This is a genomic window from Pseudomonas sp. SDO5271_S396 (assembly GCF_054071795.1).
This window is the reverse complement of record NZ_JBSVWB010000019.1, coordinates 1-56695: the sequence shown is the minus strand read 5'-3', so window position 1 is coordinate 56695 and position 56695 is coordinate 1. Positions and strand designations below refer to the sequence as shown.

At 60.9% G+C, this 56695-nt stretch carries 55 protein-coding genes, 1 tRNA gene and 2 pseudogenes (1 of these 58 cut by a window edge); 26 read left to right on the top strand and 32 right to left on the bottom strand.

The features are described 5' to 3' along the window. The 11 genes in view from sctU to sctW are tightly spaced (at most 37 nt apart) and all read right to left on the bottom strand, a layout consistent with a single transcriptional unit that may run on beyond the window. On the bottom strand, positions 1-134 hold the start of the coding sequence (gene sctU / locus ACW9IN_RS15125) for a type III secretion system export apparatus subunit SctU (RefSeq protein WP_457366644.1). 964 nt of this gene lie to the left of the window's left edge; 134 of the gene's 1098 nt are visible here — the first part of the coding sequence; the start codon lies at positions 132-134; its stop codon lies beyond the left edge, outside the window. Next, a complete protein-coding gene (gene sctT, locus ACW9IN_RS15120) occupies positions 131-919 on the bottom strand; it encodes a type III secretion system export apparatus subunit SctT (protein ID WP_457366643.1) in 789 nt (262 codons plus the stop codon). Before sctT ends, sctU begins: the two co-directional genes overlap by 4 nt. Before the next feature lie 10 nt (positions 920-929). Next, entirely contained in the window at positions 930-1193 is a 264-nt protein-coding gene (gene sctS, locus ACW9IN_RS15115) for a type III secretion system export apparatus subunit SctS (RefSeq protein WP_457366642.1), read from the bottom strand. A 7-nt stretch (positions 1194-1200) separates the two neighbouring features. After that, positions 1201-1854, bottom strand: a complete 654-nt coding sequence (gene sctR, locus ACW9IN_RS15110) for a type III secretion system export apparatus subunit SctR (protein ID WP_457366641.1) — start codon at positions 1852-1854, stop codon at positions 1201-1203. Beyond that, positions 1851-2864: a FliM/FliN family flagellar motor switch protein gene (locus ACW9IN_RS15105; protein ID WP_457366640.1), complete on the bottom strand. Its 1014-nt coding sequence runs from the start codon at positions 2862-2864 to the stop codon at positions 1851-1853. Before ACW9IN_RS15105 ends, sctR begins: the two co-directional genes overlap by 4 nt. Then, a complete protein-coding gene (locus ACW9IN_RS15100) occupies positions 2861-3316 on the bottom strand; it encodes a type III secretion system HrpP C-terminal domain-containing protein (protein WP_457366639.1) in 456 nt (151 codons plus the stop codon). The genes ACW9IN_RS15105 and ACW9IN_RS15100 overlap by 4 nt, the downstream gene beginning before the upstream one ends. Beyond that, positions 3313-3741: a type III secretion system stalk subunit SctO gene (gene sctO / locus ACW9IN_RS15095; protein ID WP_457366638.1), complete on the bottom strand. Its 429-nt coding sequence runs from the start codon at positions 3739-3741 to the stop codon at positions 3313-3315. The genes ACW9IN_RS15100 and sctO overlap by 4 nt, the downstream gene beginning before the upstream one ends. Beyond that, positions 3728-5086, bottom strand: coding sequence for a FliI/YscN family ATPase (locus ACW9IN_RS15090; protein ID WP_457366637.1), 1359 nt, complete (start codon positions 5084-5086; stop codon positions 3728-3730). Before ACW9IN_RS15090 ends, sctO begins: the two co-directional genes overlap by 14 nt. Continuing rightward, on the bottom strand, positions 5083-5988 hold the full coding sequence (locus tag ACW9IN_RS15085) for an FHA domain-containing protein (protein ID WP_457366685.1): 906 nt from the start codon (positions 5986-5988) through the stop codon (positions 5083-5085). Before ACW9IN_RS15085 ends, ACW9IN_RS15090 begins: the two co-directional genes overlap by 4 nt. 37 nt (positions 5989-6025) lie before the next feature. Then, positions 6026-8119, bottom strand: coding sequence for a type III secretion system export apparatus subunit SctV (sctV, locus tag ACW9IN_RS15080; RefSeq protein WP_457366636.1), 2094 nt, complete (start codon positions 8117-8119; stop codon positions 6026-6028). After that, positions 8116-9180, bottom strand: a complete 1065-nt coding sequence (gene sctW, locus ACW9IN_RS15075; protein ID WP_457366635.1) for a type III secretion system gatekeeper subunit SctW — start codon at positions 9178-9180, stop codon at positions 8116-8118. The genes sctV and sctW overlap by 4 nt, the downstream gene beginning before the upstream one ends. A gap of 263 nt (positions 9181-9443) precedes the next feature. Here sctW and ACW9IN_RS15070 point away from each other — a divergent pair, with 263 nt between their 5' ends. From ACW9IN_RS15070 to ACW9IN_RS15030, 9 genes are all read left to right on the top strand, one after another. Continuing rightward, entirely contained in the window at positions 9444-9998 is a 555-nt protein-coding gene (locus tag ACW9IN_RS15070; protein ID WP_457366634.1) for an RNA polymerase sigma factor, read from the top strand. A 211-nt stretch (positions 9999-10209) separates the two neighbouring features. Beyond that, positions 10210-10286: transfer RNA gene (locus ACW9IN_RS15065), tRNA-Met, on the top strand. Positions 10287-10456: 170 nt separating this feature from the next. Further along, positions 10457-11698, top strand: a complete 1242-nt coding sequence (locus tag ACW9IN_RS15060; RefSeq protein ID WP_457366633.1) for a tyrosine-type recombinase/integrase — start codon at positions 10457-10459, stop codon at positions 11696-11698. A 170-nt stretch (positions 11699-11868) separates the two neighbouring features. After that, positions 11869-12813: a hypothetical protein gene (locus ACW9IN_RS15055; RefSeq protein WP_457366632.1), complete on the top strand. Its 945-nt coding sequence runs from the start codon at positions 11869-11871 to the stop codon at positions 12811-12813. Between the two features lie 84 nt (positions 12814-12897). Next, positions 12898-13167, top strand: coding sequence for a helix-turn-helix transcriptional regulator (locus tag ACW9IN_RS15050; protein WP_457366631.1), 270 nt, complete (start codon positions 12898-12900; stop codon positions 13165-13167). Next, on the top strand, positions 13168-13536 hold the full coding sequence (locus ACW9IN_RS15045; protein WP_457366630.1) for a hypothetical protein: 369 nt from the start codon (positions 13168-13170) through the stop codon (positions 13534-13536). Positions 13537-14008: 472 nt separating this feature from the next. Next, on the top strand, positions 14009-14263 hold the full coding sequence (locus tag ACW9IN_RS15040; RefSeq protein WP_057010593.1) for a hypothetical protein: 255 nt from the start codon (positions 14009-14011) through the stop codon (positions 14261-14263). Further along, complete coding sequence (locus ACW9IN_RS15035; RefSeq protein ID WP_457366629.1) at positions 14260-14523, top strand: hypothetical protein; 264 nt, start codon at positions 14260-14262, stop codon at positions 14521-14523. Before ACW9IN_RS15040 ends, ACW9IN_RS15035 begins: the two co-directional genes overlap by 4 nt. Beyond that, complete coding sequence (locus tag ACW9IN_RS15030; RefSeq protein ID WP_457366689.1) at positions 14520-14849, top strand: hypothetical protein; 330 nt, start codon at positions 14520-14522, stop codon at positions 14847-14849. Before ACW9IN_RS15035 ends, ACW9IN_RS15030 begins: the two co-directional genes overlap by 4 nt. Before the next feature lie 84 nt (positions 14850-14933). On the opposite strand, the gene ACW9IN_RS15025 is transcribed toward ACW9IN_RS15030, so the two are convergent. Then, positions 14934-15983 carry a hypothetical protein gene (locus ACW9IN_RS15025; protein ID WP_457366628.1) on the bottom strand — a complete coding sequence of 350 codons (1050 nt, stop codon included), beginning with the start codon at positions 15981-15983 and terminating at the stop codon, positions 14934-14936. Between the two features lie 473 nt (positions 15984-16456). Here ACW9IN_RS15025 and ACW9IN_RS15020 point away from each other — a divergent pair, with 473 nt between their 5' ends. From ACW9IN_RS15020 to ggt, 4 genes are all read left to right on the top strand, one after another. Continuing rightward, a complete protein-coding gene (locus tag ACW9IN_RS15020) occupies positions 16457-16657 on the top strand; it encodes a helix-turn-helix transcriptional regulator (RefSeq protein WP_057010858.1) in 201 nt (66 codons plus the stop codon). Between the two features lie 523 nt (positions 16658-17180). Then, a complete protein-coding gene (locus ACW9IN_RS15015) occupies positions 17181-18014 on the top strand; it encodes an EamA family transporter (RefSeq protein WP_457366627.1) in 834 nt (277 codons plus the stop codon). Between the two features lie 155 nt (positions 18015-18169). Then, a complete protein-coding gene (locus ACW9IN_RS15010; protein ID WP_457366626.1) occupies positions 18170-18949 on the top strand; it encodes a PhzF family phenazine biosynthesis protein in 780 nt (259 codons plus the stop codon). Between the two features lie 35 nt (positions 18950-18984). After that, positions 18985-20814 (top strand): gamma-glutamyltransferase, encoded by a 1830-nt coding sequence (gene ggt, locus ACW9IN_RS15005; protein WP_457366625.1) that lies wholly within the window; start codon positions 18985-18987, stop codon positions 20812-20814. A gap of 8 nt (positions 20815-20822) precedes the next feature. On the opposite strand, the gene ddlA is transcribed toward ggt, so the two are convergent. From ddlA to ACW9IN_RS14985, 4 genes are read right to left on the bottom strand one after another with little or no spacing between them, the layout of a single operon-like run. Beyond that, on the bottom strand, positions 20823-21917 hold the full coding sequence (ddlA, locus tag ACW9IN_RS15000) for a D-alanine--D-alanine ligase (protein ID WP_457366624.1): 1095 nt from the start codon (positions 21915-21917) through the stop codon (positions 20823-20825). 44 nt (positions 21918-21961) lie between these two features. Further along, a complete protein-coding gene (locus ACW9IN_RS14995) occupies positions 21962-22600 on the bottom strand; it encodes a LysE family transporter (RefSeq protein ID WP_457366623.1) in 639 nt (212 codons plus the stop codon). A gap of 31 nt (positions 22601-22631) precedes the next feature. Continuing rightward, on the bottom strand, positions 22632-22859 hold the full coding sequence (locus tag ACW9IN_RS14990; protein WP_457366622.1) for a helix-turn-helix domain-containing protein: 228 nt from the start codon (positions 22857-22859) through the stop codon (positions 22632-22634). 7 nt (positions 22860-22866) lie between these two features. Beyond that, positions 22867-23421 carry a DUF2975 domain-containing protein gene (locus ACW9IN_RS14985; protein ID WP_457366621.1) on the bottom strand — a complete coding sequence of 185 codons (555 nt, stop codon included), beginning with the start codon at positions 23419-23421 and terminating at the stop codon, positions 22867-22869. Between the two features lie 202 nt (positions 23422-23623). On the opposite strand from ACW9IN_RS14985, the gene ACW9IN_RS14980 reads away from it, so the two are divergent. After that, a complete protein-coding gene (locus tag ACW9IN_RS14980) occupies positions 23624-24445 on the top strand; it encodes an AraC family transcriptional regulator (RefSeq protein WP_457366620.1) in 822 nt (273 codons plus the stop codon). 3 nt (positions 24446-24448) lie between these two features. On the opposite strand, the gene ACW9IN_RS14975 is transcribed toward ACW9IN_RS14980, so the two are convergent. From ACW9IN_RS14975 to ACW9IN_RS14960, 4 genes and pseudogenes are all read right to left on the bottom strand, one after another. Continuing rightward, positions 24449-25024, bottom strand: a complete 576-nt coding sequence (locus ACW9IN_RS14975; RefSeq protein WP_457366619.1) for a flavin reductase family protein — start codon at positions 25022-25024, stop codon at positions 24449-24451. 68 nt (positions 25025-25092) lie between these two features. Further along, positions 25093-25524, bottom strand: a pseudogene (locus ACW9IN_RS14970) (methyl-accepting chemotaxis protein); the annotation flags it as partial. Between the two features lie 108 nt (positions 25525-25632). Then, a pseudogene (locus ACW9IN_RS14965) lies at positions 25633-26319 on the bottom strand (PAS domain-containing protein); the annotation flags it as partial. 194 nt (positions 26320-26513) lie between these two features. After that, positions 26514-26846 carry a DUF2790 domain-containing protein gene (locus ACW9IN_RS14960; RefSeq protein WP_457366618.1) on the bottom strand — a complete coding sequence of 111 codons (333 nt, stop codon included), beginning with the start codon at positions 26844-26846 and terminating at the stop codon, positions 26514-26516. Between the two features lie 225 nt (positions 26847-27071). Here ACW9IN_RS14960 and ACW9IN_RS14955 point away from each other — a divergent pair, with 225 nt between their 5' ends. The 3 genes from ACW9IN_RS14955 (at position 27072) to ACW9IN_RS14945 (ending at position 30843) form a co-directional block, all read left to right on the top strand. Beyond that, a complete protein-coding gene (locus tag ACW9IN_RS14955; protein ID WP_457366617.1) occupies positions 27072-28391 on the top strand; it encodes an OprD family porin in 1320 nt (439 codons plus the stop codon). 344 nt (positions 28392-28735) lie between these two features. After that, entirely contained in the window at positions 28736-29410 is a 675-nt protein-coding gene (locus tag ACW9IN_RS14950; RefSeq protein WP_457366616.1) for a heavy metal response regulator transcription factor, read from the top strand. Beyond that, positions 29407-30843: a heavy metal sensor histidine kinase gene (locus tag ACW9IN_RS14945; protein ID WP_457366615.1), complete on the top strand. Its 1437-nt coding sequence runs from the start codon at positions 29407-29409 to the stop codon at positions 30841-30843. Before ACW9IN_RS14950 ends, ACW9IN_RS14945 begins: the two co-directional genes overlap by 4 nt. Here ACW9IN_RS14945 and ACW9IN_RS14940 read toward each other — a convergent pair. The 3 genes from ACW9IN_RS14940 to ACW9IN_RS14930 are packed head-to-tail and all read right to left on the bottom strand — an operon-like array spanning position 30767 to position 36268. Further along, a complete protein-coding gene (locus tag ACW9IN_RS14940) occupies positions 30767-33904 on the bottom strand; it encodes a CusA/CzcA family heavy metal efflux RND transporter (RefSeq protein ID WP_457366614.1) in 3138 nt (1045 codons plus the stop codon). The genes ACW9IN_RS14945 and ACW9IN_RS14940 overlap by 77 nt on opposite strands. An 18-nt stretch (positions 33905-33922) precedes the next feature. Then, positions 33923-35029, bottom strand: a complete 1107-nt coding sequence (locus ACW9IN_RS14935; protein WP_457366613.1) for an efflux RND transporter periplasmic adaptor subunit — start codon at positions 35027-35029, stop codon at positions 33923-33925. Positions 35030-35047: 18 nt separating this feature from the next. Beyond that, a complete protein-coding gene (locus tag ACW9IN_RS14930; RefSeq protein WP_457366612.1) occupies positions 35048-36268 on the bottom strand; it encodes a TolC family protein in 1221 nt (406 codons plus the stop codon). A gap of 243 nt (positions 36269-36511) precedes the next feature. On the opposite strand from ACW9IN_RS14930, the gene ACW9IN_RS14925 reads away from it, so the two are divergent. After that, a complete protein-coding gene (locus ACW9IN_RS14925) occupies positions 36512-37882 on the top strand; it encodes a GntT/GntP/DsdX family permease (protein ID WP_457366611.1) in 1371 nt (456 codons plus the stop codon). Positions 37883-37885: 3 nt separating this feature from the next. On the opposite strand, the gene ACW9IN_RS14920 is transcribed toward ACW9IN_RS14925, so the two are convergent. Beyond that, positions 37886-39175: an MFS transporter gene (locus ACW9IN_RS14920; protein WP_457366610.1), complete on the bottom strand. Its 1290-nt coding sequence runs from the start codon at positions 39173-39175 to the stop codon at positions 37886-37888. 185 nt (positions 39176-39360) lie between these two features. Between ACW9IN_RS14920 and ACW9IN_RS14915 the strand changes: the two genes are divergently transcribed. Then, positions 39361-40779 carry a short-chain fatty acid transporter gene (locus tag ACW9IN_RS14915; RefSeq protein ID WP_457366609.1) on the top strand — a complete coding sequence of 473 codons (1419 nt, stop codon included), beginning with the start codon at positions 39361-39363 and terminating at the stop codon, positions 40777-40779. Positions 40780-40815: 36 nt separating this feature from the next. On the opposite strand, the gene ACW9IN_RS14910 is transcribed toward ACW9IN_RS14915, so the two are convergent. Further along, a complete protein-coding gene (locus ACW9IN_RS14910; RefSeq protein ID WP_457366608.1) occupies positions 40816-41160 on the bottom strand; it encodes a HepT-like ribonuclease domain-containing protein in 345 nt (114 codons plus the stop codon). Next, complete coding sequence (locus ACW9IN_RS14905) at positions 41157-41447, bottom strand: nucleotidyltransferase family protein (RefSeq protein ID WP_457366607.1); 291 nt, start codon at positions 41445-41447, stop codon at positions 41157-41159. Before ACW9IN_RS14905 ends, ACW9IN_RS14910 begins: the two co-directional genes overlap by 4 nt. Positions 41448-41763: 316 nt before the next feature. On the opposite strand from ACW9IN_RS14905, the gene acpA reads away from it, so the two are divergent. The 3 genes from acpA to ACW9IN_RS14890 all read left to right on the top strand — a co-directional run bounded on the left by acpA (position 41764) and on the right by ACW9IN_RS14890 (position 45425). Next, positions 41764-43464: an acid phosphatase gene (gene acpA / locus ACW9IN_RS14900; RefSeq protein WP_457366606.1), complete on the top strand. Its 1701-nt coding sequence runs from the start codon at positions 41764-41766 to the stop codon at positions 43462-43464. 122 nt (positions 43465-43586) lie between these two features. Beyond that, positions 43587-44756: a hypothetical protein gene (locus ACW9IN_RS14895; protein ID WP_457366605.1), complete on the top strand. Its 1170-nt coding sequence runs from the start codon at positions 43587-43589 to the stop codon at positions 44754-44756. 147 nt (positions 44757-44903) lie between these two features. Then, entirely contained in the window at positions 44904-45425 is a 522-nt protein-coding gene (locus tag ACW9IN_RS14890; RefSeq protein WP_457366604.1) for an SET domain-containing protein-lysine N-methyltransferase, read from the top strand. On the opposite strand, the gene can is transcribed toward ACW9IN_RS14890, so the two are convergent. After that, positions 45422-46066, bottom strand: coding sequence for a carbonate dehydratase (gene can, locus ACW9IN_RS14885; protein WP_457366603.1), 645 nt, complete (start codon positions 46064-46066; stop codon positions 45422-45424). The two genes, ACW9IN_RS14890 and can, sit on opposite strands and share 4 nt — an antisense overlap. Positions 46067-46205: 139 nt before the next feature. Between can and ACW9IN_RS14880 the strand changes: the two genes are divergently transcribed. After that, positions 46206-46508 (top strand): serine kinase/phosphatase, encoded by a 303-nt coding sequence (locus tag ACW9IN_RS14880; protein ID WP_457366602.1) that lies wholly within the window; start codon positions 46206-46208, stop codon positions 46506-46508. Between the two features lie 108 nt (positions 46509-46616). On the opposite strand, the gene rimI is transcribed toward ACW9IN_RS14880, so the two are convergent. Next, the gene (gene rimI, locus ACW9IN_RS14875) at positions 46617-47069 is read right to left on the bottom strand and encodes a ribosomal protein S18-alanine N-acetyltransferase (protein WP_457366601.1); all 453 of its coding nucleotides are present in this window, start codon (positions 47067-47069) and stop codon (positions 46617-46619) included. Beyond that, positions 47062-47805: an energy transducer TonB gene (locus tag ACW9IN_RS14870; RefSeq protein WP_457366684.1), complete on the bottom strand. Its 744-nt coding sequence runs from the start codon at positions 47803-47805 to the stop codon at positions 47062-47064. The genes rimI and ACW9IN_RS14870 overlap by 8 nt, the downstream gene beginning before the upstream one ends. Positions 47806-47993: 188 nt before the next feature. Between ACW9IN_RS14870 and mksB the strand changes: the two genes are divergently transcribed. Genes mksB through mksF form a run of 3 tightly spaced genes read left to right on the top strand, consistent with a single transcriptional unit; the run spans position 47994 to position 52805 of the window. Further along, complete coding sequence (gene mksB / locus ACW9IN_RS14865) at positions 47994-49271, top strand: Mks condensin complex protein MksB (RefSeq protein ID WP_457366600.1); 1278 nt, start codon at positions 47994-47996, stop codon at positions 49269-49271. Further along, complete coding sequence (gene mksE / locus ACW9IN_RS14860) at positions 49261-49968, top strand: Mks condensin complex protein MksE (protein ID WP_457366599.1); 708 nt, start codon at positions 49261-49263, stop codon at positions 49966-49968. The genes mksB and mksE overlap by 11 nt, the downstream gene beginning before the upstream one ends. Beyond that, positions 49965-52805, top strand: a complete 2841-nt coding sequence (gene mksF / locus ACW9IN_RS14855) for an Mks condensin complex protein MksF (RefSeq protein ID WP_457366598.1) — start codon at positions 49965-49967, stop codon at positions 52803-52805. The genes mksE and mksF overlap by 4 nt, the downstream gene beginning before the upstream one ends. A 186-nt stretch (positions 52806-52991) precedes the next feature. Here the strand turns inward: mksF and ACW9IN_RS14850 are convergent, their stop codons facing one another. From ACW9IN_RS14850 to ACW9IN_RS14840, 3 genes are read right to left on the bottom strand one after another with little or no spacing between them, the layout of a single operon-like run. After that, positions 52992-55295 carry an MlaD family protein gene (locus ACW9IN_RS14850; protein ID WP_457366597.1) on the bottom strand — a complete coding sequence of 768 codons (2304 nt, stop codon included), beginning with the start codon at positions 55293-55295 and terminating at the stop codon, positions 52992-52994. Further along, positions 55288-55911 (bottom strand): paraquat-inducible protein A, encoded by a 624-nt coding sequence (locus ACW9IN_RS14845; RefSeq protein ID WP_457366596.1) that lies wholly within the window; start codon positions 55909-55911, stop codon positions 55288-55290. The genes ACW9IN_RS14850 and ACW9IN_RS14845 overlap by 8 nt, the downstream gene beginning before the upstream one ends. Then, positions 55898-56557 (bottom strand): paraquat-inducible protein A, encoded by a 660-nt coding sequence (locus ACW9IN_RS14840; RefSeq protein ID WP_457366595.1) that lies wholly within the window; start codon positions 56555-56557, stop codon positions 55898-55900. Before ACW9IN_RS14840 ends, ACW9IN_RS14845 begins: the two co-directional genes overlap by 14 nt. Positions 56558-56695: the final 138 nt, after the last annotated feature.

Genomic DNA, 56695 nt, shown 5'->3' with positions numbered 1-56695 from the left:
AAAGCGATCTCGCTAATGGCCGTCAACACCAGCAACTTGGCGATGTCCTGGCTCTGGGCCACCTGGCCTTTCTTGCGCTGGTCGCGCAGTTTCTTGGCAGACGCCGGGTGTTTTTTCTCGCCTGAATCGCTCATGAGAACGGTGCCCTCACCAGTTCCCCAAGCGAATGCCTGAGGTCGCCCAAGCCACTCATGCGCCCGACGATCAGGTCCTGCAGCAGCGCGAAATACAGCAGTAGAATCCCGATCCCGGCCAGGCACTTGACCGGCGGCGCCAGTGTGCTGACCTGCAATTGCTGGCTGTAAACGCTCAACAGGGCAATGCCAAACTCCAGCAACAGCAGCACCGCAATAAAGGGCGCGGCATAGAGCATCATGTGGGTGAAGGTGTCACCGAGCAGGCCGATGAATACGCTGAATCCATTGGCTGCCGGCAAGGGAAACCACACCGTGGGCGGCCAGACCAGGTAACTGTCCCAGATCACCTGGGTGAGTGCGCCCAACCCCAGGCTGACCATCAACAGAAAAATCGCCAGTTGCTTGAACAAGTGCCCGATGGGCGTTGCATCCGGCCCCAGCGACGGGTTGAGCTGCCCGCCCGCCAACGCACCGCGCTGGTTATCCAGCAACGCACCCACCGCCTCGAACATCCAGAACGGCATCGACAACAACACGCCCAGCAAAAAGCCCAGTGCCAACTCCTTGAGCAGCAACGCCGCCAACAGGAGCGCGGAGTAATCGTGACCGGCCATCAACGCGTGAATCCCCGGCGCGGGGATCAGCGCCATGACCATTACGATGGTGTGCCGCAACAAGCCACGGATATGTTGAAAACAGAATGCCGCCACCAGGAACGCACAGGGGTAGATGCGGGCCATGGCAATCAGCAGGCTGGGCAGATAATCCAGGTAAGGCAGCATGGTCAGGGTCTCAGTTCAGCCCTGAGCGGCCGATCATCTCGAACGTCAGGTTGATCAACTGGATCAATTCCACGCCGATCCAGCGTCCCGTCAGAATCAGCGTGACGCCCACCGCCACCAGCTTGATGCCAAATGGCAGGGTCTGGTCCTGCACCTGCATCAGCGCCTGCACCAGGGACGTCAGCACCCCCACGACCACGGCCACGATCAGCGGCGGCGCCGACAGTACCACCACCAGCAACATGCCCTGCTTGAACAGCACGATCGGTTCCATAGGCCACTCAGAGATAGGAAAGGAACAAGCTGTCGAGCAACCGCGACCACCCGGAAACCAGCACGAACAACAACAGTTTGAGCGGCAGCGAAATGGTCATCGGCGAAACCATCTGCATGCCCAGCGCCAGCAGAAGGTTGGACACGATCAGGTCGATCACGATAAAGGGGATGTAGATCAGAAAGCCGATCTCGAATCCTGCCTGCAATTGCGACAGCACGAACGCCGGCACCAGCAGGATCAAATCTTCACGCTGCACCTCCTGCGCCATCGCCGCAGGCCACAGGCGCGCGGTGTTTTCCAGCAAGTGCGTGAGCACATCCGGGTCGACATTGCGCAGCATGAACGCGCGCAACGGTTTGATTGCCTCGTTGCCGGTGTGCAGCAACGTTTGCACGTTACTCAGGTCCAGCGGTGACACCTTCACGCTCTCGGCGATCTCGTAACCCACCGGCGCCATGATGAACAGCGTTGCAGCCAGGGCGATGCCGTTGATGGCCATGCTCGGCGGCACCTGCTGCACGCCGAGGGCGTTGCGGGTGATCATCAGCACAATCACGATCTTCAGAAACGCGGTGCACACCACCAGCAGCATGGGCATCAGTGACAGCGCGCCGAGGAACACCGCCAGTACCAGGGGATCAACCCCCTGAAGCGTCATCGCTCGAACATCACACGGGAAACCTGCAACCCCAGGCGCCCGTCGACTTCGACCAACTGCCCCTGCCCCACAAGGCGCTCGCCGTAATACAGGCCGGCCATGCCGGGCGCGTAACCGCTGATACCCAGCACCGCACCGGGGGCCAGGCTGCGCAATTCGCCCAGGGTCAGGTTCAACACCCCGCAACGGACTGTCAGCGCCATACTCAACTCATCGAACGGCTCCTGGCTGAAAGCGTCCGCAACAGGCCCCTCCTCCTCGTGCACAGAGAAGTCCGGTATTGAAAAATCCTCGTCCACAGCGGTCTCCTCGATCGCAATAAGGGTCAGGCATAACCGCCCGGTTTCATCGTCGATGCAGCCGCGCAAACGACGCCTGCCGACCTGTACATGGCCGGTGCCCTGTGCATTGAAAAATGCCTGTTCAAGCATCAGTACGTCGCCACGTCGCAGGCCTTGCACGTGTGTAATCGGCAACCGTACGCAGCCAAGGGGCACCGCAACACTCAATGGAAATTGCGCCGGCATCGGCGCCACGGTGGCGCGCCAGGGGCCGGCATCGCACAGCCTCAGAAAGCTCTGCGGTGTCAGCCACACATGCCCCAGCACCCGGGACGCACCGAGGGTGACGCTGATCCGGCAGTCAAAGCCCACGGGGCACGCGACCTCCAGCAACCGGACGGTGCCCAGCAACGCCTGCACCTGGGGGCTCAGGTAGTGGTGAAATACGCTCCAGATCCAGGAGTCCGAATCGTTGCCGACCTCAGCCAATGTCACCGGGCATTCGCCCAGCAGGCTGAGCAAGGGACCCGCCTCGGCCAACGCCAGCACTCCGCAAGCGGTTTCGAAGCACAGTATTTTGGCCATTGCCGGCGCACGCCCGGGCTCCAGCCACACGTCACCGCGACGTCCCGCCACCTCGAACGGCAGGCACAACCCGCGTCCCAGTCGCTGACGCGCGGCAACCGTGTCACCGCTTACTGAAGGTAATCTCACGGTTGGCAGCATCATGCCGAGCCGACGCTGGGCAGCAGCAGATTGACCGGCGCATCCAAGACCCTCGCCAACCGGCCTTCGCATTGCTGCCGCACGCCACTGAGCCAACGGGCGGTCGCTTCTTCCTGAGCATCCAGCTCGATATTCCAGGCACCTTGTTCACGGCGCACACTGGCATTGATTCGCCCCAGGTGGGGCAAGTGCAACACGACCTGGAGTGGCCACTGCGCACAGGCCGTGATGCGCGGCGTCAGCTGTTCGGTGAGGGCTTCGACCCCGGAAACAGCAGACACAACCCTGGCGCTCGCCAAGGAGGCTGCAGAACCGCCGGCGTGATCGTCGCGGGCGAGCAACTGGGCAAACAATCGCATGGGTTCCAGGGGCGCCACACCGCTGCGCGGTTCCCGCTCATCTCGCAGTTCTCGCACACGTGGACATTCCGTAGCCTTGCCTGAAACCTGGGTCATACGGGCTCCTGAGCCAGCAAAAGGGATAACTCCTGAAGCTTTTCAACTTGACGCAGACACTCGGTGACTTTTCTCTGGGCCGCGTTCACGTGCATGTCCTTTGTCTCTCGCTGACGCTGCAACCCTTGTAGCTGGCCTTCCTCGCGCTGGGTGTTGGCAGACAGGGAGCGCTCCTCGCTGCCCCAGGTCTTAAGCGCCTTGAGGTCCAGCACCTGGCCCTGGTGCCGCCCCAGCAACTGCGCGCTTTGGCGAGCCTCTTCTTCGCGAGTCTGTGCGAGTGCTGCCTCGGCTTGGCGGATATTGGCCTGGAGTGTTTGCTGCGCTCGCCTGGCTTCATGCAACGCGCGCTCGGCACGGTCCGCACGATGCCTGCGCAGGCGCCGCAGGGTCTCGACCTCGTGGAGCAGTGGGTCAGAAGGGGACATGGGTCGTCAGCTCCTTGAGTTGGTCCAGGGTCACCGTCATCGGTGTCGGCTCGCGCAGGTCCTGACGCAGGAAACCATCGACCGCCTGACGGCTGTCCACCGCCAGGTCCGTCAGGGCATCGCTGCCGGGCTGGTACTCCCCCAACTTGAGCATCAGCTCGATCTGTTGATAGGCCGACAGCAATCGCCGCAATGCAGTGCCGGCCCGGATGTCTTCGGGTTCGGCGACATTGCTCAGGATCCGGGACAGGCTGGCCAGCACATCCACGGCCGGATAGTGCCCACGCTCGGCCAGTTTGCGAGACAGCACGATGTGACCGTCGAGCAGCGAACGCACCTCGTCGGCGACCGGGTCGCTCATGGAGTCCTGTTCGATCAGCACGGTGTAGATCGCCGTGATGACCCCTTCGCGGGTCAACCCGGCACGCTCCACCAGACGCGGCAGCAGGCTGTATACCGACGGCGGCAGGCCACCACGCCCCAGCGGTTCGCCGGCAGCCAGGCCGATCTCGCGCTGGGCCCTGGCAAAACGCGTCAGGGAGTCGATCAGCAGCAGCACCCGTTTGTCCTTGCGACGGAAGCCCTCGGCCAACGCGGTGGCAGTGAAGGCCGCACGGGCACGTTCCATGCTGGAACGGTCAGACGTAGCACAGACCAATACCGCCTTCGCGCGCAGTTGCTCATCCAACTCGTGGTCAAGAAATTCACGCAGCTCACGACCCCGTTCACCGATCAGGCCGAACACAATCACATCGCACTCGACGTTACGGGCGATCTCGGCCAGCAGGGTGGTCTTGCCGCAACCAGCGCCCGCGAACAGCCCCACGCGCTGGCCTTCACCCAACGTCAGCAGGCCATCAATGGAACGCACGCCGGTCGCCAGCGCGCGATGAATCCTCGGGCGATCGGTCGGCAGCGGCGCCTCACACAACACGGCGCTCGCATCCGGCATGTCGGCCTCGACAAACGCGCTGGGCCCCTCACCGGTAATCGAGCGTCCGAAACCGTCCAGCACCTGGCCCAGCAGTTGATCACTGACCTGCACCTGATGCGACACGCCCAGGCGCTCCACGCCAGCGCCCACCCGAACACCTTCCAGGTTGCCCAGCGCACTGAGTACGGCGTCCTGCTGATCGAACCCAATGATCTCGGCAAGCATGCAGTCGCCGGGCCGTTTCTCCACCTGGCACAGGTCGCCGATACGCGCCTGGGGCAACCGGCATTGCAACAACATGCCGTTGACGCGCTGGATACGCCCGCGCATGGTCACCGGTGCAAAGCTGACCAGGGCCTGAGACTGGCGCTGCTGCCAGGCCTCGAGGCGCGCCTCGAAATCCACACTCACCAGCGCACCTCATAGCGCTGCGCGCCTTCGAAAACCACTTTGCTGTTGTCGATCAGCACCAGGCGCAAGCCTTCCACTTCGTCACCGACGAACAAGCGGGTGCCCCCGTCCAGGACGACATGCCCCGTGGGGCCGCCCACAATCTGCGTGATCCGGAACGGCAGCGCGTTGTCACGTACGCGCACGCGGCTGATCACCGGCACGGCGCTGTCATACTGTTCGCCAAAGCGGTTGAGCATGCGCGTGACCAGTTCCATGTCTTCGGTCGAGACATCGCCACCCAGCGTGATCTGGCCATTGACCACTTGCAGGCTGACCCGCGCGCCCAGCTCGCGTTCGTTGAGCATTTTCAGCAGCTGCTGACGCACCTCGAATGGCGACGCCAGTTCCTGTTTCGGTACCACGGGCGGCATCAGGGAAGCCTGGGCCTCCTTGTCGCCCATGGAAACCATACCCACCACCATGATGATGACCGCGCCCACCAGTACCAGACTGAGCAAGCGCTTCTGCTGGGCCGGGGGAATGGCTGACAACGTGAGCCCACGCGGTGGCCCAGCAGCCGGTAATGCGGGGGCAGGCACGGGCGCCGGCGCGGGCGCTTGTGGCCACGGCTGATCCGTCAAGGTCACGCACAAGCGAATGGCTCCCACCGAAAAGGTGGCGTTCAAGGCCAGGCTGGCGATCTGTGCCTGCATCTGCCCGTTGGCATCGAGCAACAGCCCGGCCTCGGCCTGCACCGACCAGTTCGAATCCTTGAGGCACAGCAGCGCATGGTGTTCGGCGACGCCGGCGTCGCTCAACACCAGGTCGGCATCCGCATGCGCGCCAATGCTCCACTGCTCGCCAAACAACGGCAGTGCCGCGCCCTGATGCCGACCATCGAGCACCCGCAATTCGAACATCATCGAGCCTCCCGCAACGTGGAGCCGGACCGAACGCTCATGCCGCCGCCCCGCGCATCAGCTCGCCCTGGCCCAGGTCGAAACGCCCCAGCACCTTCACCTTCGATGTACTTCCCAACTCGGCAAAGGACAGCACCGGTACATGGTTGAACTCTTCCAGCAGCAAGGTACGCAGCGGGCTGCGCAGGTCTTGCGCCACCAACATCACGCTTTTGCTCTTGGCACGCAGGGTAAAGGCCTGGTTGAGCAGGTTGACGAGCGCTGCGCTGTTCTCGTCGTCGAGGGCGAAGAACACGCCGGTCTGGGTCTGACGCAAGGCCTCGCGCAGGATGTTCTCGGTGCGCGGCGACAGCAACCAGGCGTGCAGGCCATCGGCTTCGCTGTACTGGTGATAGATCTGCGACTTGAGGGCGATACGTGCATAGTCGGCCAGCGCATCCGGCTCGCGTTCATGCTGGCCGTACTCGATCAACGACTCCACGATCAGGCGCACCGCACGCAACGGAACCCCTTCGCCGGCCAGGCGCTGCAACACGGCGGAAAACCGCGAGAGCGGCATGATGCGTTGCAGTTCCTGAACCAGCTCAGGCTGGTTGTGCTCCAGCCAACTGAGGATCGATTTGCTCTCCTGGATCCCCAAGAACTGCGGTCCGCTGAGCATCATGGCCTGCTTCATGCGATCAAGTATCAGTTGGGTGGCACTGAAGCGCTCCAACGCCGGGTCATCGAGCAACGGATCATCCGGTGCCAGCCAGAGCCAATCCTGCTCATCACGCTCCGCGAGCCCTGGCACAGCGTGTTCAGGCTCGACGGCGAACGCCTTGCGCTCCACGGCTACCCGCGAAACGACCGAGGCTTTCACCATCGGCACTTCGTGAACGCAAAAGCGCATTTCATCGTCAGCCAGTGTGGCATCGAGCTCCACCTCGAAAGGGGGCAGCGTCAGGCCGATGTTGGCCACCAGCGCATTGCGGGACTGGCGAATGCCGTGAATCAGGTCGGTCACTTCAGGAGTGCCGCGCAACACCGGCGAAAACTGCAACAGATAAGGCCGTGACGGGTCGAAACCGCGCAGGTCTTCGGTGCCGTTTTCTTCCGGGCGCACCGCTTCGGTGGCTTCGTTTGCCGGACGCTCCTGGCGTTGACGCTGGCGCACCAGGTAATAGCCCAGCGTTCCGGTAATCAGCGAAATCAGGATGAACACCCCGGTGGGCATGCCCGGCACGGCGGCAAACGCGAGCATGCCCACCGAGGCGATCACCCAGCTCTTGGGTTCACTGGTCATTTGGCGGGCGATTTCAGCGCCCATGTTGCTGATGCCCTTGCGCCCATCCGGTGCCACGCGGGTGATGATCATGCCCGCCGTCAGGGAAATCAGCAGCGCCGGAATCTGGGCGATCAAGCCGTCGCCGATGGTCAGCACGGAGTACAGGGCCATTGACTCGCCAGCGCTCAGACCATGCTGGAACATGCCGGTGGAAAAGCCACCCAGCAGGTTGACCACGACAATGATCAAACCCGCGATGGCATCGCCCTTGACGAACTTCATGGCGCCGTCCATGGCGCCGAACAACTGACTTTCCCGGGACAGCTGATCGCGCTTGTCCCGTGCCTGGATGCCGTCGATCAAACCTGCGCGCAAGTCGCTGTCGATGGACATTTGCTTGCCGGGCATCGCATCGAGACTGAAGCGTGCCGCCACTTCCGCGACCCGCTCCGAGCCTTTGGTGATCACCAGAAAGTTGACCAGGGTCAGGATCAGGAAGATCACCAGCCCCACCGCCAGATTGCCACCCACCACGAAGTTGCCGAACGCTTCGACGATGTCGCCGGCGTCCTGTTCCAGCAGGATCAGACGCGTGGTTGCAATCGACAGCGCCAGCCGAAACATGGTGGTCAGCAACAGAATCGACGGAAACGACGAGAACGCCAGGGGCCCCGGCAGGTACAGGGCCAGCACGATCAACAGACAGGAAATGCAGATGTTGAGCGCGATCAGGATATCCACCAACCAAGTGGGTAGCGGAACGATAAAAATGAAAACAATGGCCATGACCACCACGGCGCCGAGTACTTCGGCGCGCTGTGCCACTTTGAGCAGCACCGCATTGATGGTCGACAGCACGGTCACGCCAGCGCCCCTATGCCGAAACGCTGGTTCTGCAAGCGCTCGTTCTGGGTCAGTTGGTCCATGACCATCAGCAGGAGTTTCACGCTGTCCTTACGCACGCCCTCATCTGGCCACACGGCCAGTGGCAGCTGTCGGAAAGCCGGGTAAAGGCCGTTGAGCGCCGTCAGTTTGTGCGAGGGCTGCTCGCTTCGAAGGTCGTTGAGCAAGTCCGGGATTTCGTTTCCACCAAGGCCGGTGCTGGTGCAGGTCAACAAGCGCTTGAGCAGAGTGACGGGGTCAAACTGGACATTCAAACGCTGGATCAAGTCTTGGCAACTGGAGAGTACGCCGCCCAATTGACTGCAACTGCCCAGCCCCTTCAACAGCGAGCGCAGCGCCGCCGGGGAAATAGACGACGCGCGGGCGGCCATGTCGTCGGCCAACGCTCCGCGCATCACATTCAAGCCGTTCAGGAATTGCTCGCCACCATAGGCGTCCAGCAGCGCATGCAACATAACGGTCAAGGATTGGCGATTGACCACACTGTTGTAATACAGCTCGCGCATCGCCTGACGTTCCTTCGGGTCATCGGTGGCGGCCTGCAACGCCACAGCAATGTTGAGGCCCGCCTGGATTTCGCCTTTGAAGCCTTTTTCCAGATCGGCAAGGATCGTCCGCGCCATTTTGGCCTCGGCCGGCAGCACCTGCGCATCCGTCTGATCGACCACATGCTTGAGCACCACGAATGCACGCGCCGGGTCCCCATCGGTGAGGGTGATCAATTTGGGGACACTCAATTGCTGCTTCTGCAATTCCGTCCAGATGCGCCGGGAAACGGAGGCCAGTGACGCCTTGGCCGGATGACCCAACTGGTCATACAGCTGGGCAATGTGCCGGACAGGCGGGATCTGCACCCCGCTCGATCGCTTGCTCAACTCGCGCGCGGTATCCATGACCTCCTGGCCAAAGAACGGAGCCAGCTCATCGGCCCCCTTGGGCGCCGACGTCGCAGAAGCATCTCGAAGACTTGGTTGATCCAGGCGCTGGATCGTTTGCACATCACTGGAAGATTCGATTTTCATCGGCAGACCCGAACAGGAAGAGTGTGTCCCTGTGTGGCAAGCCACTGTGACCTGGTTCCATCGAAACTTGATGGCTCACTACCGTTGAAAAAACTTGCACGAGCCGTACGTGCCGTTTGCAAAATCTTGCACAAATGCACGGCAATTCAAGATATATACCTATATAAATCAATAGCTTATTTATGAATTCTGCTTGGCACAGCCAGTGCTAAAGGGGTTCCTGACGAAACCATTTCGTCAGCGTTCACCCAGAGGAATACATCGTGAATATCCCTATTGAAGCTTTAGCCCACCTTGTTGGCAGCTCGCCTCAATTCATGCTCCACCTGACGGATGACCAGCAAAAAAAACTTCGACGTTTCATTCACAAGCGCGTGCTCAACCCGGAGGACGCAGACGACCTCCTGCAGTTGACGTACCTGGAAGCCTGGCGCAACCGCGAGCGATTCTGCGGCAACGCGACGCTCAGCACCTGGATGTGTGGCATTGCGCAGAACCTGATCCGCAATCACTTTCGCCGCCTGTACGCCAAGCCCATGCATTGCGAGTTCGACGAATCGCTGTGGCACGGCCTCGAAGAAAGCGACCGGGACCTGGATTGGGAATTCGAGATCAACCGGCGGCTTGAGAAAACCCTGAGCGCCATCGACCACCTGCCGACGGAAATGCGCAAAACGCTGTACGCCTCCCTGGAGACCGACGGCAGCTATCAGGACACCGCCGACGCGTTGGACATTCCCATCGGCACCGTTCGCTCACGCCTGTCGCGCGCGCGTGAACAACTCAAGCGTGCCACCCACACCTCCTTGCGCCCCTAAGCCCGGCCCTTGAGGCGTCGTTGGGCAGCAGGGATATCTGCCCAACACAATCAGGCCCGCCGAGTGTGCCGCAAGAACATCACCCGCCAGCCGAATAGCCGCCGCTCGTCGCCGCAATCGACGATTCCGGTTAAACGGTTGAAAGCGTAGGTAAAAATTCAAAATAAACGCTTGACGCATCGGCCTTCTGCGCGAATAATGCGCGCCACTTGGCTACATAGCTCAGTTGGTTAGAGCATAGCATTCATAATGCTGGGGTCCGGGGTTCAAGTCCCTGTGTAGCCACCAAGTACCTGTTTACAGATGTCTCTATGAGTCTCTAAACAACCTCAAGAAGCCCGCCTAGTGCGGGCTTTCTTGTTTCTGGCTATCTCTCCTTGTACCCCCCTATACCTTCCCTCCGTGTATCCCCCTGTGTATCCTCGACAAATAATTGAACCGAGGGGATACAAGCCCAAATGAAGCGATCCGAGATAAAACGCCGCCCCCTTTCCGATACCGCATTGGCCGGCCTTGAGCCTGATGCCAACGAGTATCGCGAGCTGGACGGGAGCGGCCTTTATTTCCGCGTGAAGCCTGATGGCCAAAAGTCCTGGCAGCTTCGCTACAAGAAGCCCGACGGCAAATGGTCATGGCTTGGGCTTGGCGGTTACCCCGAGGTAAGCGGATCGGTCGCCAGACAGAAAGCTGCCGAATTGCGCACTGACGCCGCCGACGGCAAAAACCCGATCGTTACCAAGCAAGCCCGCAAGAAAGCAGAGAGGGATATCGCCGGCGAGACATTCGAGCCACTGGCGAGAGAGTGGTACGCCTCACGTCTCACCAACTGGGACGCGGGCACCGCCAGGCGAATCATCGGCGCCTTGGAACGTCACGTCTTCCCGGTGTTCGGCAAACGCCCCTATACCGACATCACACCGCTTGAGTGGATGGAGTTTCTGCGCGGCATGGAACAGCAGGGAATCCTTGAGCAAATGAGCCGAGTGCGCTCGTACTGCCGAGACGCCTACGACTTGGCCAGGGTAACTGGCCGGGCAACCCACAACCCGCTTGAGGGGCTGCAAAAATACCTACAGTCCGGTAAGGCCGAGAACTATGCCCACGTCTCACCCGATGAGCTTCCCGGGCTGATCCGAGCAATCGCTGCCTATCCACACGCTCACGATGTGCGCCTCGGCCTGCGCCTGCTGAGCCTGTTCGCCGTGCGCCCCAGCGAGCTGCGAGAGGCGCAGTGGTCGGAGTTCGATTTCGCCAAAAAGGTCTGGACGATCCCAGTCGAGCGCAAAGGCCGGAAAAAGGGACTTGAGCACCTGGTGCCGCTCTCGTTTCAGGCGATCGAGGCGCTAGAAGAACTGCGTCAGTACACCGGCAGCTACCCTATTCTGTTCCCTGGCCGTAGCGACCACACCAAACCGCGCAGCGACACTGTGTTTCTGATGGCGCTGCGCCGGATGGGGTACGAGGGTCGTCAAACCGGGCACGGGTTCAGACACATCGCATCGACGGTCCTCAATGAAAACGGTTTCGACGAGAACCACGTCGAGGCCCAGCTCTCACACAAGAAGCCCGGTGTCGCTGGCGTCTACAACAAGGCCAAGTACCTGCCGCAGCGCACGAAGATGATGCAATGGTATGCGAACTACCTCGACGGATTGGCTGGCGGCGTCGTCATCCAGGGAAACTTCAGCAAGCGCGCTTGAGCTTGTTTCCCTAGCGGGAGTAGACACATATAGAATTAAAGCAATAACTGTACAGATAGCCAGTACAGGGACAGTGCCAGCGTTTTGGCCAGCCTAGCCCGACGGGGCGAAAAGCGGACACTCATCCGCCTGGCCGGTCAATCTAATGAGTAATGCCGGAGGGCATTTAAGTGTCGGAAATTCCAACTGCGGACCAATTTTACAAATTGTCCCTTGTAGCAGATCGGTACGAAGACCTGGGTTCGAAAGCCATCGACTTCGAGCTGGATGCGCTGGCTGTAGACGGTTATCGCGACGCGGACGTCCCGGCAGTCGCCACGACTTGTGCAAAGCTGCTCAAGGAAAAACATGACGAAGCTCTCGGCGACGACTGCAAAGCAACTATTGAATGGATCGAGGCCGAACCTGCTTTTGCCATGGCTTTTAAGTCGCTTGGGTACATCAAGGTTGGGGACGATCATTGGCACGGCCCTATCCAGCGAGAATTAGAGCGATGGGTGCCTAGATTGCGGGATGAAAAGAACTCGTCTTCACGTTACCTATCTACGACCATAGCCCGCATCCCAAACCATTATCTGAAATACATATCGCGGCTCGCTGGAGCTTGCCACAGATACATAAGCGGGATCGGACATCGCGCCGTAATCGAAGGTCCTTCGACCATACGGCGTCTCAAAGACCTGATTGCAGAGTTTGAAGAAGTGCTCAGCACTGAATGGTTACCGGACAGCCTTAGGACAAATCTCGCGTATAGCTTTAGGACAAAATCGGCACTGGAAACGCTTGAGCATCACGCAGATATTGCGTCTCCAACAAGTCGACGGAATGACGTGGACCTTCCTACGCGTCTTTTCGCCACCGACCTGCTGAGGATCAACCAAGATATGTTTCGATCCTTCCACAAGAAATCTGTGTTTCACCTAATGGGGCTGTCTTTTGTGGAAAGACCGCTGGAGATGCGAACGATCGAAAGGCTTGCAAAGAACGAAGTTGATGCTCATCGAGAAATTGCGGCTAAGCGTATCTCCGACAAAAGAGGCCTGGATTACGACTATGTTCTGGCGACACTAAAAGCAAATAAAAGCTTCACCTTCCCGCGCGAGAACACAGGTTGAAATAATGGCGCTTTGTCGTGCCCAAAGCGCCAACGAATTGCGAACCTGTCTCCCGTAATCTCCAGTTATTACGGGAAACGCATCATGCAAACATTCCACACGCCTCACCAGCCGTCCGCCGCCGCCGCGCAGAACTTCGACCCGGCTATCACCCTGATTCGCATGCCGGATCTGGAGGCAATCACTGGCCTTGCCCGGCCTACCGTGTACAAACGCCTCAAAGACGACCCGACCTTTCCGCGCCCAGTTCCACTGAGCAACAGCAAGTCACGCGGCTCACCGGTTGGCTTCGTGCTGGCCGAGGTCCAAGCCTCGGTTCGCCAGCGCATCGCACTGCGCGGTGAGGTGGCATAAATGACCGAACAAAAAAAAGGCCAACCCAAAAAGGCCAGCCCGGAAAATTCTCAAGCCGATACTACCACCAGCACCGGGAAAGCGCCGACAAAGATCAGCCGCATCCTGGGCCACCTGTTGCAAGGCAGCAGCCTCAATCGCTTCGAGGCGGAACGCCTGGGAGACCATTGCCTCCACTCGACCATTAGCAGCCTGGCGAACGGCTACGGTTTGAATTTCAGCCGCCTGATGGAGAGCGTGCCGAATAACTGGGGCCTGCCGTGCCTGGTGACCCGATACAGCCTGCCCATGTCCGAGCGCAAGCGCGGTCGATACGTGCTGGCCACGCTTGAGAAGAGTGGCGCGCCGCGCCGTCAGGTGGCGGTATGAGCGCGTCGCTAATGTTCTGCGATGAACGGTCGATAAGTTTCCTTGCCAGCATTAACGCTCGTCGGTATGGTTCGCTGGTCGCTGCAAATTCAGCGACCGGGCTTGGTAACCCGTTGAACGTTAGGCGCAACAGCGCCCCCATTACGATTGCAGGCGCTTTTTTTACGCCCGCAAATCCGTTTTATGGCGGCTGTGCGTGGGAGGCATTCGTGCCTGCCGGGTTCCTAACGTCCCGGTTTACCAACCTGCGCACAGCTGCCACCCATTCGCTTGGTAACGAACGTGGCAGCTCCTCAAATACGTTAGGAGCTCCACCTATGCATGCCCTAAATCCGTCCGCAATTCGCGCATACGCTCACCGCCGCATGGCCCTGAGTGCCCTTCGCGCAAAATCGTCCCTTTCCGTCCGCCTCGCCCGCTACAACGCCCACATGGATATCGTCCGAACCCTTGAAGCCGCAGGGGGTGCGCAATGACTACTACCGCCCGCACGACGACTGCGATCGCACGCGACGCTCTCGACCAACTCGCAGTTTGCAAAGAGACCTTGCGCCAGCTCGAGGCATTGTTCTGGAGCATCAAGACGGAGACCCGCAGCAGCTCCCAGTCGAAGTTAGCCGCGGTGGGCGCCTTCGTCTCGCTCGACATAGGCGACTTAGTTGATGGCACCGTGTCGGAGTGGAGCAAGGAACTGGATGACCTTGAAGACGCAGGGGGTGCCGAATGAGCGCCAAACCAAAGGCAACTGCCTACAAAGAGATCGCAGACGAGGCAGTATTCCAGCTGGCGTGCGGCAAAGAGTTCGCCAGCTGGATGGCTGCGCTGATGACCTCTATCCGAGACGACCATAAGCTCTCTGATGGAAGGAACTCTGCAAATCTCGCTGAGCTAGGGGTGTATCTGGCCGACGCCCACCTGGCCGACGTAGAGCGCAGTGTCGATGATATTAACGGGAGCCTGTCGAGCCTCGGGGAGGGTGCGCAATGAGCCAGTCCACCCACAGCAATAGAAGTGTCATCGACGATCTACGAGACGTGCATGACGTTATGGCCTTGCTGGCGCTGTCTTTCGCGCTGATCGCGTCCCCCTCGACTCACATACTGGTGGCCCGTGTGACTGCTGTATTCGCTCAACACACCGCCATGGCCTGGGCCGAACTGCTCGGCGAGCTGGCGCTACTGATCATTAGAAAGGCCAGCGCTATGGCCGCTACATTCGAGGAGCAAGCGCTGGACCAACTGACCAAGGACGCACGCCTAGCACTCAGGCAAGGCGCAGATCCGCGAAAGCTCATTCGGGAAATGCGTCTGTAGTCAGGTTGATCAAACTGCTATTCGCATAGCAGTTTCCGGCACCTGACCTACCGCATTGGGAGCCCAGGCGGGCAGTAGCATTATTTACTCGGACGGTTTCGGTGGAGGCGGAGCCCACGACATCAGCGCTTCAATGCTGTCAGAGCTGGAGAGCAGGTTCTTTGCCTCCTGAACCTTTGTTAAAAGCTCCGAGCGAGCTTCACCCCCCATATCAACTGAGCGGGTGGTGACGTCGTCAAAAAAATCTTGGAGCTTTCTATCGGAGCTCCACTTGTCGATGATCTTCAGCAGTTTGCTTAGCGAGTCTTCCCGGGCCCGGATAATCAGCGAACGTTGGTAGTTCGCTGTCGCTATTGCACATTCAGCCTCCCACCTCATTCGCTCTTCGGCCGCCTGGCGGTCAGCCTCAGCGATCTGGGACACCAAGGTTTTCGCCCTATCAACTAAAGCCAATGCGATATCGTCGAGTTGCTTCAGGAGGCTAACTTTGTCCTCTGTCCAGGTACGAGCCCAGTCCACACGGCCATAGGGACTATAAGCCCTGAGGCATAGTCGCTTGGAAGCAACGCGCTGATTACTCCGCCGGTAAAATGTCTTCGTCCTTCTGTCCCACAGGCTAGGCTTGAGCACTTTGGCCTCTTTTACCGGCACATACTGGCCATCTATGTAGACCATCTCTCTTTCGACCGTAGCCTCGTAGATAGTCAGTCCTATCGCTATCTCGTCGATGAAGACCAATGTTGGCCGACCAGGCGCCCACATGTTTGTCTCGAAAACCGATCGCTTCAGCCGTCCCTCCTCGCCTCCGAGCTCCTTACGGGTGAACCCGCTTTCGCCGCATGCGATCGAAAGTCGATGTTCACCGAAACAAGTAGCGAGCTTCAGCAGAACTGACGCTGCCCTCTGAAGCGTGGGTTCAGTAACTACCAGATCGGGGAGGTTTCTCTTTGCAGGCTTGAGATAGCCGTCGCCAGCGACTCGGCTACGCGTGAATGAGGCCAAAGAGTCCATCACTATCGTGCGCCGGGCACTGGCTTTCTTCGGAGCAGCTTCAATCAGTTCAACCTCCGCTTTACGCGGTAACTGATCGCCCTTTCTCCATTCAGTGGGATCACCAGGTTGGGGCTTGGGCAAGGGCGGAATCTTCGGCCTCTGTCCAGACTGTTTCCTGGCCCAATAGCCTCGCGGTGGACGGGGTATGTTCAGGCGAGCACAAACCCGAGCCAGGAATACCGAGGAAACTCCATATTTTGGAGCCAGGGAGAGCATAGGCGTTGCCCATACCTCGGAGTAAAGGGTTTCCCTTTGGACGCGATCCTGGCTCATCTCCTACCTCTGAATTGGCCTGGAGGCTAAATTTGTCACGCTGACAGTTTTTTCCGAGATCGTCAAAAGACCAGCAAAATGCAACTGTGGCGCGGCCTTTTATCACTTCAGCCAGCAACACTTCGCTCCTGCGCTAAAGTTTTAAAGCCGGGGCCAGTGCCCGGTCGGCCAGCCTGGTAACCATTAACCATGGCCGCTCGCTGCGCCAGGCTGACCGTCATATGCTGGGCCGGACTGGGCCAGATAGAGGGGTCGACATAAGAGAGAGGGATAATCAGGGGATGGCGGAAAGCATTGATCGTTTTCTACGCCTCGACGAGGTACTTCATATCACTGGCCTTGGTCGTAACACGATTTATCGTAGGATCAAGGAAGGCACCTTTCCAAAGCAGATCCGGATAGGACCGAACTCGGTAGCTTGGCGTCAGTCGGCAATAGCCATGTGGATGTCCGATCCGACCCGGGCAATTGAGGACTTATGATCTTTCGTTGGTTTTTACAAATCACCAGGGTGAGGCGCGCATGGCTGTCCTACCGAAATGGGAGCCAGTTTAATGAGGAATATCCCGCCGCGCGGAACGAACGCCATCATTGCGAAAACCAACCCCATGAATGACGTACGAACGACGTTGAATGATCGTTCTGCGAAACACCCCATGAATGCCCGCTACCCTGGTCCGGGGTGGTGCTGGAGCCTGGTCAGAAAGCAAGGGAAGATCACCGTCCGTCGGCAATGGTCGATCAGTTCCCATCAAGAAAACCGGTATCCGCGATGAGGCAAAAAAGAGCCCAGTAGAACGCGCCGTGTATCCCCATGTGTATCCCTAACAGATTTACACCTCAATAAGCTCTATAAATACAAGTAGTTATCTGTCCAGTTCAAATGTCTGTGTACCACCAAGTACTAAAAACGGCTTACCGAAAGGTAAGCCGTTTTTTTATGCCTCGGGAAAAGCACTCAGGCATACTCGCTGCCGTTCGCCTCCCCCCGACAGGAACCCCTTCATGAGCTTTGACGTGTTCGCGATCATCATGCTGGGTGCTGCGCTCCACGCGACCTGGAACGCGGTGGTCAAAGGTGGGGGCGACAAGTTGCTGACCACGTGCATGATCACGGCCATTGCCTCGCTGATGGCGCTGCTCGTCATTCCGTTCCTCGACGTGCCGGCCAGCGAGAGCTGGCCGTTCATCGGCGCGTCGGTGGTGTTTCAGGTGGTGTATTTCGTGCTGGTGGCATCGACCTACCGTATTGCCGACATGAGCCAGACGTATCCGATCATGCGCGGCACCGCGCCGCTGCTGGTGGCGGCGGCGAGCGTGTTATGGCTGTCGGAGCCGCTATCGGCGTTCGCCTGGTGTGGGATTGCGGTGATTTGCGTCGGCATTCTGAGCATGGCAGCAGCACCGTCGGCCGGGCAGCGCAAAGGCCTGATCCTGGCGTTGGTCAATGCCGGTGTCATTGCGGGCTACACCTTGATCGATGGCGTGGGGGTGCGCAAATCCGCTGCACCAGCCGCCTACACGCTGTGGATATTTCTGCTGACCGGCATTCCGCTGGCTGCCTGGGCACTGGCTGCCCGTCGCGCGCAGTTCACCGCGTACGTGGCACGCCACTGGCGCCTTGGCGTCGTGGGTGGTTTAGGTACGATTGCTTCCTACGGCCTGGCGCTATGGGCCATGACCGCTGCGCCGATTGCCACGGTTTCAGCCCTGCGGGAAACCTCGATCCTGTTTGGCGTACTGATTTCGGCGTTGGTACTCAAAGAGCACCTGACCCGCACCCGGATCATCGCGGCCTGCATCATTGCCGCCGGCGCGATGGTGCTGCGACTGGGCTGACCCCTGGCAATGAAGCGATGCGCCGGCCTTCATCGATTCGCAGGGCAAGATCCGGTAGACATGCAATTGCGCCGCGAAAAACACCCCAACTGTATTTTGACCCTCCCCTGCCCCGCTGTTAGTGTCCAGGCTCCCTCACGCACGGAGTGCCCACGGTGAAACTGGACATTTACCAAGTCGACGCTTTCAGCGCCCAACCCTTCGGCGGCAACCCCGCCGCGGTCTGCCCGCTCGAACAGTGGCTGCCAGACGAACAACTGCAGGCCATCGCCGCCGAAAACAACCTCTCCGAAACCGCGTATTTCGTGCCCCGTGGCGACGTTTACGAACTGCGCTGGTTCACCCCGGAAGTCGAGGTGGACCTGTGCGGCCATGCCACATTGGCCGCCGCCTGGGTGCTGATTCACCAGTTGCCGGACGCGCCCGAAGTACTGCGTTTTGCCACCCGTAGCGGTGAGCTGCGCGTGACACGTCAGGGCGATGAACTGGCGATGGACTTCCCCGCCAAGGCCCCCCAGGCCTGCGAAGCGCCCGCCGGGATGCTCAGTGCGCTGGGCGTCGAACAGGCCGACGTGTTCAGCACCGACGACTACATCGTGTTGCTTGACGACGAAGCCCAGGTCGCTGCCCTGACACCGGATTTCGCACGCCTCAAAGGCCTGCCCAAACGCGGGATCGCCGTCACGGCCAAGAGCACGCGGTTCGACTTCATCTCCCGCTGGTTCGGGCCGAATGTGGGAGTCAATGAGGACCCGGTCACCGGTTCCGCCCACACGTCGCTCGCGCCGTTCTGGGCCGAGCGCCTGGGCAAGCGACAGTTGAGCGCCGAACAGGGCGGCAAGCGGCGCGGTCAATTGCGCTGCGAACTCAAGGGCGACCGGGTGATCATTTCCGGCAAGGCCGTGCTGTACCTGCAAGGCACGATTTACCTGTAAGAGCCGCACCTCAAGGACAACAGATCATTCTCACAATGAACGGAGTTCAGCGCGTGTTTTCGATTTCCCGCCGTCAACTGTCGGTACTCGCCATCGCCCTCAGCCTGGTGGCCTGCCACACCCCGGTCAACGAACCACCACCGGCACCGGAGCTGGGTTCCGGCTATCGCACGGACCTTGCCACCCGCCATGCCGAACGCCATATGGCGGCGGCCGCCAACCCGTTGGCCGCCGAAGCCGGTCGCGAAATGTTGCGCAGGGGCGGCTCGGCAATCGATGCGGCTATCGCCATGCAGGCGGTGTTGACGCTGGTGGAGCCGCAGTCATCGGGCATCGGCGGCGGCGCCTTTATCATGCTCTGGGACGGGAAGCAGGTGCACGCCTATGACGGTCGCGAAACCGCGCCAGCCGGGGCGACCGAAGGAATATTCCTGAAGGCGAACGGCAAGCCAATGGCCTTTTCCGAGGCGCAGATTGGCGGGCGTTCGGTGGCGACACCGGGCGTGTTGCGCGCGCTGCAAATGGCCCACAAAAAAACCGGACACCTGCAATGGGCCCAACTGTTCGAACCGGCTATTCGCCTGGCCGAACAGGGGGTCGCGATTTCCCCGCGCTTGCACAGTTTGATCGCCGCCGACCGGTTTATCCCGCAATCGCCGGAGATGGCCGCGTACTTTCTGAATGCCGACGGTACGCCCAAGGCCACCGGCACACGATTGAAAAACCCGGCATTGGCCGCGGTGTTCAAACGTATCGCCCAGGAAGGGCCCGACGCGCTCTACCATGGGCCGATTGCCGAAGAGATCGCGCGCAAGGTCCAGGGCCATCGCAATGCGGGCAGCTTGTCGCCGGCGGACCTGATGAACTACACGGCCAAGGAGCGCACACCGCTGTGCACCGACTACAAGCAATGGAAGGTCTGTGGCATGCCGCCGCCGTCGTCGGGCGGGATTGCCATCGCGCAGATCCTGGGCACGTTGCAGGCGCTGGAAAACCGCGACCCGCGCCTGGCCATCGCGCCGCTGGCGCCGCTGAAAAGTACCTCGCCGGCAGGCCTTGAGCCGACGCCCGAAGCCGTGCACCTGTTGGCCGAAGCCGGCCGCCTGGCGTTTGCCGATCGCGCGCTGTATGTGGCCGATGCGGACTTCGTGCCCGTGCCGGTTGCCGGCCTCGTAGCGCCGGACTATCTGGCTCGTCGCGCCGCCTTGATTGGTGAGCGCAGCATGGGCGTGGCCAAACCCGGCGTGCCGGCGGGCCTACAGGTGGCCTATGCGCCGGACCGTTCGCCGCTGCGCATCTCGACCTCGCAAGTTGTCGCGGTGGACGATCAGGGCGGCGCCGTATCGATGACCACCACCGTAGAAGCCGCCTTCGGCTCCCACGTAATGGTTCAGGGCTTCTTGCTGAACAACCAGATGACCGACTTCTCGTTCATTCCCGAGGAGAACGGCCAGCCCGTGGCCAACCGCGTGCAACCCGGCAAGCGTCCGCGCTCGGCCATGGCGCCAACGCTGGTGTTCGACCGCCGGAGCGGCGAGCTGCTGGCCACGGTAGGATCGCCGGGCGGCTCGCAAATCATCGAGTACGTGAGCAAGTCACTGGTGGCGATGCTCGACTGGAAACTCGACCCCCAGGCCGCCATCAGCCTGCCCAACTTTGGCAGCCGCAATGGTGCCACCGAGCTGGAAGCCGGCCTGTTCAGCCCCGCGCTGAAGCAGGCACTCAAGGACAAGGGCCACGCCTTGAGCGAGATCGACATGACCAGCGGCATCCAGGCCATCGTTCGCAGCCGCGACGCCCAAGGCAAGGTGACGCTGAGTGGTGGTGCCGACCCTCGGCGCGAGGGCGAAGCGTACGGTGACTGACGCGCGGCTCAGCGGCTGATCTTCAAGCCCTTGCGCTGTGCATGCCGCTCCAGCGCGAGGTCGATCAGCCGACTGACCAGCTCGCTGTAACTCATGCCGCTCGCCTGCCACAACTTGGGGTACATGCTGATACGCGTGAAGCCGGGCAGTGAGTTGATTTCATTCACCAGCACCTCACCGTCTTCGGTAAGAAACACATCGACCCGCGCCAGACCGGCGCAACCCAGCGCCTGGAAGGCATCGATGGCCAAGCGACGAATGCGTTCGCTGGCCTCGGCGCTGATCGCCGCCGGCACCACCACCTGCGCGGCTTGTGCGTCGATGTATTTGCTGTCGTAGGAGTAGAAGCCGCTGCTCACCACGATCTCGCCACAACCACTGGCGATGGGATCGTCGTTGCCCAACACGGCGCATTCGATTTCCCGGCCCTGCACGGCGGACTCCACCAGCACTTTTTCATCGAACCCCAGGGCGAGCTCGACCGCCGCATGGTACTCCGTCTCGGTGGCGACTTTGCTCACACCCACCGAGGAGCCCTGGTTGGCAGGTTTGACGAACATCGGCAGGCCGAGCGTGCGCTGCGCCGTCTCGAAAGACGTGCGCGCTGCGTTGGCACGGGTCAGGGTAATGAACGGCGTCACGGCAATACCGGCGTCGCGCAGCAGGCGCTTGCTGATGTCCTTGTCCATGCACACCGCCGAACCCAGCACATCGGAACCGACAAATGGCAGGTCGGCCATACGCAGCAGGCCTTGCAGGCAGCCGTCTTCGCCGAGGGTGCCGTGGACAATCGGGAAGATCACGTCGATATGTTCCAGCATGCCGTTGCTGGCGGTTTCCACCACTTGCCGGCTGGCCTTGCCCGGCACCACCGCCAGCTCACGGTTGGACTGGTTGAGGGCGATCAGCGCCGGGTTTTCCTGGTTGATCAGGTAGTTCGAGGTGTCGTTGAGGTGCCAGTGGCCGGCCTTGTCGATACCGATCAGCACGGGTTCGAAGCGTGTACGGTCAAGGGCATCGACGATATTGCGCGCCGATTGCAGCGACACTTCGTGCTCCGCCGAACGGCCACCAAAAATAATACCTACCCGCACCTTGCTCATGACCCGGCCTCACTGTTGAAAGTAAGGCTTCTTACCATGAGCCGTCAGCGATTCGCCACCAGATGTGCGCCGAACAGCAGGTAGCAAGTGCCGGCAAAGCGATCCAGCCATTTGCGCGAACGGCTGTAGAGGCTGGCCATGCGCTCGCTGGAAAACACCAGGGCCACGCTGGAATACCAGCTGAACGACAAGGTGGCCATGGTGATCACCGCCAGGGTCAACAACATCGGTGACGGCGAAGGCGGCATGGTCGACGCGAAAATGGTGGCGACGAACAGCGCGGCCTTGGGGTTGGACAGATTGCCCAGCAACCCCAGGCGCCACGCGGCAAACAACGAACGCTGCGGCTCGTCCGGCAACAGGTTCTGCGCCATGGACGGAGCCGAGCGCTTGAACAGTTTCACGCCCAGGTAAATCAGGTAGCCGCCGCCGATGACCTTGAACGCCAGGTAAAGCATCGGCGCGGCGGTAAACAGCGACTTGATGCCCAGCCCTCCGGCCAGCCCCCAGATGATCGTCCCGGTGGCCACGCCCGCCGAGGCCACCACGCCATGGCGGCGCGAACAGCTGGCGGCCAACTGCGCGGTATTGAAAAAGTTGGGGCCGGGGGTCACCACCGCCACGGTCCAGAGCAGCGCCAGCGACAACAACGGTGCAGCGTAGGGCAGATTGGAAAACAGCATCGAAGATCCCTCTTGAAACGTTGATCGGCCGTTAGCGTTCGGTTTCGGTTTCGGACTCAGGCATGTGCACGAGCAAGTCTCCTGGTTGGCACTGCAAGTAGGCGCAGATCGCGTCCAGCGTCCCCAGGCGTATGCCCTTGACCTTGCCTTGTTTGAGCAGTGACAGGTTCTGCTCGGTAATCCCGATGGCGGCGGCCAGTTCCTTGGACTTGACCTTGCGCCGGGCAAGCATGACGTCCAGTTCAATCACTATGGGCATATCGGTCTCAAACAAAGGTGCGGTTTTCGGAATCCACTTCATTGGCCTGGCGCAGGATACGCGCAATCACCGCGATACACGCCGCCAGAAACAAGGCCACGAAGCTGGGCGCCGTGATGCTCAGGGTGATCATGCGCTGACCGGCAGGCTCGTGCATGGTGACCCAGACGCTGAGCAATGGCTCACACAAAAAATCCAGCAAGACCCAGATTGCCACGGCTTTGCCGACCTTGCCCAGATGCAGCGCTGCGGCGCTGGAGAAATACTCGCCACGCGCGTAATTCTGGAACAGCTTGCGCAGGTGGTTCAAACCGTACACCAGGGCCATCAGCGGTACGCTGGACAACAGAATGCACCCGGCGATCTGCCACAGCGGAAACAGCTCGATCTTGGCCGCTCGCCCGACCATCTGGCGGTCGCTCAGCGCAAAGCCGAATCCCAGCCCGTCACTCAATATGGGGAACACCCACACCACAGTGTTAAGCAGCAACATGCTGACGATCAGCAGGAGCGTGATCATCGACATGCGTTGGCTGAGCTGGGCAAGACGCTGGGTGTCCATAAAGTGAGCCTCGAAGGAATGTGGCGGCACAATAATGGATAAATTATCGTAAAACAATAATAAAATACGCTTCTACAAGTTCATCGTCGGATAGGGAATCATCGTCAGGCCGCCAAAACGCGCACAATCGTTCAAGACCTCGACAGACAACCGGGGTCAGACTGGGTTAACGTGTTTCCATCTTTTTTCGTGACCACTCGCCATGGGCAAACCCTCCGCCACCCTCGACTGGCTGCACCGCGCCCCACACGCCAGCGGCCTGGACCGCATCGAGGCGTACTTTGCCGGTTTCGCCTTTGACCCTCATCGCCATGACACCTACGCCATCGGGCGTACGTTGTTCGGCGTGCAGAGTTTTCATTATCGCGGCGGCATGACCCACAGCATGCCGGGCACGACCATGGTGATTCACCCCGACGAGACCCACGATGGCCGCGCCGGCAGCGAAGAAGGTTTCAAGTACCGGATGATTTACGTGGAACCGGCGCTGATCCAGCAGATTCTCGGAGGCCGGCCGCTGCCGTTCATCCACAATGGCTTGTCCACCGATCCGCGGCTTTACCGCGCCAGCGAAGTGTTGCTGCAAAGCCTGGATTGCCCCATCGATCCGATGCAGGAACAGGACGCCCTGTTCGACCTGGCCCAGGCATTGAGCAACGCCTCCGGGGCGATCGTCAGCCGCAAGAGCTTTGACTACGTGGCCGCCGAGCGCGCGCGGGAGTTTATCCACAGCGCCCTGGGGCGCAGCATCACCCTGGATGAAATCGCCGACCATTGCGGGCGTGATCGCTGGGCGCTGTCGCGGGACTTTCGCCTGCTGTTCGGCACCAGCCCCTACCGTTACCTGACGATGCGGCGGCTGGACCTGGTGCGCAGCCTGCTGGCACAGGGCCAATCACTGGTGGATGCGGCAATGACCGCAGGCTTCACCGACCAGAGCCACATGACCCGGCAATTTCGCAGCACCTACGGCATGCCGCCGTCACGCTGGGTCAGGATGTCAGACCGTTTCCAGGCCCGCTGACGCTCAGAGCTGGCGCCCGTCGAGCGGTTGGCCGATGGTCAGGAAGTGCCCGCCCGCCACATGGTGCAAACTGCGTAGCCCGTCATGCCCCTCGAAATGCCAACGGCCATCACTGAACACGCGTTCATCGGCATACGCCGCGACCACTTCGCCGAGGAACAGATCGTAGGTCTGCTGGTTGTGGGGTTCGGGCAACAGTCGGCATTCCAGCCAGGCAATACAGCCTTCCAGCAGCGGCGCTTCGGTGTACTCACCGCTGAACACCTGCAGGCCGTAGGTGGAAAACTTGTCGGTTTCGGTGCCGGTGGTGTTGCCGACAGTTTGCACAAGATCGGCCTGGGCAGCGCACGGCACCTGCAACACGAAGGTGCCGGAGCCTTCCAGCAGCTGGCGGGTCCAGGTGGCTTTGTCCAGGACCACCGCGACTTTCGGCGGTTCGAAATCCAGCGGCATGGCCCAGGCTGCGGCCATGATATTGCGCTGGCCGTTGTGCGCCGCGCTGACCAGCACGGTCGGGCCGTGGTTAAGCAAACGGTAAGCCTTGGACAGCGGAACGGGGCGACGGTGGGTAGCGCTCATGAATGGCTCTTCGGACAAGGAAAAAGCCTACGATACTCCAACGCCCGCCCCCTCCGTCACTCCCGGTTTCAGTGGTTCAACTGATTGGCGAACTGCCCCACCGCGCTGACCACCTTCTGTGCGCCGTCCTGGATTTCCACGATCACTGTGCCGGCTTCCGCCGCCAGGGCCAGGCCCTGCTCGGCTTGCAGACGGCCGTCGGTCATCAGGGACACCGCATCGCGGGCCATGTCCTGGTTCTGACGCACCACACCGACAATTTCTTCGGTGGCCTTGCTGGTGCGTGAAGCCAGTTGGCGCACTTCATCGGCCACTACCGCAAAACCACGCCCCTGCTCGCCCGCGCGCGCCGCTTCGATGGCGGCGTTGAGTGCCAGCAGGTTGGTCTGTTCGGCGATACCGCTGATGGTCTTGACGATGGTACCGATCACCTGGGACTGCTCGTTCAACGCCTCGATGCCTTCCCCGGCCTGTTGCATGTGCTTGGCCAGGTCGCGCATCACCTCCACCGCCTGGGTCACGACGGTAGTACCACGCTGGGCACTGCTGTCGGTTTGCAGGGACGTGCTGTAGGCAATGTTCGCGGCCTCGGCGACCGCTTGTTCCTGGTTGACCTGATCGGTGATCACCGTGGCGAACTTGACCACCTTGTACAACCGGTCGGTGGTGTCCAGCACCGGGTTGTAGGTCGCCTCCAGCCACACCACGCGGCCATGGCTGTCTACACGCTTGAAGCGTGCCGCCACGAACTCGCCGGCATTCAGGCGCTTCCAGAAGTCCTGGTACTCGGTGCTGTTGTATTCCTCCGGCTCACAGAACATGCGGTGATGTTTGCCCTGGATCTGCGCCAGGCTGTAACCCATGCCGCTGAGGAAGCGGTCATTGGCAGTGAGCACATGTCCGCCGAGGTCGAACTCGATCACCGCGGTGGAACGCACCAGCGCAGTGATCAGGTTTTCGTGCTCGCGGGACGCCTCGATGGTGCGTGTGAGGTCGCTGGAGTAGATCGAAAAATGCTTGATGCGCCCGTCCGAACCCCGCACCGGCTGCAACACCGAACGCAGCCACGCCTCTTTGCCGTTGCCGCGCATCAGGCGCAGGGTGCCGGCGTAATGTTCACCCCGTGCCAGGGCGTTCTTGAAGCGCAGCTGGAATTCGTCCTGACGCAGATTCGCGGGCATCAGGTCATCAATCGTGCGCCCTATCAACTGCGGCGCCTGGTAAGCCAGCTCTTGCAGGAAGTTCGCATTGGCCCAGTCGACCCGGCCTTCGGCGTCCAGCGTCAGGCACAGCATTTCACTTTCCAGGCTCTCCTTGACCTGTTGCAAGCTGGACAATTCTTCGCGAAGAGCCGCCAGCTCTTGCTTCAAACGGGAGTTGAACATGGGGCACCGATGGAAATGAGGGAGAAGGATCTGACCTGCATCGGCGCTGCCGGTATTTTCTGAAGAGGGCTTTAGCCCCAGGCCCAACTATATTTTTGGATCCATTAACTGCCGTTGTTTCGGCATACGCCCATCACCTGGTATTCGAGGGTGTTGAGCTTGCCGCTGGAGTCTTCGTAGGTCATGCGCGACGGCACCGCGTTGCACGAACGAATTGGCGGCGTGACGTTGACCACTTTGGCAATGTCCAGCTTCAGGCCATAGCGATACGCCTGCACCTCGGGCGCCGGCTTGCCCTTTTTGGCGGCGTAATCGGCCATGGCTTTTTCATTGCGCTCCATCATCTGTGCGAACGTGCGATCGCCGCCACCTTCCGCCAATGCACCAAACGACAAGACAGCAGTTAATACGCCCAGCGCCAACTTATAAAAATTCATCGTAATTTCCTCGGTTGAAAGTTCAGCACCGAGACTAACCAACTCACCCTGACGCGATCTTCACCAGAACATTACTTATTTGTTAGATAACGGCGAGTTTCCAGAATTGTAATGTTCACGCCACTTCTTCGTTATTCACGGTTTGCAACTATCAGCCCGGGCCAGATCAATAAGAACGCCCACTTCCATAAGAAGCTGAAAACTGCCATCTCCCAGGAGCGAACCATGCATATCCGCCACTACAGCCTTCCCCTTTCACTGTGCGCCGCGTTGCCCTTGACCGCCGTGACCGCGCAAGACAAGCCCGAGGGGTTTATCGAAGGCAGCAGCGTCAACGTGCTGGCCCGGAATTTTTACTTCAACCGCGATGATCGCAAGGGCCAATCCAGCCCCACCGGCAACGGCTACTCGCAAGCCTGGGCGCAGGGGCTGATCGGACGCTTCGAATCCGGCTTTACCCAAGGTACCGTGGGGTTCGGCCTGGACGCCTTCGCCATGGTCGGCGTGAAACTCGACTCTGGCACCGGCCGCAGCGGCGGCAAAGGCTCGTTTGGCGTGTTGCCGGTGGACAGCGACAATCACCCGGAAGACAACTACAGCAAAGTCGGCGGAGCCGCGAAGTTGCGTGTGCTGGACACCGTGGTCAAGGCCGGCGATGTATTCCCGCTCACTCCGGTGGTGGCTTATGGCGATTCACGGGTTTTGCCGGAAAGCTTTCGTGGGGTCACCGCGCAAAACACCAGCCTTGAAGGTCTGAGCCTGCAAGGCGGACACCTGAGCGGTATGAGCCAGCCAACGCAAAGCGGCATGAACAAAGGCTTCGCGACCTTCTACGCCGGCCCGGTCGACTCGCCCTGGATCGGTTATTTCGGCGGCGACTACACCGTCAACAACCACCTGAGCGTCAGCTTGTACAGCAGCCGCCTGAAGGACGCCTGGGACCAGTACTACGCCGGCACCGCCGGCAGTTATCCACTCAACGACGACGTCTCGCTGTTCGGCGACTTCAACTACTACAAGGCGGTAGACGAAGGTAAAAAACTGTTGGGGGAATTCGATAACACCATCTGGAGCGCCAGACTGGGCGTGAAGGTCGGGGCCCACAGCCTGGCCCTCTCTCACCAGCGCAACAACGGCGATGACGACTTCGATTACCTGCGCCAATCGGACTCGATCTTCCTCAACAACTCGATCCAGTACAGCGACTTCAACTCGCCCAAGGAGCGTTCCTGGATGGTGCGCTACGACCTGGACATGCAGGCGTTCGGCATTCCCGGCCTGTCGTTCATGACCCGCTACGGCAAAGGCACCGGCGCTGACTACAGCAACGCCAACGCGGTGTACATGCGTCGCGACAGTGCCGGCAACCCGCTCACCGACCAGCGCCGCTGGGAACGGGATATCGAGGCCAAATATGTGGTGCAGGCCGGCCGTTTGAAGGACTTGTCACTGCGACTTCGCCAGGCAACCGTGCGTTCAAGTACATTCGAGTCGGACCTGGAAGAAGTTCGGCTGATTGTCGAATACCCCATCGCAGTGCTCTGAATTCTGCCGATTAGTTTCACTTGTCGACGTTCTATACCTGCTCACAAGTTGAAGCCTGTCAGAACTGTAATATCGGCCTCACCTTCGCGTTAAGTTGCACTTCTTACAGTGCACATCGCACACACCTCATCTCTGCGGCTGTTGTGTAGCTCCTTTGGAACAGAGATGAATTTTTACGCCCCGCCCGGGGCGTTTTTTTTGCACGCGGCGTCAGTGACGAATCGTCGCACCGGCTTGGCTCGGCTTGACCCTAAAGTTACTTCACGGTTCAGAGTCTTCCTACAGCGCACCCCGCCTCCCTATGAGGCCATGTCCTTTTTCGTTTTTATTGAAGGTAAATCCCCATGCGTATCCTTGTGGTTGAGGACGAGCAGAAAACCGCCGACTACCTACAACAAGGCCTGACCGAAAGCGGTTACGTCGTCGATTGCGCCGCCAGCGGCATCGATGGGCTGCACCTGGCCCGGCAGCACAGCTATGAACTGGTGATCCTCGACGTCAACTTGCCCAACACCGACGGTTGGGATGTGCTGGCGCAACTGCGCCGCGACGGCAACCAGCGCGTGATGATGCTCACCGCGCGCGGTCGGCTGGCCGACAAGATCAAGGGCCTTGACATGGGCGCCGACGATTATCTGGTCAAGCCCTTTGAATTCCCGGAACTGCTGGCCCGCGTGCGAACCTTGTTGCGGCGCAGCGAGCACATTCCACTGCCGGATGTGCTGCGTGTCTCGGACCTGGAACTCGACCCGCGCCGACATCGCGCCTATCGCGGCAACCGCCGCATCGACCTGACCACCAAGGAGTTCGCCCTGCTGCATGTGTTGATGCGCCAGGCCGGCGAAGTGATGACCCGTACGCAGATCATCTCGCTGGTGTGGGACATGAACTTCGACTGCGACACCAATGTAGTGGAGGTTTCCATCAGCCGCCTGCGGGCCAAGGTCGATGATCAGAGCGAGGTGAAGTTGATCCACACCATTCGCGGCGTGGGTTATGTGCTGGAGGCGCGCCCATGAAGACCAGCAGTCTGTCGATGCGCCTGGGGCTGACGGTCAGCCTGATGGGCGCCGGGTTGGTGCTGCTGCTGGCGACCCTGGCGTACCTGGCCCTGACCCACGAACTGGACAAGCTGGCACGCAAGGGCCTGGAAAACAAAATGGAGCAGCTGGCCCATACCCTCGGCCAGGGCCTGGATGAACACCGCATCACCAATCGCCCTCACTCACTGCTGGACCTGGTGATGGGTCACGACAACATCTACCTGACCATCCTCGGCGCACGGCCCGAGGCAACGGTGCTACTGAGCGTCGGCGCCAAGCCCCAACAGCCCTTGTTGCTCGACGTGCCCACCGGTAAAAACCTGGCGTATTTGAACTGGGTCGACGGCCAGGGCAATCGTATCCTCAGTGCCACGCGCCTGATGCCCCTGCAAGGGGGCGAGTACGTACATGTGCTGCTGTCGCTGGACCGTTCGGATGATGAAGCGTTGCTCAGTGCCTACCTGCGCTCCACGGTGATCGCCCTGCCGATGCTGCTGATCCTGATCGGCATGGGCGCCTGGTGGCTGGTGCAACGCGGGCTCGCGCCACTGCAGCAGTTCAGCCGTGTTGCAGCCAAGGTCACGACCCAGGACCTGACCCATCGCCTGTCCCTGGACAACCTGCCCAAAGAGCTGGGCGAACTGGCCGAGGGCATCAACGTTATGCTGCATCGCCTCGACGCCGGAGTGCAGCAACTGTCGCAGTTCTCCGACGACCTGGCCCACGAACTGCGCGCGCCCCTGACCAACCTGATGGGCAAGGCCCAGGTGACCCTGTCCCGCGAACGGCCCTCGGAGGACTACAAGGCCAGCCTGGAATCCTGCACCGAGGAAATGGAGCGCCTGTCGCGCATGGTCTCCGACATGCTGTTTCTCGCCCAGGTCAGCCACCCGGCAGCGCGCGCCGGGTTTGCTCCGGTATCGCTGGCGCAGGAGGCGCAGCGTGTGATGGAGTTGTTCGCCCTCAGCGCCGAGGACAAACACATCACCCTGAGCCTGCGCGGCGATGCCTGGGTGCTGGGGGATCGCCTGATGATCCAGCGCGCTATCTCCAACCTGCTGTCCAACGCCATTCGCCATACCCCGCACGACGCCAGCATCTTGCTGCTGGTGGAAAGCTATGAGCAAAGCGTATCGCTGTCCGTGGGCAACCCCGGGCGCGGCATCGAAGCCCATCACCTGCCGCACCTGTTCGAACGTTTCTATCGCGCCGACAACAGCCGCGCCCGGGCCGAAGGCGGCACCGGCCTGGGGCTGGCCATCGTGCAGTCGATCATGCACCTGCATCAGGGGCACGCCGACGTCAGCAGCCAGCCGGGCCGGTTCACACGGTTCAGCCTGGTGTTTCCTCTTCCTTGCGATGGGCCCACTGGTACAACGCCGGCAGCACCAGCAAGGTCAGCAACGTAGAGGAGATGATCCCGCCGATCACCACCGTCGCCAGGGGCCGCTGCACTTCGGCGCCGGTACCGGTGGCGAGCGCCATCGGGATAAAACCGAGGGACGCGACCAACGCCGTCATCAACACCGGACGCAGCCGGGTCAGCGCGCCCTCATTGATCGCCATCGACAACGAACGCCCTTCCTCACGCAGGTTGCGGATGAAGGCGATCATCACCAGGCCGTTCAATACCGCCACACCGGACAAGGCAATAAAACCCACACCCGCCGAGATCGACAACGGAATATCCCGCAGCCACAGCGCCATGATCCCCCCCGTCAACGCAAACGGAATTCCGGTGAACACCAGCAGGCCGTCCCTGAGGTTGTTGAACATCATGAACAACAATCCGAACACCAGCAGCAACGCTACCGGCACCACAATGCGCAAGCGCTCGGACGCTTCCTTCAACTGTTCGAACTGGCCGCCCCAGTTGGTCCAGTAGCCCGCCGGGACCTTCACCTGGGCGAGAATCGCCGCCTCAGCCTCTTCCACGAACGAGCCGATATCCCGCCCGCGCACGTTGGCGCTGACGATCACCAGGCGCTTGCCGTTCTCGCGGCTGATCTGGTTCGGGCCGAGGACCAGGTCCAGGCTCGCCACCTGGGACAAGGCGATGAAACCCAACTGGCCGGAAGCGTTTACCGGCACTGGAATCAACAGCCGCGACAACCCGTCGATATCGGTGCGCAGCGCGTCGGACAAGCGCACGACCATGTCGAAACGCCGGTCACCTTCGTACAGCGTACCGGCCTGGCGCCCGCCGACGGCGACCGCGATGGTGTCCTGCACATCGCCCACGTTCAGGCCAAAACGCGCGGCCTTGTCGCGGTCGATATTGATGGTCAGCACCGGCAGGCCGGAGGTTTGTTCAACCTTGACTTCCGAGGCGCCGTTGAGCTTTTGCAAGGTCTCGGCGATTTCGCCGGCGGTCTGGTTGAGCACGTCCATGTCATCGCCAAACACCTTCACCGCCACATCGCTGCGCACCCCGGAAATCAGCTCGTTGAAACGCAGTTGAATCGGCTGCGACAACTCGTACGCGCTGCCCGGCACAATCGCGCTGGCACGCTGGATATCGGCGATCAGGGTTTCCCGGGACTTCTTCGGGTCGGGCCATTGGTCCTTGGGTTTGAGCATCACGTAGCTGTCGGAAATGTTCGGCGGCATCGGGTCGGAAGCAATTTCCGCAGTGCCGGTACGTGCGAATACCCGCTCGATTTCCGGCACCTGGGCCATCAAGGTTTTTTCCAGTTGCTGCTGCATCTGCACCGACTGCGTCAGGCTGGTACCGGGTACGCGCAAGGCCTGCTGGGCAAAATCGCCTTCGCTGAGGCTGGGGATAAATTCGCTGCCCATGCGGCTGGCAACCACGCCCGAAGCGACGATGGTCAATACCGCCAGGCCGAACACCAACGGACGCCGCGCCATCACCCAGCCCAGCACCGGCGCATACTCCCGACGCGCACTGCGCATGACAAGGTTTTCTTCTTCCTTGACCTTGCCGGTGACGAACAACGCAATCGCCGCCGGCACAAAGGTCACCGACAGCATCATCGCGCCCAATAGAGCGATCACCACGGTAAACGCCATGGGATGGAACATCTTCCCGGCCACCCCGGTGAGGGCGAAGATCGGCAGGTACACCACCATGATGATCAGTTGTCCGAAGATCAGCGCTCGTCGTGCTTCCTTGGCGGCAGCGAACACTTCGTGCAGGCGCTCGCTGCGCGTCAACAGTCGCCCGTGACGCTGCTGTGCGTGAGCCAGGCGGCGGATGGCGTTTTCGACGATCACCACCGCACCGTCGACGATGATGCCGAAATCCAGCGCACCGAGGCTCATCAAGTTGGCGCTGACCTTGTTGGTGAACATGCCGGTGAAGGTGAACAGCATCGCCAGCGGGATCACCATCGCGGTGATCAGTGCGGCGCGGATATTGCCGAGGAACAGGAACAGCACCGCGACCACCAACAGCGCGCCTTCGAAGAGGTTTTTCTTCACCGTGGCGATGGCTTTTTCGACCAGATTGGTGCGGTCGTAGACCGTGACGGCGACCACGCCTTCGGGCAGCGAGCGGTTGATCTCTTCGAGTTTTTTCGCCACGGCCAGGGACACGCTGCGGCTGTTTTCGCCGATCAACATGAACACCGTGCCGAGTACGACCTCGCGACCGTTTTCCGTGGCGGCACCGGTGCGCAACTCGCGGCCGATCTCGACCTGGGCCACATTGCGCACGCGAATCGGCGTGCCGTCCGCACTGGTGATGACAATATTGGCGATGTCATCGATGGACGCCAATTGTCCTGGCGCACGGATCAGCAGTTGCTCGCCACTGCGCTCGATGTAGCCGGCGCCGACGTTGGCGTTGTTGCGCTCCAGCGCCGTGACCAGGTCATTCAAGGTCAGGTTGTAGGCGGCCAGGCGCTTGGGGTCGGGCGCGATCTGGTACTCCTTGGCGAAGCCGCCAATGGTGTTGATCTCGGCCACGCCCGGTACGTTGCGCAGTTGCGGCTTGATGATCCAGTCCTGGATGACACGAAGGTCCGTCGGGGTGTAAGGCGTGCCGTCGTCCTTGCGCGCACCGTCCCTGGCCTCGACGGTCCAGAGGAAAATCTCCCCCAGTCCGGTGGAAATCGGCCCCATCGCCGTCTCGATACCCTGCGGCAATTGCCCGCGGGCCACTTGCAGGCGCTCATTGACCAATTGGCGGGCGAAGAACAGATCGGTGCCGTCCTTGAAGATCACCGTCACCTGGGACAAACCGGAACGCGACAACGAACGGGTCTGCTGCAAACCGGGCAAGCCGGCCATGGCGGTTTCGATGGGAAAGGTGATGCGCTGTTCGGTTTCCAGCGGCGAATACCCGGCCGCTGCAGAGTTGATCTGCACCTGCACATTGGTGATGTCGGGCACCGCGTCGATGGGCAGTTTCTGATAGCTGGCGATGCCGACACCGGCCATCAACAGCACTGCCAGCAGCACGATGATGCGCTGCTCGATGGCAAATTGGATAAGGCGCTCAAACATGGGAAATCACTCGCGGGATCAATGGGCGTGTTCGGCCGAGCCTTTGCCCAGTTCGGACTTGAGGATGAAGCTGCCGACGGTGGCCACCTGCGCTCCCGCCTCAAGCCCCTGACGTACCTCGACGTAGCCGTCTTCCCTCGCGCCCAGCTCCAGGTGACGGGTGACAAATCCGTGCTCGGTGCGCACGAACACCGAAGGCTTGTCCTCGACGGTCTGGATCGCCTCCTGGGGCACCGTGACCCTGGCCTGGAAGGTGTCGGCGGCCAATTGCACGCTCACAAACAGACCCGGGCGCCAGGCATCGTCAGGATTGGGCACGCTGATGCGCACCGTCGCGGTGCGGGTTTGTTCACCGAGCAGATTGCCGACATACGCCACCGTACCCTGCACGTCAGTGCCCATTTCGGTGGAGCTGACCTTGACCGGCTTGCCGACGCGGACCTTGTTCAGGTCCTTGGGAAACACGCCGAACGTCACCCACACCTGGGACAGGTCCGAAAGAGTGAAGGCGCTAGTGGTTTCACTCACGACTTCGCCGACACCCAAGTGTTTTTCCACCACCACGCCGGCGAACGGTGCACGCAGCTCATAGCGATTGCCCCCCACCAGCACGGCGTTGCCGCTGAGGGCAGTCATCTTCTGACGCGCGTTGTTCAGGGCGATTTCGGCTTCTTGCAGGGTCTGGCGCGCCAGCAGGTAATCCTGCTCGGCAGAGATTTTGTCCTGCCACAATTGGCGTTCGCGCTGGAAGGTGGTGCGTGCCAGTTCGACCCGCCGCTCGCTGGCCGCCAACTCGCTGCGCTGCTCGGAAATCTGCTGGCTGGCGATCACCGCCAAGACCTCGCCCTTCTTCACCGACTGGCCAAGGTTGACCTTCACCGACTCCACCACCCCCGCCGTACGCGGGACGATGTGGGACGTGCGGTCTTCGTCGAAGCGCACCTCGCCCGGCAGCACCAGTAACGTGCTGACCGAACGGGGTTGTGCCTCAGCGATTTGAATGCCGGCGGCCTGGATCTGCTGTGCGGTGAGTTCAAGTTCGCCTTCTTCTTCATCGGCCTGCGCAAAACTGCACAGCATCAGGCCCAGGGCGACGGCAAGCGCCACACCTTGTCGGTTGTTCATAGAGGACTCCAAAGACAATCAAAAACGGGCGAGGTCGCCGTAGATCCGTTCGATGCGTACCCAGGCGTCGGTGGCCTGGGCGGTGGCGGTGAGGTATTGGGTGCGCGCCGCAATCAGCGTGCGCTGGGCGTCCAGCACGTCGAGGAAGCTGAACTTGCCCATTTCGAACCCTCGGGTGGCACTGTCGACCGCGCTTTGCGCGGCGGGCAGGATCTGCTGGTTGAATGCGTGCACTTCGGTATTCGCGGATTGCCACAGGTCGAGGGCCTGGCGGGTTTCGGTGCGCAAGCGCAATTCGGCGGCGTTGCGCAGGTCGCGGGCCTGGTCGGCACGACGGCTGGCGGCCAGCACATTGCCCTGGTTGCGGTTGAACAACGGGATAGGCATCGACACGCCCACCAGGTTCACGCGCTCACGCACGCCGGCGTCGTACTGGCTGCCGATGGACACGTCGAGGTCGGGAATGCGCTGGGCTTTCTCCAGACCGACGCTGGCTTCGTTTTGCAGGATGCTCAGTTCTGCCAGGCGCAGCTCGGCGGTTTGCTCCAGACGCGTCAGCAGTTGGGTGGCTGCCGGCAAGGGCGGTATGGATTGGGCTTGCGTGGCGACCGCCTGGAAGTCCGCGGTGGCACTGCCCGTGCTGGCAGCGAGCCGACGATAGGCGTCGGTGAGGCCGACCTGCGCGCGGTTCAGCTCCAGGCGAATCTCGGACAATTGCACCTGGGCCCGGGTGCCTTCCACCGGCGACGCCTTGCCCGCAGTCACTCGCCCATTGGCGACCACCAGGCCGCGCTCGGCCAAGGCCAGGGAGCGCTGGGCAAGGTCGAGGCGCTCCTGGGCGCGCAGGGCGCCGTAGTAGTTGTCGATCACCTCGGCACGCAAGGTGTTGCGCCGCTGCTCCAGGGTCAGCGCGGCGGCGTCCCGGGCGCGGGAAGCGACGTCGATGCGTGCGCCACGTTTGCCGCCCAGCTCCACGGTCTGGCTGATCTTGATACTGGTGGTGCGCGAGTCACGGCGGGTGTCTTCAGCGTCCCAGGAGGCCACCGGGTTGGGGATGAGCCCCGCCTGCTGGCGTCCCCCCTGGGCAATGTCGATCTCCCATTGCGCCGCCGCCAGGTCCGGGTTGTTGGCGAAGGCGGTTTGCAGGGCCGCATCGAGGGTGAGGGTTTGTGCCTGGGCCGCGCTGGCAACAATCCACAACACAGCGGCCCCCAGAAGTTTTTTAACGGAAATAGCCATAACGAGAGTTCCACGCCCATGAAGTGCAAGCGGAGGGCAATGTAGCCGTCGAGACTTATCAGGGCGGTGGAGCAAAGATTACAAATCCGACAGCAATGGCTCTGGGGCGGGCATTTCGCTGTCTTACCGCTGATCGCACCAAAACGGTACATAAGCACTTGGCCATCGTCGTATCGGGTATGCTTTTCGAACAAGAAACAAAAAGAAACAATTTCCCCAACCTGTTCGATAAGGAGTCCCGTCTTGGAGTTATCGACTGCCGCGTGGATGGTTCACGACACCCGCCTCATGTTCTGTGTACTGCTGGCGATTGTCAGCATCATCGTGCTGATCAGTGCGACCCGGTTGCCGCCGTTCCTGTCGATTCTGATCGGCACCTTTATCGCCGGGGTCGGCGCGGGACTGCCGCCCGAAGAAGTCGCCAAGGCGTTCAGCAAAGGGGCGGGAGCGATCCTCGGCGAAGCCGGGATCATCATTGCCCTGGGTTCGATGCTCGGCGCGCTGATGGCGGAATCCGGTGCAGCCGACCGTATCGCCACCACCTTGCTCGGATTGGGCAAGGGCAAGGCATTGCCCTGGGTAATGGCGCTGGTGGCCATGGTGATCGGCCTGCCGCTGTTTTTCGAAGTGGGCCTGGTGATGATGGTGCCGATCATCTTTGTGATGGCCAAGCGCTCGAACCTGCCGCTGCTGAAAATCGCCATTCCGGCACTGGCCGGCATGACCACTCTGCACGCGCTGATGCCCCCACACCCGGGGCCCCTGATTGCGGTGAGCGCCCTGCATGCCGACCTGGGCCTGACCATGCTGCTGGGCTTTTGCCTGGCGGTGCCGGCGGTGATCCTGGCCGGGCCGATCTATGGCAATTGGTTGTCCAAGCGGTTACAGGTGGATGAACCCGCCGATATCGGCGCGCTGTTCAGCGCCCCGCCCAAAGCCCCGCGTCAACCAAGCTTCGGCGTGTCGTTGCTGATCATTCTGTTGCCGGTGATCTTGATGCTCGGCAGCACCCTGGCCAAAGTCGCCATGCCGCCGCAAAGCACGGTCGCGATAACCCTGAAATTCCTTGGTGAGCCCCTGATTGCCCTGGGCCTGGCGGTGATCGCTGCCGTGATCTGCCTGGGCTGGGCTGCCGGCATGCCGCGCGCCGAAGTCGGCAATACCCTGCGCAAGGCCCTGGCGCCGATCGCCGTGCTGCTGCTGACCATCGGCGCCGGTGGCGGCCTCAAGCAAACCCTGTTGGACGCGGGAGTGAGCCAGACCATCAGCAAGGTTGCCGAGGGCGCGCATATGCCCTACCTGTTGCTGGCCTGGCTGATCGCCGTGGCCCTGCGCCAGGCCACCGGCTCGGCGACCGTCGCCACCACGACCACCGCCGGCATCCTCGCCCCCATGATGGCCGGGCTGGCGGTGACGCAAAGCTCGCTGGTCGCCCTGGCGATTGGCGCAGGCTCGGTGTTCTTCTGCCACGTCAACGACGCCGGATTCTGGATGGTGCGCGAGTACTTCGGCTTGCAGCTGAAACAGACGATCTGGGTGTGGTCGGTGTTGCAGACCATCGTTTCAGTGGTGGGACTGGTCGGTACGTTGGTGCTCTGGCACTTTTTGACCTGACCCTCAGGCCGCCAAGGTGTGGCGCTTGCCAAACAGCGCCACACTCCCCACCCCCACCGCGCCCATCACCACGCAATACCCCACGCAAATCCACGGGCTGGTCGGCATCAATGCGATCAGCATCAGCGGTGTGGTGCTCGCCCACAGGGCGTAGGCGATGTTGTAGGTAAAGGAAATCCCCGAGACTCGCACTTGCGCCGGGAACAGCCCGACCATCACCGACGGCACCGCGCCCACCACGCCACAGCTCAGGCCCGCCACAGCATACGCCGCGCCCAGCCACACGCCGCCGGCGATGAGGCTGGCATACAGCATCGCGATGCCGGCCGGCAGCAACAGGCTGTAGACCAGCACCGCGCGCCAGGCGCCGATGCGGTCGACCAGCAAGCCAGCCAGTACACAGCCGATATTCAGGAACACGATGCCCAACGCGCTCAAGGCGAACGTGTGGCTGGGGCTCATGCCGAAGGTTTTCTGCATCATGGTCGGGGTGATCACCACAAGGACCACCACCGCCGAGGTCAGGACGCAGGTGAGGATCATCGCCGGCAGCAGCACGGCGCGATGGTCGCGTAACACGGTACGCAATGGCAGTTCGGCGGCGGCCTGGCGGCGGGCCTGCATTTCGAGGAACACCGGGGTTTCGCTGAGCCAGCGACGCAGCCACACGCCGATCACGCCGAACACACCACCGAGCAGGAACGGCAAGCGCCAGGCGTAGTCGAGGATTTCCGCCGGGGTGAAGACCTGCGCCAGCAGGGTGGCGGTCAGTGCGCCGAGCAGATAACCGAACGTCAGCCCGGCTTGCAGGAAACCCAAGGCGTAACCACGATGGTTGGGGGGCGCATGCTCCGCGACGAAGGTCCAGGCGCTTGGCACTTCACCGCCTACCGCCGCGCCCTGCAGTACACGCAGCGCCAGCAGGATCAGCGGGGCGAAATAGCCGATCTGCGCGTAGGTGGGCATGATCCCGATCAGCAGGCACGGCAAGGCCATCATCAGGATGCTCAAGCTGAATACGCGCTTGCGCCCCAGATGGTCGGCGAAGTGCGCCATGAGGATGCCACCCAGTGGGCGCGCCAGGTAGCCGGTCACGAAGATGCCGAAGCTTTGCAGCAAACGCAGCCACTCGGGCATTTCCGGGGGGAAGAACAGTTGGCTCAAGGTCAGCGCGAAAAACACGAAGATAATGAAGTCGTAGATTTCCAGGGCACCGCCCAGGGCGGCCAGGCCCAGGGTTTTGTAGTCGGAGCGGGAAAAACGCTGCGCCTGTGGAGAAAGGGTGGCAGTCATGTAGAGGCTCGGCAGACAAACAAAATGGCGTGCAGGTTATGAGCTGAGCCCGATGATGGCAATCACGGCAGATATATTTGTTTTCCTCATTGATCGATGAAGATAACTACATTCCCAAATCAAAGGCCGTAGCGGAACATGCCGGAAAATTGCCTGCACCATAATAATTACAAGAGGAAAGACTCGTGGCCGACGCTATCGAAGAAAGCCGCTATGCCCGATTTGCCCTGCGCTGTTCCAATTTCGCCGAACGCTGGTTCCCTGACTCCTGGGTGTTTGCTGCCCTCGCCGTGATCATTGTCGCCGTGGCGACCCTGGGCATGGGTGCAGCGCCGACCGAGGCCGCCAAGGCATTCGGCGATGGGTTCTGGAGCCTGATTCCGTTCACCATGCAGATGGCCTTCGTGGTGATCGGCGGTTATGTGGTCGCCAGTTCCCCGCCAGCGGTGAAGTTGATCGACCGCCTGGCCCGCATCCCGAAGAACGGCCGCTCGGCCGTGGCGTGGGTGGCGCTGATTTCCATGGTCGCCTCCCTGCTGAACTGGGGCCTGTCCCTGGTATTCGGCGGTTTGCTGGTGCGGGCGCTGGCGCGTCGCACGGATTTGCGCATGGATTACCGCGCAGCAGGTGCCGCTGCGTATCTGGGGCTTGGCGCCGTGTGGGCACTGGGTCTGTCGTCGTCCGCCGCACAGTTGCAGGCCAACCCGGCCAGCCTGCCGCCGTCGATCCTGGCGATCACCGGGGTGATTCCGTTCACCGACACGATCTTCCTGTGGCAATCCGGCGTGATGCTGCTGGCGTTGATCGTGGTGTCGCTGATCATCGCCTACGCCACCGCGCCCGGCCCGAACAGCGCCCGCGATGCGAAGGATTGCGGCGTCGACCCGGCCTTCAACCTGCCCAAGCTGCAAGCCCCGAGCCGCCCGGGCGAATGGCTGGAACACAGCCCGTTGCTGACCATCCTGCTGGCCCTGCTGGCAGCGGGCTGGTTGTTCCATGAGTTCTCGACCAAACCGGCGATCAGCGCCATCTCGGGGCTGAACACCTATAACTTCCTGTTCATCATGGTGGGTGCCCTGCTGCACTGGCGCCCGCGCAGCTTCCTTGATGCCGTGGCGCGCGCGGTGCCGACCACCACCGGCGTGCTGATCCAGTTTCCGCTTTACGGCTCGATCGCCGCGCTGATGACCGTGGTCAAGGGTGGCGACGGCCAGACCCTCGCGCACCATATCTCGACCTTCTTCACCTCCATCGCGTCCCACGACACCTATGCATTGCTGATGGGTGTGTACTCGGCGGTGCTGGGCTTCTTTATCCCGTCGGGCGGTGGCAAGTGGATCATCGAAGCGCCCTACGTGATGCAGGTGGCCAATGACCTGCAATACCACCTGGGCTGGGCGGTGCAGATCTACAACGCCGCCGAGGCGCTGCCGAACCTGATCAACCCGTTCTATATGCTGCCGCTTTTGGGAGTATTGGGCCTGAAGGCGCGAGACCTGATCGGGTTCTCGTTCGTGCAGTTGCTGGTGCACACACCGTTGGTGTTGTTCCTGCTGTGGGCGTTGGGGACGACGCTGAAGTATTTGCCGCCGGTGATGCCTTAATCAGCAGGCGAAGCACCTGTTGTTACAACAGGTGCTTCATGCAGATACGACGGGAAGATGCGTCAATAAGTCAGGCAAGGCGCTCTGGATCGTGTCCCAAACGACATCAAGGTTAATATCGAAATAACCGTGGGCGATTCGGTTGCGCATTCCGCGCATGCTACGCCATGGGACTTGTGAGTGACCTGCCGCAAAATCCGGATACTGGTCCATGATTTTCGTCGACGCTTCACCGATGATGATCAGACTCATGATCACAGCTTGCTGCGTACGTCGGTCCTCCAGAAACGTCTCTTTACTCAAACCTTCGACAAAAGTTATCGCGTCCGTTGCCGCCAGTCTGATGTGATCCAAGTAATCACCGAGGCGATTTGCTGTCATACCGGTTGAGCCTCAGCCAGAACCTTGGCACGAAACTTCAGAGGTAAATCGGCAGGCGTCACTACATCCACATTGACCCCGAGCAAATCCTCAAGCTCCACCTGAAGCCCACCCAAATCGAAAAGAGTGGTCCCCGGCGGCGCGTCGACTAAAAGATCAAGGTCACTGCCGTCCTGATCGGTACCCAGCAAAACAGACCCAAACACTCTGGGGTTTGAAATCCGAAAACGCCCGACAACTTCTCTGACGGCAGTGCGTTGTAGAGCCAGGGCGGTAGAAGGTTTCACGGCTCACCTCAGTGATATCCATTATCGGACCAGTCTAGCAGCGCTGGGCGCCCATAGACACATACATACCGCCCGCTAAAACGCCTGGCCCCAAATAGAAACGACAACATGAAAGCCAGCTCTCTGACCAGACGCGCGGGCTTATCTCACCGAAAAAGATGCAGTCACAGCCCAGGTGGAGTACTTGCGAGCAGGCAGCCAATTGGTGCTGCGTCTGCTGTGATTCGCTGACTCAAACCGCTGTCTTCGTTCCGTCACATTCCATTGTTACCGTTCCGGCGAAATATCTTGCAACATCTCGCCAGGGACTCCCGCAATGAGTGACGAGCACGAAGACCGCCCTTCCGCCGATTCCGTAGCCCAACCGCCGGTCGATACCAGCCGTCGGCGCTTCCTTGGGGGCGCGGCAGTGCTGGGGGTTGGTGCGACGTTGAGTGCCTGCGGCAACACAGGTGAAGCACCGGGCAAACCGGCAACTCGGCCGCTCACACCGCAAGAGCTGGACAAGGCCCTGCACGACCAGGTGAAAACCGTGGTGGTGATCTATGCCGAGAACCGCAGTTTCAACAACCTGTTTGCAGACTTTCCTGGCGTGGAGAAACCACTCTCGGCGCTGACCGCTGCCGACACGCAGCAACGCGACCGCGATGGCACGCTGCTGACCACCCTGCCCCCTGCCTGGGGCGGTGTATTGCAGGTCGGCCCGCAGACCGTGGATGGGGTGACGTACCCGAGCGAAGTGCAATTCCAGCAAAACCTGCCCAACGCCCCTTATGCGCTCAAAGGCCCGAACGCCGAAGACTTGCCTTTGAGCCTGGTCACCCGCGACCTGTGGCACGTGTTCTATCAGAACCAGATGCAGATCAACGGCGGCAAGAATGACGGTTTCGTCGCCTGGGCCGACTCCGGTGGCCTGGTGATGGGTCACTATGCCCAGAGCCGGTATGCCCTGCGCCTGTGGGACGTCGCCAAGGAATTTGTGCTCTGCGATAACTTCTTCCAGGGCGCGTTTGGTGGCTCGTTCCTCAACCACCAGTACCTGATCAGCGCTACCGCGCCGTTTTACCCGAATGCCGCGCAGTCGGTGGCCAAGGCACAGATTGCCACGCTGCAAAGCGATGACCCTGCCGACCCGCGTCTCAAGCCGCTGGACAAGTCCCCGGCCAGCGCCATGACCGGCCCGCCGCAGTTCGGTCCCAGCGCATTGACCCCGGATGGCTACGGGGTGAACACCCTGGCGCCGCCCTACTGGCCGACCTGGATTCGCGACCCGGAAAACCCTGATTATTCCAAGCCGGACCTGCCCAATGTGCTGGTGCCGCAGACCCACGAACACATCGGCGACAAGCTGTCGAAAAAGAACGTCGACTGGGCGTGGTACGCCGGCGCGTGGCAAGCGACGCTGGATCAGTTCAAGGATTCGGGCGGCATTCCGAAGATCCCGAACTTCCAGTACCACCACCAGCCATTCAACTACTTCAAGCAGCAGGGTCCGGAAAACCGCGCCGAGCGTGACAAACGCCTGCGCGATGGCGGCCTGGGCGATGAGCCAGGCACCAACAAATTCTTCGCCGACGCCCAAGCCGGCAAACTGCCCGCCGTGACCTTCTACAAGCCCCAGGGCAATCTCAACATGCACGCAGGGTATGCCGACGTGGCCTCGGGTGACCGCCATATCGTGCGTGCCCTGAAGGTACTGCAGGAAAGCCCGCAGTGGAAAAACATGGTGGTGGTGGTGACGGTCGATGAAAACGGCGGCTGGTGGGACCACGTCGCACCGCCCAAGGGGGACCGTTGGGGCCCGGGCACGCGGATTCCCGCCATCGTGGTCTCGCCGTTCGCACGCAAGGGCACGGTGGACCATACGGTGTACGACACCGCGTCGATCCTGCGCCTGATCACCCGGGTGTTCCAGCTGGAAACCCTGGACGGCCTCAAGCAACGCGATGAGGCGATGAGCGCTCGCGGGCAGAAGCCCATGGGCGATCTGACCAACACATTGCAGTTCAATGTGTAGGGTTTCTTATCCAATAGCGACACACCCGGCGATTTAGCACGCGGTTTTCCTGGTCAACCGCTACTGTGTGCACGTGGGCCTTCACCCCGCGCAGACGGGCTTTCGCTGACAAGGAATCGACTATGTTCAAACCGACCAGGCTGTCCTTCACCCTGGCCGCACTGATGGCGAGTGCGGTCGTACAGGCTGATATCGAGGTACCGCTGGGGAGTACGCAACGCGTCACCCAGCTTTTTGCGTTTCCCAACAACTGCAATGTGATCTGCTTTCGGCCATGGTCGCTGGAACAGACCGCCGAGCATTATCTGAACCAGAGCCTGCAACGGGACGGTTACAGCCGCGCCAAGGTCAGCGTGAAGAGCCACGACGGCCAGGTGTCGGCGAGCTTCAGCGGGGTGCCGGACACTTACGGCCAGCCGTTGACCAACCTGCTCAACACCGCAGACCTGGCCTACCAGGGCGCCAGTAAACTCAACAGCGACGGCAAGTGGGCGTACAACTGGTACCTGTTCCTGCCGCTGGGCATGGCCCTGGAGAACCGCAAAAGTATCGAGTTGCTGCACTTCCCGCCGGATTATTCACTGACCCAGGCCCAGGACTACCTGGAGTCGAAGACTACCGACCGCTGGGCGGCCCTGCTGACGGACAACGGTATCCCGGCCACTGAAACACCGGCCTACCAGACCATCATCGATATTGCGCCTATCGCCGCGCCCTCCAACGCCGGCAAGGACCTGGAGAACGTCTACAGCTACTTCACCGACTACCAGACGCGCATGGTCAAGGAACTGAGCCTGACCGCCAGTGGCTCGTTGCCGATGGTGGCGTTCGGTGCACCGGTGCGTAACTGGATCAAACAACAGTATGGTCAGACCGTCGGCGTACTGGGCCTGGCGCAGATCAGCCCTGCCGCCGGCAAAAGCGTCGCGGTACTGGGCGCCAACCACCCGAGCTACATCTGGTACGCGGCAGACCCGGCCACGTATGACGGGAACGAACAGAAGGCCGACGAGGCCGGCTTGAAGGTGATGGGCCAGGACTTGAGCGCCGCTTGCTGGCAGGCGGGCATGGGCCAGAAGCCGGCGAACGACCCGAATGTGCTGCTCAAGGCGTGCATGAATACCTGGCAGGTCACGCGCAAAGAGCAGACCTGCGAGCTGTTCTACACCTCGGTACGCGACCTGACGCCAGACCAGGCCAACGCCAAGTGCGCCACGCCGCCGGTCAAGACTCAACTCAAGCAGCTGAAAGACGCCGCTCCCGCCCCCAGCATCACCGCGCCTGCACTCTAGCCCGCCTACAACAACACCGGTTTCTACTGTCAGAGTTGACAGTAGAAATCGATCGCTCATTCAGCGAGTCTGGAGCCGCGATCATTCGCTGCAAGACTGGTAGTCAGACACTCTCCGCAGGTCGATGCAGCCCACCCGAGGAGCGTTATGAAGACTCAAGCCATGGACAAGGCTAAGACCGCTGTGAGTGACTGGCTTTATCCCTTCACCCCACAGCCGGAAAAGGGCTATCCCTCGACAACCCATTTCGAAGTGATAGCCGCCCCGGACGGCACTGGCGCCGGTATCAAGGCCCGCGTGGCCTTTGACAGCCGCGTGTGCATCGCCAAAATCTCCGGCTACGCCGTGAGCGAACGCCGTCGGCACACCTTGCAGTTGTCGTCACGCATCCATTTGTACGATGCATGGTTCTGCGGCTTGCTCTCGCACTCCTGCACACCAAACGTGTTTCTGGACCTGCAATACCTGGAAGTCTGGACCCTGCATGAGATCCGGGCCGGCAGCCTGCTGACCATCGACTACGCCCACAGCGAGGACAGCCTGTGGCGGCAGTTCGCTTGCGACTGCGGCGAGCTGAACTGCCGGGGCTGGATCACCGGTCGCGATGAGCCACTGAACGCCGAGGGCCAGGCGTTCATGGCCCAATGGCGCGACCGTAAGCGCCCTTAGGCTTCGCCCAGCGGACGCAGGCGATACTGCGGCGGCAGTTGCTCGAAACCGCTGATGGTGGTGTTCAAGCTCTTCCAGCGACCGTCCTTGATGCCATAGATGCAACCATGCACCGACAGGCTCTGCCCACGGTGCCAGGCGTTCTGCACGATGCTGGTATGGGCGACGTTGGCCACTTGCTGGATCACGTTCAGCTCGCAGAGGCGGTCGACGCGTTCTTCTTCGGTCGGCAGTTGGGCCAGTACGTCACGGTTTTCGTAGTAAAGGTCACGAATGGTGCGCAACCAGCCATCGATCAGGCCGAACTGACTGTCCTGCATCGAAGCACGTACGCCACCGCAGCCATAGTGGCCGGTAACGAGGATGTGTTTGACCTTGAGCACGTCGACGGCGTATTGGATCACCGACAGGCAATTGAGGTCGGTGTGCAACACCACGTTCGCCACGTTGCGGTGTACGAACAGATCACCGGGCAACATGCCGACAATCTCGTTGGCTGGTACGCGGGCGTCGGAACAGCCGATCCACAGGTATTCCGGGGTTTGCTGGCGGGCGAGCTTGGCGAAGAATTCGGGATCTTCCTGTTTGATCGCGTCCGCCCAGCGTTCATTGTTATCAAGCAGGTCTTGTAGTTCGTTCATCAGGGTAACCCTCAGGAATGATGCGCAGTTTTGTGACTGACAAGCCCTCGTCCAGGTCACGCCGCACGCAAATTAGCTTGAATTTTTGGGGAGCCAGGCCTGTCCACACACTATAAGCCCCACAGTATGAGGATTGGCCATGACTGAATCACGACGTCCCTACGGTGCCGCGCAGCCGCCCGCCATCGACGACAACGAAGACCGCATGGGCTCGGTGCGCGAGCTGGATTTTGACAAGGAAACCCCCACGGCGCAGCGCGGTGATGATTTGACACCGGAAACGCTGATCAAGGAAGACGGTGCACGCGATGCTGCCGAGGAAGGCAACGATAATCCGGCGGATTACGACTTGAGCATCGTGGACGAAGATGACATTGGTGGCGGTAATGGGTTGGATGAGGCCGAACTGGCAGATATTGACCCCGTTGACGGTAACCGCTGATCCCTGTGGGAGCTGGCTTGCCTGCGATGGCGGTATCGAATGACCCACCGTCATCGCGGGCAAGCCCGGCTCCCACAGAAAGCGGTTTTTCAAATTGGAGATGCGTATCTAGTCGACCAGGGTGCAGGCCATGACAACCGCATCTTCGCGGCCACCCACCGCGGGGTAGTAGTCGCGGCGACGGCCGATTTCGTTGAACCCATAGCGCTCGTAAAGGCGGAAAGCACCGGTATTGCTGTCACGCACTTCCAGGAAACACTCCCGGGCGCTGGCGGCATAGGCGCGGGACATCAAATGTTCCAGCAACGCCAGGCCGAGGCCACGGCCCTGGTTTTCCGGTTTGACGGTGATGTTCAGCAGGTGTGCTTCGTCGAGAATGATCTGCACCACGCCGTGGCCCACCTGTTGTTCGCCTTCGAACATCAGCCAGATCTGGTATTTGCCCAACCCATCGAGAAAGATCCCGCGGGTCCAAGGGTGGCTGAACGCCGCGTATTCGATTTTCAGCACGGCATCGAGGTCGGCCTCGGTCATCGGGCGGAAGGATAGAGCATCACTCATCGGTCGTTTTCCAGCGCGCCATCAGCCGGCGCATGGCTTGCCACACATCAGCCTTGCGCTGTGGCTCTTCCATTAACAGTTCCAGGCCCGGCAGGGCCCATACCGAGCCCAGGCCTTCGACCTGTAGCTCGCGGTACCAGGCTTCGGCGTTCGCTTCGCCGGCAAAACGGACGGCGGGCAGGCCGATCAGCCACAGGCACACGCTGGGTTCGTCTTCCAGACGGGCGGACACAAAACCTTGCACAAAATCCCGGGCAGCGTCGGGCCCCTGATCCAGGGTGCCGCGTGCCAGCAACGGCCAGCGCACCGGGTCGCCGACGATCTGCGGGCTATCGGGCAGGCCGGCGGCGCGCAGCATATCCTTGAGCAGCAAATACGCGGGGTCGCGGGCCTGGAAACGCTCGCCGGTCGGCAGCTCCACCAGCAGCAGGCAACGCCCGGCCCGCAGCAATTGCAGGGCAAAACGCGGCGGCGGGACCACCGGAGCCTTGACCACGGGAGCTGCCTCTTCGGCCACCACGGCCTTGGCGACCGATGAAGGCCGTGGCACTTCGATCCTGGCCCGCTCCACCACTGGGCGCACGGGCGCGGCCGGCTTGATTACCGCGACAGGCGCTGCCGCCTCCTCGCCCGACGTTTCGAACGCCTCATAGGGCTCAAGCGCCTGCAACAGCTCGGGCCGTGACGGCGCGGCAAACGGCAGTTCGGTGCGGGGCAACCAGTTGACCACCTGCATGGCGGTCAAGTAAGCGCGACGTCGGGACTCGATAAGCACAGCTCGGCCACTTGTGGATAACTGAAAGTGCGGGGATTCTACCGCTGTTCGGTAACAATCGCCCACTGTGCACTGACCGGCTGTGGATAAATCCCGCGCCCGATGCAGTACAATCGCGACTTTTAATCGCCAACCAGCCGGCCATTCCCATGATCGAACCCAAGCGCGTCCTGCGCGCCCTCGCCGAACACTGGGCCTTACTTGAGCCACTGTGCGAACACTTCGACCAAGGCACCCTGAGCCTGGGTGAACTGCGCGCGCAACTGGCCGCCCAACAACTGGACAGCACGCCCCAGGACATCACCAACCTGCTGGACGTGTGGATTCGCCTGGACATCCTGGTACCTGTCGCCAAAAGCCCGAACCGTTTCGAGCTCAACGCGCAGATCCATGACTTCCTGGCGTACCTTCGCAAGGAGCACCGGCTTGGCCTGTGCCTGGAGATCGAAGCCTACCTGCGCCACCTCGAGCGCCTGGCCGGTTATATCCAGGACGCCTTCGACATCCGGGATGGCCACGACCTGGCCCGCCAACTGCGCCTGCTCGACATGCGTGTGCGCGACGTACTCAAAAAACTCGCCAACGACGAACAGGCCCTCGCCGCCGTGGCCGACCGGGCCAAGACCAGCGACCGGCAGATCCCGTTGCGCCAGCGCTACGCCGAGGTGCTGGCGACCTGGGACGAATACGTCGAGCCGATGATCCAACTGGTGAACGCCGATGGCGCCTTTGAGCAAGGCGTGCGCAAGGTGGAAAACGTGCTGTTGCGCCTGCTCACCGAGCAACAGCGCCTCGGCCACCTGGTGGACGACGACATGTTGCTGCGCACCCACGCGCGCATCCTCGAAATGCAGACCAGCGCCCAGCTGACCTTGCGCCATGCGCGCGAACTGCTGCTGCCGTTGCGTGAAGAAGCGCGCCGTCACAATGCCGTGACCCGTGGCGCGGCGTTGGCCCTGTCGGCGATCCGCCGCAAGGGCCTGGACGCGGTGCCGCAAGCGGCGATGCCGATGTTCACCCGGCCGCAAAGCACATTCCTGGGCAGCGCGAACCAGGTCGAGGCGTATGTGTACGCCTTGGCCAAGTTCGAGCCGAAACCGGCGCGTTTCCCCAAGGCGCACAAGTCCTACAAAGGCGACGCCCCACGTGCGCCGCGCACGGTCAAGGAAATGCTCGAGCGCTGCGAAGACGCCCTGCCGATGCCCGACCTGATGACCTGGTTGCTGGAGCAGGAGCCCAACGGCGCCACCGACGAATTGCTGTACTGGTTCTCTCGCCTGTCACGGGAAAAACGCTTCAAGCGCGAACGCCTGGAACGACGTGACTACCACACACAGGAGCATCAGGTCAGCCTGCGCTCCTTCGCCCTGCTCCCGGCCAGCACCGACTCTGCCGAGAATTCTGCGAGCACGCCTTATGCATCTTGATCTATCCGAACTGTCCCAGCTGGCGCCGATCTTTCGCGAGCTGTTCAAGGGTTACCACGTCAGCCGCCGCGACCCGGAGCTGTACGCGCAACTGTCGAACTTCCAGGACCAGTACCGTACGCTGTTCAAGGCCCTGGGCTTCGAGCTGGTGTGCGATACCCGGGGTTTCTACTACTTCGTGCCCGACACCGCCGCTGCCGCCGCGCAGGTGAACAAGACGGCGCAGCGCCTGGCGCTGTTCACCTTCATCATCGTCGAGCACCTGGCCGACCAGGGCCGCGACCCGATCGCCGTGCTCGACGGCGGCAGCCTGGGCCGCGATGAACTGCCATCGCTGCTGGAAAAGTACCGCGATCTGTTCATTCAGGCCGAGGTACAGACCCAGGAAGAACTCGAAGAGAAAATCATGCGCCGCATGACCCAACTGGGCTTTGCCAGCGAAGACAACGGCGTGTACCGCTTCCTGCCGCCGATGCACCGTTTCCTCGACGTGTGCCTCTCGGTGCAGCAGGACCGCGACCTGGCCGCCAGCGTGCACAGCGTACTGCCGTTGCCGGCGCCGGTGATCATCGACGAAGACAGCGACGAAAAACTGCTGCAGACCGATGACCCACTGGACCTGAGCGACTTCTCTGAAGAAAGCGAAGAAGACGCCCTGGCCCGCGCCATTGCCGAAGAACAGGAGACCGACGCATGAGCAAGGAACGCTACGGCATCCGCCGCTTCGCCCTATTGAACACCGCCGGTTACAGCCTGGGGTTGTTCCCGCTGGAAGAGCCGCTGTCGGTATACGGTGCGAACAACCTGGGTAAATCGGCTTCGATCAACGCCCTGCAATTCCCGATTCTGGCGCGTATGTCGGACATGAGTTTCGGCAAATACACTCTGGAACAGTCCCGGCGCTTCTACTTTGCCTCCGACACCAGTTACATTCTGGTGGAAGTCGCCCTGCCCCATGGCCCGCACGTGATCGGCGTGGTCGGGCGCGGTCCCGGCGGTGGCTTCGGGCACCAGTTCTTTGCCTATGCGGGCAAACTGGACCTCGCGCATTACCAGAAGAACGACACCTGCCTGCGTCAGAAAGAGCTGTTCACCAATCTTGAGCGCGAGGGCCTGAAGGCCTACGAGCTCAAGCCCGATGAACTGCGCCGCTTGCTGGTGGGCGGTCACACGTCGATCCCGCTGGACCTGACCCTGATTCCGCTGCGCTCCACCAGCGAACAGAGCCTGAAGACGTTCCGCGCGCTGTTCATCAACCTGCTGCACATGCGCGAAATCACTGCGGCCAAGCTCAAGCAACTGTTCCTGGATGCGTTCGAACACAGCTTGCGCTCCGGTAGCGTGGACTACATCGCAGCGTGTGAAGAAGCCTTCCGCGATGTGCGACGCATGGAGCAGGACTACAACTCGCTGGTGGCCGCCGGCCCTCTGGTGGAAGCGTTGTCCAATGGTGTGAAACAACGCGACATTCTGCGCGGCAAATTGCACCGCCTGTCGCCGTTGCTGGATTCGTTGCTAGGCACCTGGTCGGACTATGCAGGCTCGCGCAAGGAAGAGCTGACCATCCAGGCCGAGCACTACCGCAACGAGCAGGACTCACTGCAAAACGATCAGCGCGGCAGCACCCAGGAACTGATGCGTCTGGAGCGCGAAATCAGCGGCATTCAGCGCTGGCTGGGCGAATTGTCGGTGCTGAAGAATCGCTTTGCGCTGGTGGATGACGTCAAGGTGCTGGAGCAGCAACTGTTGGCGGCCAAGGATGCCCACGATGAGCTGGCCGGCGCATTGGCGCAATCCCGTCAGTTCAGCGCCGAAGACCTGGACGAGCGCCTGCGGGACCTGGAAAAACGCTTGAAGTCGGTCAAGCAGCAGTTGGATCACGCTGACAACAACAGCTACGCCAAGCTGCGGGAGGAATTCTCGCAGCAGGATGTCGAGCGTCTGATGCGGCTGTTCAACAGCTCGTTGTTCAGCTTGCCGCTGGGCGAGCATGGCATCTCGCTGGACGAGGATGGCCAGTGGGTCAAATCCCTCGAACAGATTCTGGATGGTTTCAAGGGCGAGCGGTTTGAAGTGCAGGGTCTGTCCATCGACATCTCCCACATCGAGCCACCGGCACTGCAAGCGCTGGCGGACCGCGCCGCCTTGCGCGACCAGAAAGAGCGTCTGGAAAAAGAGCTCAAGCAGCTGAAAACCCAGCAAGCCGTGGCGGCTGACCGCGCAGCGAGCAAAACCCAGACCGAAGCGCTGTACCAGCAGGTGCTGGATGCGCAAAAAGCGCTGGAAGACTTCCGCCGTACGCAGACCCTGAGCGCCGAGGAAGGCGAGAAGCTGGAGCAATTGGCGCAGATGGAAGCGGCGCAGGACGAGTTGAAGCGTTCCAGCGACGCCTTCACTGAACGCGTTCAGCAGTTGTCGGCCAAGTTGCAACTGGTGGGTCGTCAGATTGCCGATATGGAAGCCAAGCAGCGCACGCTGGATGACGCGCTGCGTCGTCGCCAGCTGTTGCCGGCGGACCTGCCCTTCGGCACGCCGTTCATGGACCCGGTCGATGACTCCATGGACAACTTGTTGCCGCTGCTCAATGACTATCAGGACAGCTGGCAGGGTTTGCTGCGCGTCGATGGCCAGATTGAAGCGCTGTACGCCCAGGTGCGCCTCAAGGGCGTGGCCAAGTTCGACAGCGAGGATGATGTGGAGCGTCGCCTGCAACTGCTGATCAACGCGTACGCACACCGGACCGATGAGGCACTGACCCTGGGCAAGGCGCGTCGCGCGGCAGTCACCGATATCGCGCGGACCCTGCGCAATATCCGCAGCGACTACGACAGCCTCGAGCATCAGTTGGCCCTGTTCAACCGTGAGATCAACAAACGCCAGGTCTCCAACCTGCAGAGCTTCCGTATCGTACTGGCGCCGAACAAGGAAGCGCTCAAGCACATCGACCAGATCATCCACAGTGCCGGCCAGTATGAGGAAGGCGAGACGCTGTCGGTGTTCGACCTCAGCCAAAGCGCCGAGCAGGACAACAAGAACGAGGAAGCCAAGGAGTATCTGGCACGCCTGGTGGCGGCCAACCATAACCAGTTGGGCCTCAAGGATCTGTTCGAACTGGCGTTCGAGATCACCAAGGTGCATGGCCAACCGGTGATTCATACCGACATTGATGGCGCGGCCTCCAACGGCACCACCATGACTATCAAGGCGCTGACCAACATGTATTTGTTGCTGCACTTGATGGACCGCGACCAGGCCGGGCGCGTGCGCTTGCCGTACTACCTCGACGAGGCAGCGGACATCGACGAGAAAAACCAGGCAGCATTGCTGGAAACCAGCTTGCAGTTGGGCTTCGTACCGATTCTGGCCAGTGTGAAACCGCAGGTGTCCGCCCAGGTGGCGATCGACCTGGAGGGTGGCAGCGGGCCGAACGGGATCTATATCGATGAGGCGGACTGGAAGTACATTCGTCGTCACGATGTGGTGAAGGCGACGATGAATGTGCAGGCGGATGAGCCGGAGCTGGATGAGGTCTGACCTTTTCGGCTGAAATGCAAAAGGCCCCTGGGTGAGAATCCAGGGGCCTTTTTTGTTGTCTGTTCGGGCCTCATCGCGGGCAAGCCCGGCTCCCACATAAGTCCGCGTATATCCTTTTGGGAATGCGGTCGAATGTGGGAGCGGCGGTGCGACGACTCGACTTGCTCGCGAATGGCGCGACTCGGTTTATTTGCCGAGTGGGATTTTCGGCGCCCAGGTCAGCCATTCATCCTCAAACTTGTCGAACAGCGGGAAGGTCTGTTGAGGCCGTGCAGCGTTGCCCATTCGCTCGCCATCGGGTGTCGCAAAGGCGATACCACCGGCAACCAGGGTTTCCAAAGACTCGGTACGCACCGTCGCGCCTTTGAACAGGCCAAAGTCGAGGCCGAAACCACTGGTGTTCCAGAAGCGGCTGCCACTGCGGACCAGCGGCGCATATTTCGGCTCGATAAGGATGTGGATAAGTACACGGTCAGCAGTCTGGCCCAGCTCATAGCCGGTGACCTTGCCGACGGTCACTTCACGGTAGGTGACGGGAACACCTTCCTTCAGCGAGCCGCGACGTGCAGCGCTGAGTACCAGGCTCAGGCCCTCTTCCTGATGAACAGCTTCTGGCGGTTGGTCCAGCGCCACGAAGCTTTTTTGCGGCGCGGTGTTTTTAACGGCAGGTTGCACTTCGATGTATTGCCCGGTGACCAGGGTTTCCAGGTTCGAGGTTTTCATCAACCCCAACTCCGGCTTGACCACCCAGAACTGGCTGCCCGTGCGCGCGATGCGGTCGGCCACTTGGGTAATACGCGCACCAAGCAATACCGATTGCATGTCGGCACTCAGGTCGACGCTTTCGATCTTGCCCACGTCCAACCCTTTGAAACGGATCGGCGTGCCGGGACGTAGCCCGTCGGCCCGGTCGACCTTGATCGTCACAAGGGTGCCGTGCTGGTTGGCCGCTTCACGGTCGGCAAAGAGGCGGAAGCGTGGGATGCGCTTTTTCAGCGGTACGTTCGGCTCGGGGGTTTCAAAGGCGATACCGCCGGCCATCAAACTGGCCAGGGACTCGCTTTTCACCTGGATGCCACCCGTCAGGCCGCCCGTCAAGGTAACGCCACTGGCGTTCCAGAAACGTGTGGAGCCGTTGACCAGGTTCTCATATTCCTTCTCGATGTGAACGCCGATCACCAGTTGCTTGTTCTTGCGCGAGAACTGGTAGCTCTGTACCGAGCCGACCTTGACCTGCTTATAGAGGACCGGGCTGCCCACATCCAGGGAGCCCAGGTTGTCGGTGAGCAGCACCATGTGCAGGCCAGGAGAGCGCAGGTCCAACGGCGGCGCCTTGGCACGGGCGACAAATTCGCGTTGTGGGGCGCTGCCCTTGTCGCCAGGACGAATGGCGATGTAGTTGCCTTTGACCAATGCTTCCAGGCCAGTGATACCGGCCAGGGAAATGGAGGGTTTGACCACCCAGAACTGCGTGTCGTTAACCAGGTAGTCTTCGGCCAGAGGGTCGAGGGTCAGCTCGGCATTGGCGCTGGACAGGTCCGGGTCGATCTTGAGTGTCTTCAGACTACCGACCTGAATGCCTTTGTACATCACTGGTGTACGACCAGCCTGCAGGCCCTCGAAGTCAGTGAGTTTGACCTTGACCTTGATACCGGCAGCAGCGGCATCGAAATCTTCATAGAGGCGGAACGGCAGGTTTGGATCCGTCGGCGGGCTGTCCTTGCGGTTCTCGGGCGTGGCAAAGGCAATACCGCCGGCGACGATACTGGAGAGGGATTCACTGCGGACCTTCACCCCGGAGAGGTTGGCGTCGATGCTGATGCCGCTGGCATTCCAGAAACGCGTGTGTTTGCGCACCAGGCTTGCGTAGGTCGGTTCGATGTAGACCTTGATCTCCACGGTGCTCTGGTCTTCGGAGAGCAGGTAGCTTTTGACCTGGCCGACCTGGATCTGCTTGTAGAACACCGGGCTGCCGCGGTTGAGCGATCCCAGACGGTCGGCCTTGATGGTCAAGTGCAGACCCGGCTTGGCGTCGGAAAGCGGAGGCTCTTCGGAGAGTGCCTTGAATTTACGGGTGGGCTCGCCGTCGCCAGGGCTGGCGGCGATGTAGTTACCCGAGACCAGGGTTTCCAAGCCGGTGATGCCGGCGAGGCTGACACTGGGTTTGACCAGCCAGAAGCGGGTGTTGGTCTTGAGGTATTGCTCGACGTCCTTGTCCATCTCGATGGTGGCAATTACGCCGCGATTGTTGCCCTCGTCGTCCAGAGCCAGGGTCTTGACCTTGCCTACCGGCATGCCTTTGTAGACCACTTCGGTCTTGTTGACCTGGATACCTTCACCACTTTCAAAGCGCACCTGAATCTCGATGCCTTGCTGGGAATAGGCACGCCACCCCAGCCAGCCGCCGATGATCAGGGCGATCAGAGGCAACACCCAGATGGCCGACCAGTTTGAGGCTGGGCGGGTTTTAGCTTTAGGCAAATCACTCATGGTCGTCGTCCGACTCCGTGTTATCCCAAATCAGTCGGGGATCAAAAGTTACTGCGGCAAGCATCGTCAAGATCACCACACTGGCGAACGCCGCGGCACCGAGATTGGCCTCGACACTGGCGAGTCGCCCAAAATTTACAACCGCCACCAGGATGGCGATCACGAAGATATCCAGCATGGACCAGCGTCCAATGAACTCGATAAAGCGGTACATCACGATACGTTGTTGCGCGGACAACGGCTGATGGCGCTGCACCGAAAACAGTAGCAGACCTATGCCCACCAGCTTGAAGGTCGGCACAAGAATGCTGGCGACAAACACCACGGCGGCGATCGGGAACATACCGTGTTGCACCAGTTGAATCACGCCGGCCATGATCGTACTGGGGTCTCCCTGGCCAAGAGAATTGATGGTCATGATGGGTAGCAGGTTGGCAGGGATGTACAGAATGGCAGCGGTGATCAGTAACGCCCACGTACGTGCAAGGCTGTTGGGCCGACGAGGGTGGATCAAAGCACCGCAGCGGGTGCAGATTTGTTCGTCGGTGTCGGGTTCCTGTTTGTTCAACTCGTGACATTCGGTACAAATCAGAATGCCCGCATCAATCGCCCGCATGGTCATCCTCTCCAGACAATGCCTGCCAGATCTGGTGGGGCGACATCACCACCTCCAGCAGTACCTGAACCATTAACAAACTGATGAAACAGACCAGCCCCAGACCAATGGTGATGGAGGCCATGTCGGCGAGTTTTACGATCGCCACCAGCACGCCCATCAGGTAGACCTCCAGCATCCCCCAATCTTTCATATGGTGGTAGATGCGGTATAGCAGCAGCCCATAACTGCGGCCGATCCTCCAGCGAATGCTGAGCAACACAGCCAACTGACAAAGCAGCTTGAGCAAGGGAATGCCCATGCTGCATAAAAACACCACGGCGGCGACGCCTTGCATACCGGTATCGAACAAACCGACTACGCCGCTCCATACAGTGTCTTCTGAGGACTGCCCGAGTAGATTGAGCTGCATGATGGGCAGAAAGTTCGCAGGGATGTATAGCAATAGCGCAGCGAGTACCAACGCGAGGCTTCGCTCAACGACATTGTGCCGATGGGCGTACAGCTCATAACCGCAACGTGGGCATTGGGCTTTTTCGCCGAGTGCGAGCGTCGGCTTACGCATCAATAAGTCGCACTCATGGCATGCCACCAGATCGTCCAGTGGTAGATCCGAAACCTTGAGGGCATCGACCGGATCGGGCATATATAGGGCTCGGACTCTAAAAAAGATTAGGCGCCTATTCTAGTGGTCTGGTTCAGAAATAACTGTGCAATTTTGTCAGGAGGTTTTCACCCGCCCAAAACAAAACCCCATCTGCTTTCGCAAATGGGGTTTCGGAAT

Coding starts and splice junctions, on each gene's coding strand:
- sctT (WP_457366643.1), bottom strand. CDS start 919: ATGCTGCCTTACCTGGATTATCTGCCCAGCCTGCTGATTGCCATGGCC.
- sctS (WP_457366642.1), bottom strand. CDS start 1,193: ATGGAACCGATCGTGCTGTTCAAGCAGGGCATGTTGCTGGTGGTGGTA.
- sctR (WP_457366641.1), bottom strand. CDS start 1,854: ATGACGCTTCAGGGGGTTGATCCCCTGGTACTGGCGGTGTTCCTCGGC.
- ACW9IN_RS15105 (WP_457366640.1), bottom strand. CDS start 2,864: ATGATGCTGCCAACCGTGAGATTACCTTCAGTAAGCGGTGACACGGTT.
- ACW9IN_RS15100 (WP_457366639.1), bottom strand. CDS start 3,316: ATGACCCAGGTTTCAGGCAAGGCTACGGAATGTCCACGTGTGCGAGAA.
- sctO (WP_457366638.1), bottom strand. CDS start 3,741: ATGTCCCCTTCTGACCCACTGCTCCACGAGGTCGAGACCCTGCGGCGC.
- ACW9IN_RS15085 (WP_457366685.1), bottom strand. CDS start 5,988: ATGTTCGAATTGCGGGTGCTCGATGGTCGGCATCAGGGCGCGGCACTG.
- sctW (WP_457366635.1), bottom strand. CDS start 9,180: ATGAAAATCGAATCTTCCAGTGATGTGCAAACGATCCAGCGCCTGGAT.
- ACW9IN_RS15060 (WP_457366633.1), top strand. CDS start 10,457: ATGAAGCGATCCGAGATAAAACGCCGCCCCCTTTCCGATACCGCATTG.
- ACW9IN_RS15050 (WP_457366631.1), top strand. CDS start 12,898: ATGCAAACATTCCACACGCCTCACCAGCCGTCCGCCGCCGCCGCGCAG.
- ACW9IN_RS15045 (WP_457366630.1), top strand. CDS start 13,168: ATGACCGAACAAAAAAAAGGCCAACCCAAAAAGGCCAGCCCGGAAAAT.
- ACW9IN_RS15040 (WP_057010593.1), top strand. CDS start 14,009: ATGACTACTACCGCCCGCACGACGACTGCGATCGCACGCGACGCTCTC.
- ACW9IN_RS15035 (WP_457366629.1), top strand. CDS start 14,260: ATGAGCGCCAAACCAAAGGCAACTGCCTACAAAGAGATCGCAGACGAG.
- ACW9IN_RS15030 (WP_457366689.1), top strand. CDS start 14,520: ATGAGCCAGTCCACCCACAGCAATAGAAGTGTCATCGACGATCTACGA.
- ACW9IN_RS15020 (WP_057010858.1), top strand. CDS start 16,457: ATGGCGGAAAGCATTGATCGTTTTCTACGCCTCGACGAGGTACTTCAT.
- ACW9IN_RS15015 (WP_457366627.1), top strand. CDS start 17,181: ATGAGCTTTGACGTGTTCGCGATCATCATGCTGGGTGCTGCGCTCCAC.
- ggt (WP_457366625.1), top strand. CDS start 18,985: ATGAACGGAGTTCAGCGCGTGTTTTCGATTTCCCGCCGTCAACTGTCG.
- ddlA (WP_457366624.1), bottom strand. CDS start 21,917: ATGAGCAAGGTGCGGGTAGGTATTATTTTTGGTGGCCGTTCGGCGGAG.
- ACW9IN_RS14995 (WP_457366623.1), bottom strand. CDS start 22,600: ATGCTGTTTTCCAATCTGCCCTACGCTGCACCGTTGTTGTCGCTGGCG.
- ACW9IN_RS14990 (WP_457366622.1), bottom strand. CDS start 22,859: ATGCCCATAGTGATTGAACTGGACGTCATGCTTGCCCGGCGCAAGGTC.
- ACW9IN_RS14985 (WP_457366621.1), bottom strand. CDS start 23,421: ATGGACACCCAGCGTCTTGCCCAGCTCAGCCAACGCATGTCGATGATC.
- ACW9IN_RS14980 (WP_457366620.1), top strand. CDS start 23,624: ATGGGCAAACCCTCCGCCACCCTCGACTGGCTGCACCGCGCCCCACAC.
- ACW9IN_RS14975 (WP_457366619.1), bottom strand. CDS start 25,024: ATGAGCGCTACCCACCGTCGCCCCGTTCCGCTGTCCAAGGCTTACCGT.
- ACW9IN_RS14960 (WP_457366618.1), bottom strand. CDS start 26,846: ATGAATTTTTATAAGTTGGCGCTGGGCGTATTAACTGCTGTCTTGTCG.
- ACW9IN_RS14955 (WP_457366617.1), top strand. CDS start 27,072: ATGCATATCCGCCACTACAGCCTTCCCCTTTCACTGTGCGCCGCGTTG.
- ACW9IN_RS14950 (WP_457366616.1), top strand. CDS start 28,736: ATGCGTATCCTTGTGGTTGAGGACGAGCAGAAAACCGCCGACTACCTA.
- ACW9IN_RS14945 (WP_457366615.1), top strand. CDS start 29,407: ATGAAGACCAGCAGTCTGTCGATGCGCCTGGGGCTGACGGTCAGCCTG.
- ACW9IN_RS14940 (WP_457366614.1), bottom strand. CDS start 33,904: ATGTTTGAGCGCCTTATCCAATTTGCCATCGAGCAGCGCATCATCGTG.
- ACW9IN_RS14935 (WP_457366613.1), bottom strand. CDS start 35,029: ATGAACAACCGACAAGGTGTGGCGCTTGCCGTCGCCCTGGGCCTGATG.
- ACW9IN_RS14930 (WP_457366612.1), bottom strand. CDS start 36,268: ATGGCTATTTCCGTTAAAAAACTTCTGGGGGCCGCTGTGTTGTGGATT.
- ACW9IN_RS14920 (WP_457366610.1), bottom strand. CDS start 39,175: ATGACTGCCACCCTTTCTCCACAGGCGCAGCGTTTTTCCCGCTCCGAC.
- ACW9IN_RS14910 (WP_457366608.1), bottom strand. CDS start 41,160: ATGACAGCAAATCGCCTCGGTGATTACTTGGATCACATCAGACTGGCG.
- acpA (WP_457366606.1), top strand. CDS start 41,764: ATGAGTGACGAGCACGAAGACCGCCCTTCCGCCGATTCCGTAGCCCAA.
- ACW9IN_RS14895 (WP_457366605.1), top strand. CDS start 43,587: ATGTTCAAACCGACCAGGCTGTCCTTCACCCTGGCCGCACTGATGGCG.
- ACW9IN_RS14890 (WP_457366604.1), top strand. CDS start 44,904: ATGAAGACTCAAGCCATGGACAAGGCTAAGACCGCTGTGAGTGACTGG.
- can (WP_457366603.1), bottom strand. CDS start 46,066: ATGAACGAACTACAAGACCTGCTTGATAACAATGAACGCTGGGCGGAC.
- ACW9IN_RS14880 (WP_457366602.1), top strand. CDS start 46,206: ATGACTGAATCACGACGTCCCTACGGTGCCGCGCAGCCGCCCGCCATC.
- rimI (WP_457366601.1), bottom strand. CDS start 47,069: ATGAGTGATGCTCTATCCTTCCGCCCGATGACCGAGGCCGACCTCGAT.
- ACW9IN_RS14870 (WP_457366684.1), bottom strand. CDS start 47,805: ATGCAGGTGGTCAACTGGTTGCCCCGCACCGAACTGCCGTTTGCCGCG.
- mksB (WP_457366600.1), top strand. CDS start 47,994: ATGATCGAACCCAAGCGCGTCCTGCGCGCCCTCGCCGAACACTGGGCC.
- mksE (WP_457366599.1), top strand. CDS start 49,261: ATGCATCTTGATCTATCCGAACTGTCCCAGCTGGCGCCGATCTTTCGC.
- mksF (WP_457366598.1), top strand. CDS start 49,965: ATGAGCAAGGAACGCTACGGCATCCGCCGCTTCGCCCTATTGAACACC.
- ACW9IN_RS14850 (WP_457366597.1), bottom strand. CDS start 55,295: ATGAGTGATTTGCCTAAAGCTAAAACCCGCCCAGCCTCAAACTGGTCG.
- ACW9IN_RS14845 (WP_457366596.1), bottom strand. CDS start 55,911: ATGCGGGCGATTGATGCGGGCATTCTGATTTGTACCGAATGTCACGAG.
- ACW9IN_RS14840 (WP_457366595.1), bottom strand. CDS start 56,557: ATGCCCGATCCGGTCGATGCCCTCAAGGTTTCGGATCTACCACTGGAC.